The following is a 55,796-nucleotide window of genomic DNA, read 5'->3' as shown; positions in this document are numbered from 1 at the left end:
ATCACGGCAAAACTCGTCTGTCTATCTCGTTGCCATTCCTTGTCTCCTTCATCGCAAACATTGCTCGAAAGAGACCGGAAATAAACACTGGCAAGTCCACTGCCCGTTTGGGGCGGAAATGATTCACAAGATCCTTCGCTTACGATGGCGGTTGGCGCGGTCAAACGCGAGCGTCAGACAGTATCGATCTGCTGGAAACCGTCCTTCAGAGCCTTGGACCAAGCGCTACTCATCTTGGCAAAACCTTCGTCGGTGGCCTCGATCCGTCGCAGTTCGGAAACTTCTAGCGCGTCTGTCTTGATCACTGCCAGATCCAGCGGCATTCCGACGCTGAGGTTGGAGCGCAGCGTCGAATCCATCGAAAGAAGCACCGCCTTCTGCGCTTCGGCGAGCGAGGTTTCCGGCGTGATTACACGGTCCAAGATAGGCTTGCCGTACTTGTGCTCGCCTATTTGCAGATAAGGCGTGTCGGCAGTCGCTTCGATAAAGTTGCCTTCTTTGTAGATCAGGAACATCCGCATCGGGCCACCCTTGCGCTGACCTGCAACGATCATCGATGCGCTTGCGCCCTGGTTCATGCGGTTGACCTTGTTGGACACCTCGACAGTGACGTCTGACAGCGTATTGCCGACAATCTGTGCCACCTTGAGCATGGTTGGCGCCTTCAGAATCGAGGCGTTTTCGTCGGCATCCGGGTCCTCGGCGGCATCCGTCAGGCGGGCAATCGCTGTCTGTGTCACAGACAGGCTGCCAGCTGTCATGATCGCGACTACCCGTTCGCCGGGAACCGAGAACGTGAACATCTTCCGGTAAATTGCAATGTTGTCGAGCCCCGCGTTGGTTCGCGTATCCGACAAAAGCACAACTCCGGCGTCGAGAAGCAAACCGACACAATATGTCATCGAACCCATACCCCTCCGATGGTTTGCAGCACTGCTAGTCCCAATCGCGACCTGCTGCAATGCGCTCGCTGAAATCCAGCCTGCCACAAAGGTGTGGAAACTGTATTACTGCTGATGTTGCGACATTACAGCGACTGAGACGTCCAGATGTTCCTCAACTCCGGCATTCATGATACCGCGAATGGGCGCTGCATCCAGTGCGTCATATCCCGAACAGAGGCGGATATAACGTTCGTCGGGACAGCAGCGGTTGGAGGCGTCAAAGCCGACCCATCCCAGCCCCGGCACGAAAAGCTCAGCCCAGGCATGGCTTGCCTCGCCCATCGCGTCCCCGCCCGAATGCAAATAACCAGCAACGTAACGTGCCGGAATTTCGGCAGCATGGGCTACGGCGATCAACGCATGAGCGTGATCCTGACAAACACCCCTCCCCCCTGCCAGCGCTTCGGCGGCGGTGGTCACTTCCCCGGTTTCACCGGGCACGTATTCGATGGCTTCGTTCACCGCTCGGGCCAGCGCGTGGGCGCGGTTTAACGCTGAATCGTCTGCCATCCCGTCCAATGCCGTCACCGAGAGATCGCGCAGTGCAACATCAGGCCGGATCATCCGCGTTGAACGCAGGTAGGTTGTCGGCGGAACGGATTCACGATGATCGCGCAGCACCCCAAACAGATCCAGTGTCTCCACCTCGCCGGTCACTTCGATCACCAGTTCGTCGACCGGACCACGGACCGAAATCGTCTCGACCATGTCTCCGGCCGAGTCCCGAAACGCCGCGCCTCGGATGGCGTCACCCGTGTTCACCTTCCAGGACAGGACCTTCTGGCTGGCGCAGGTCGACGGGATCAGCTTGTGCGTCTGCACAAGCCAGCGGGCGGGCGTGTCGAAAGAGTAGCGTGTGACGTGCTTGACGCTCAGCCTCATGTCGGCATCCCCTGCAAATAGGTTTCCTGGACGGTATGGGCCAATTCGCCGTTCTGACGCATGAACCGCATCAGGAACTCGTGAAGCCCTTCATCGAAGATATCCTTTACCTGAGCCTCGGCTAGTTCGGAAAGGATCTCGTGTACCTTGGTCTGTGCGGGAGTAACACTGCCGTAGACGCGCCCGATGTGGTCAAGATGCCCGCTGGTCTGAGAGATCGCGGACAGCAGCGAGCGCGGGAACATCCGGTTGAGGATCAGGAAATCGGCAATCTTGGCCGCCGAAAGCTCTCCGGGATAGGTCCAATTAAAGGCGCGATGCGCTGACATCGACCGAAGCAACGTCACCCATTGCGACTGGTCCAGACCAGATCCGATGTAGCTGACATTCGGCAGCAGGACGTAATATTTCACGTCCAGCAGGCGCGAGGTATTGTCCCCGCGCTCGATCCCGAAGCCAGTGCCCATGAAATGATAGCCGTCGCTACGGAGTTGGGTCGTTTCGATACAGCCCCGGATCAGCGCGGTGGACCGCAGGGTCCATTCCGTCAGATCGCTGAGTTCCAGTTTGGACCGTTCGGTGCGCTGAAACTGCTTAAGTTCCTGAAAGGCGCCGTTGATCGCATCCCAGACCGACGATGTCAGCGCTGTACGCACAACCCGCGCATTTTCCCGCGCCATGTTCATGCACGACAGCACCGAAGACGGGTTGTCCGCATCAAAGAACAGGAAGGTTTCTATATTGCGCTGAACCGCGTCGCTGTATTTGTCGTTGAACATTTCCAGCGTGCCATTGGCTTGCAGGATCGCCTCCCAGTCGTTGCGAAATCCGCCGCCAATGTCTGGCATCAGCGCGTTTCGCCCGCCCACTTCCAGCAGCCGCGCGGTGGTTTCGGCGCGTTCGATGTAGCGCGCCATCCAGTAAAGGTGATTGGCCGTCCGACTCAGCATGTTGTCACTCCGCCAATACCCATGTGTCTTTTACCCCGCCGCCCTGACTGGAATTCACCACCAGAGAGCCTTCGGTCATCGCCACACGGGTCAGACCACCGGGCACGAGTTCAATCGTTTCACCCACCAGACAATAAGGCCGCAGGTCCACGTGGCGCGGCGCGATGCCTGCGTCCACGAATGTCGGACAAGCGGACAGCGACAGTGTGGGTTGAGCGATGTAATTGCCGGGATTTTCGATGATTTTCTGGCGGAAAAGTTCGATCGTGCTCTTGTCTGATGCGGGGCCGACCAGCATGCCGTAACCGCCGGAACCGTGGACCTCCTTGACCACCAGCTCAGCAAGATGTTCCAGAACGTATTTGTAATCATCCTTTTTGGCGCATTGCCAGGTCGGGACGTTTTCCAGGATGGGCGCTTCCCCCAGATAAAAGCGGATCATCTCTGGGACGTAGGTGTAGATGGCCTTGTCATCCGCAACGCCGGCGCCGGGGCAGGAACAGATGTTCACACCGCCCGAGCGATAAACCGACATCAGCCCCGGCACACCCAGCATGGAATCCGGCCGAAAGCACAGTGGGTCGATAAAGTGGTCATCCAGTCGGCGATAGATGACGTCGACCTTCTTGGGACCTTCTGTGGTTCTCATCCAGACGAAATCGCCCTCGACGAACAGATCTTGTCCTTCGACCAGCTCGACCCCCATGAGGTCCGCGAGGAAGGAATGTTCGTAGTAGGCACTGTTAAACTGGCCGGGGGTCAGGATGACCACGGTTGGTTCAGAGTCGCATTTCTCCGGCGCGACCGACGCGAGTGTCTTTTTCAGCAAGCGGGCATAGCCGTCGACTGGCGCAATACGGTTTTCCACGAACAGCTGCGGGAACATCCGCATCATGATCTCGCGGTTTTGTAGCATATAGCTAACACCTGAGGGCGTGCGGCAGTTGTCTTCGAGCACAAAGAACTGGTCGGCCCCGGTGCGCACAATGTCGATCCCGACGATATGGGAATAGACGTTGCGCGGCGGGCGGAACCCGATCGCAGCCTTCTCGAACGCCTCGTTGCGGGTGACCAGATGTTCCGGAATGCGGCCGGCCTTGATGATCTCGCGCCGGTCATAGACATCGGCCAGAAACGCGTTCAGTGCCGCGGCACGCTGACGGATTCCGCGGTCGAGCTTGCGCCATTCACTGCTGGTGAAGACCCGGGGGAACATGTCGAAAGGAATAAGCCGTTCGGGGTCACCGCCCTCGCCGTAGACCGCAAAGGTGATGCCGACGCGTTTAAAAAGGTTCTCGGCTTCGCTCTGCTTGAGGGTGCGCAGATCGTCGGGCATGGATTTGTGCCAGCGTTCGAGGCTTTGATAAGCCGCGCGCACCTCAGCACCGTTGAGCATTTCATTGAACACGAGGTTATTCCGTCCGTTCATGAGTGTAAGTCGTTCAACAAGAACACATCATCTGTGCCTAGGTAAGTAAATTCGATAATCCTGCAGCATGGCAATGGCCTTTGGAATCGCCGCATATTTAAGCGGCGCTTCGAGCATCAAACGCACAACGCGACCTGAACAGAGGTAATTTCACCCAGAAACCGTAGCCGTCACCTCCCGGCAAAACGGATTTCACGCAACACTATTCACATATGCCCAAATATATACCGCGCGCCACGTAAACCGCCCACAAAAAAAGCAAACGCTCACAAGCCCGTTCAGCGACTGACAGGATTTGTAGCAAGTGCCTCCCTCCAAGCCCACCTTGAGAGCGCGCTTCCGAAATGGAGGCACACCATGACGCGCGGCTGCATTAATGGCTGCCCGCGACCAAAACAAACACGCTGCGGCGGGAAGACGGGCGGGTTTCCGCATCGGGGACAACCCCGCGACGCGTCTCCGACATGCTGCACCACAACGGGATGGACTAAATGTTTTCCAAGCTTTCAATCACGGCTCTCGCAACCACGGCCCTAGTTGGCCTTGCCAGTGCCGCTGCGGCGCAGGACTGCCCGATCAAGGTCGGCGTACTGCACTCATTGTCCGGCACCATGGCGATTTCCGAAACGACGCTCAAAGACACCATGCTGATGCTGATCGAAAAGCAGAACGAAAAGGGCGGTGTTCTGGGTTGCCAGCTGGAAGCTGTGGTCAAGGACCCGGCCTCGGATTGGCCGCTGTTTGCCGAAAAGGCACGCGAACTGATCTCCAACGACGAAGTGGTCGTGACCTTCGGCAGCTGGACCTCTTCCAGCCGCAAGGCCGTGCTGCCGATTCTGGAAGAGCTGAACGCGCTCTACTTCTACCCGGTGCAATACGAAGGCGAAGAAAGCTCGCGCAACGTGTTTTACACCGGCGCCGCGCCGAACCAGCAGGCGATCCCTGCCGTGGATTACTTCCTCGAAGAACTGGGCGTTGAAAAATTCGCCCTGCTCGGCACCGACTACGTCTATCCGCGCACGACGAACCGCATTCTTGAATCCTATCTCAAGGACAAGGGCATCGCCGCCGAAGACATCTTTGTGAACTACACCCCCTTCGGTCAGTCCGACTGGGCGACAATCGTGTCCGACGTCGTGGCACTGGGCGCGGACGGCAAACAGGTCGGCGTTATCTCGACCATCAACGGCGACGCCAACATCGGTTTCTACAAGGAACTGGCGGCCGCAAACGTATCCGCCGATGACATCCCCGTCGTGGCCTTCTCGGTCGGCGAAGAGGAACTGTCGGGTCTGGATACCTCCAACCTCGTCGGCCACCTGGCTGCATGGAACTACTTCATGACTGCCGACACCCCCGCGAACGCAGAGTTCATCTCGGCATGGCACGCCTATATCGGCGACGAAAAGCGCGTGACCAATGACCCGATGGAGGCCCACTATATTGGCTTCAACATGTGGGTGAACGCGGTCGAAGCCGCTGGCACGACCGATGTCGACGCCGTGCGCGAAGCGATGTGGGGCCAGGAGTTCCCGAACCTGACCGGCGGCACCGCCGTCATGGGCACCAACCACCACCTGTCCAAGCCGGTCCTGATCGGCGAAATCCGTGCTGACGGTCAGTTCGACATCATCTCGCAGACCGAGCCGGTACCGGGCGACGCCTGGACCGACTTCCTGCCGGAATCCGCTGTTCTGACCTCGGATTGGAAAGAGCTTGGCTGCGGCATGTACAACACCCAGACCGAAACCTGCGTTCAGATGAAATCCAACTACTGATCCAGTGTTTCGCGGGCGCGGCCCCTCCCTGCCGCGCCCGCATTTTCTTTTGCACGACCCATCATGACAGGCGGTTCTCATGCTTCGCGCGCTCATCATTGCCTTGGCGCTTTGCCTACCTGTGTCCGTGGCGCACGCCCAAAGCACGGGACAAAGCCCGACCGAGGACCTTCAGACCGTCCTGCAACGCCACGCCGACGAAGTGGCAAATCCCGGGCGTCGCAGCGTCGGTGATCTGATCGCAGACCTTGTCGGCTCGGGGCAGCCCAACGTCGCGACATTCCTCGAACGCTGGCAAGATAAGGGCGTCTATCAACGCTCCACCGATGGTTTGTTCTTCTATGCCAAACGGCAGGGCGACGAGTATGCCCTGACCAACATGACCACCGGCGAGCCTGCTGGCAGTGTACCCACTGATATCATGACCGAAATCCGCCCCAATGGCGGCGTGCGTCGTGTCATCGGTGCCGCGCTCGTGCAGTTCCAGCTGTCCGATCCCGACCGGGCCCGCCGCGTCGCCGCTCTTGATGCCATCTCGCGCAGCCCGGATGCGGACCAGATTGAACCCCTGCGCGACTCGATCGAAGGCGAGGGCGATCCGGTCCTCAGACTCCGAAAGGAGCGTCTGGCCGGCCATCTGCGCGCCCGTTTTGGCAAATCGACCGATGACCGGATCGGCGCGATCAATGAACTATCTTCGGCGCTGGACGTCGAAACCCGCTCGGTTCTGAACCTGATCCTGACGACAACGTCCGAAGTTGCGGCCTCGGTGCCCGAGGGCACCAATGTGGCCCGCATTCTTGGCGTCGGCACTGACATATCCGAGGCAGAAGCCTACGCCCGCCTCGTCTCTGCTAACCTGGCCCCCGCCCCGATCCCCCGGGATGCGATCAAGGCCGCACTGACCGCGAACATCACCGATGGCCGCGTCGGCGGTATTCCCGTCGGCCAGCTTGGCAGCGAAGCCAGCCGCACTGCGGCCTACGATGCCCTTGCCGCCGCGGGCACCGTCCCGCCCTCGGTCACAGCAGAGATCCGGAGAGCCGCCCTGGCCTCGAACATCTTCTATGACGCCTACACCGAAAAGGACGCAGCGGTCACCGACGCCGCCCGCGCGGCCTTGGACGAGGTTGAGGCCCGCGTCGCGCGCTACCAGATCATCGACATCAGCATGGACGCACTTTCGCTCGCCTCGATCTATTTCCTTGCCGCCATTGGCCTTGCCATCACCTTTGGCGTCATGGGCGTGATCAACATGGCGCATGGCGAATTCATCATGATGGGCGCCTATACCGGCTATGTGGTCCAGCTATTCATTCCGGACTACACCATCTCCCTGCTCGTCGCTCTGCCACTGGCTTTTGCCGTGACGTTCGGGGCCGGTGTGGCGATGGAGCGATTGGTGATCCGTCACCTCTACCACCGCCCGCTTGAAACCCTGCTGGCGACCTTCGGCATTTCCATCGCTCTGCAGCAATTGGCCAAGAATATCTTCGGCACGCAGGCGCGCCCGCTAACCTCTCCGGGCTGGCTGGATGGTGCATGGGTGATCAACGATGTGGTGCAGATCGCGAATATCCGCATCGCGATATTCGTTCTGGCGCTGATTTTCCTCGGCCTCATCCTCTTTGTGCTCAAACGCACCCGCCTCGGGCTCGAAGTCCGCTCTGTCACCCAGAACCCCGGCATGGCGGCGTCGATGGGCATCAACCCCGACCGCATCAACATGCTGACCTTTGGCCTCGGCTCCGGTATCGCCGGTATCGCCGGCGTCGCCATCGGCCTTTACGCCAAGGTCACATCGGAAATGGGTTCTGACTATATCGTGCAAAGCTTCATGACCGTCGTGGTCGGCGGCGTCGGTAACGTCTGGGGCACTCTCGCAGGCGCCAGCCTGATCGGCGGCCTGCAAAAGGGCATCGAATTCTTCAACCCGTCCAACACACTTGCGGCGCAGACCTACATGATCCTGTTCATCATCCTGTTCATTCAGTTCCGCCCAAAGGGCATCGTCGCCCTCAAGGGCCGGGCGGCGGGGGATTGATCATGGCAAGTTCCATCCTCCTCCCGCCCCGAACTGTAACAGACATCCACCACCCGACAGGAGCGATGACATGACCCAGGGTTTCCTGTCGAAAAACCCCTCAGTTCTATGGTTTCTGGCCGCACTGGGCCTCTTTACCCTCTGCGTCACGGTCCTGTCTGAAACGGCCGGCGTCGGTCTGCTTTCCACCAGCTTTATCAAGACACTGGGCAAGACCCTGTGCCTCTGCCTCATTGCCGTGGCGATGGACGTGGTCTGGGGCTATTGCGGCATCCTCAGCCTTGGCCATTTCGCCTTTTTCGGGATCGGCGGTTACGCCATCGGCATGTGGCTGATGTATGCGCGCACCGAGATCATCGTCATACGCAGCCTCAACTCCGCCGCGATCCCGCCAACCCCGGAAGAGATTACCGATGCCGTCGGCCAGCAGATCTTTGGTGTTGTCGGCGCCACGGATTTCCCCTGGCTCTGGGCTTTCTCGGATTCGCTGTTCCTGCAATTGCTGATGGTCGTGCTTGTTCCCGGTCTGCTTGCACTGGCCTTTGGCTGGCTGGCCTTCCGCAGCCGCGTCACCGGCGTGTACCTGTCGATCCTGACGCAGGCGATGACACTCGCCCTGTCGCTCTATCTGTTCCAGAACGACAGCGGTCTGCGCGGCAACAACGGCCTTTCCGGGCTGCAGAACATCCCCGGCTTCGAAAAGACGCCTCAGGCGGTGATCTCTCTGTGGTTCTTCTGGGCCTCGGCCCTCGCCCTCGGTCTTGGCTATGTGCTCTTTGCCTGGGTCGTTTCGGGCAAGATGGGCAGCGTGATCCGCGGAATCCGCGACAATGAATCCCGCGTGCGGTTCCTTGGGTATCACGTGGAAACCTACAAACTTTTCGTCTTCACTCTTACCGCCATCGTCTCTGGCATCGCTGGTGCGCTTTATTACCCTCAGGCCGGTATCATCAACCCGGCAGAAGTCGCGCCCATCGCCTCGATCTACCTCGCGGTCTGGGTCGCCATCGGCGGTCGCGGGCGGCTTTACGGGGCAATTCTGGGCGCGGCAGTCGTTTCGCTGCTGTCCTCCTGGTTCACGGGCGGCGGCGCACCAAACATCCCGCTCGGGTTCTACACGATCCAGTGGACCGACTGGTGGCTGGTCCTGCTCGGCTTCAGCTTTGTCGCCGTCACGCTGTTCTTTCCCAAAGGCATCGGCGGGTTGTTCGATCTGGTTGTGCGCAAGGGGGATCAGAAATGATGAATACCCTGCTTGAGCTTTCCGGCGTCTCGGTCTCCTTCGATGGTTTCCGCGCGATCAACAACCTCAGCTTTCAAATCGGAGAGCCGGAGTTGCGCGCCATCATCGGACCGAATGGCGCGGGCAAGACGACCTTCATGGACATTATCACCGGCAAAACCCGCCCCGATGAAGGGCGCGTAATCTTTGGCGAAAAATCTGTCTCTCTGCTGAAAATGTCGGAAAGCCAGATCGCCCGGTCAGGCATCGGCCGCAAGTTCCAGAAACCCACGGTGTTCGAGGCACAGACCGTGCGCGAAAACCTTGCCATGGCGCTGTCCAACCCGCGCGGGCCGTTTGATGTGCTGCTTCACCGCAAGACGCCGACAGGCGCCCATCGCATCGAAGAGCTCGCCGCAGAGATCGGTCTGATCGACCACCTCACCCGCCGCTCGGGCGAGCTGAGCCATGGGCAGAAGCAATGGCTTGAGATCGGGATGCTGCTGGCGCAGGATCCGCGGCTTTTGCTGGTCGATGAACCTGCGGCCGGCATGACCCCGGCAGAACGCGAACACACGACCGACCTGCTGAAACGCGCCGCTCAGACCCGCGCCGTTGTGGTGGTCGAACATGACATGGAATTCGTACGCCGCCTCGACTGCAAGGTCACGGTGCTGCACGAAGGCTCTGTCCTCGCTGAAGGCTCGCTTGATCATGTCACCAAGAACAAGGACGTCATCGACGTCTACCTCGGAAGGTAAGCCATGCTGAGCGTCGACAACCTCACCCTCCATTACGGCCAAAGCCAGATCCTGCACGGCATTTCCCTGACAGCCAAACCCGGTGAGGTGACGGCCGTCATGGGCACCAACGGGGTGGGCAAGACTTCCCTGCTCAAGGCCATCGCCGGGCGGCACCCCTATTCCGGTGGCACCATGACGCTGGACGGGACTCTGCTGGACCATCCGACCGCCTACAGGGCGGCGCGTGCAGGGATCGCCTATGTACCGCAAGGCCGCGAGGTTTTTCCGCTGATGACCGTGATGGAGAATCTTGAATCCGGCTTCGCCTGCCTGCCGAAATCCGAGCATCAGGTGCCGGACCATATTTGGGAACTTTTCCCGATCCTCAAGGAATTCATCCACCGTCGTGGCGGCGACCTTTCGGGCGGACAGCAGCAGCAGCTTGCCATCGCCCGCGCCCTGATCACCAAGCCCCGTGTCCTGCTTCTGGACGAACCGACCGAAGGCATCCAGCCCAACATCATCCAGCAGATCGGGCGTGTGATTTCGAAACTGCGCGATCAGGGTGATATGGCGATCATTCTGGTCGAGCAGTATTTCGACTTCACCTACGGGCTTGCCGACAGTTTTTTTGCCGTCAACCGGGGGGCGGTTGTGCTCGAAGGCCCAAGGGCCGAGATTGATCGCGAAACCTTGCTGGCCCGCGTATCGATCTGACGTCAGATCGCGGCTCTATCAATTGCGCGTGCAGACCTCAGCGGCTGCCGCCTCGGGCCAAGACATTCCTGCCTGCGCATGCTAGATCGCCGCCAACACGGAGATCCCCATGCACCAGCCGCCCCTGCCCCTCACACGTGACCTCCTTCTGATCGGTGGCGGGCATACCCACGCCCTTGTCCTGCGGAAATGGGGAATGACCCCCCTGCCCGGCGTCCGGCTGACGCTGGTCAATCCCGGGCCGACCGCACCATATTCCGGCATGCTGCCCGGACACATCGCAGGGCATTACAGCCGGGACGCACTGGATATCGACCTTGTGAAACTGGCGCGGTTCGCCGGGGCCCGGCTTGTGAACGGGGCAGTGGACGGGATTGATCTGACCACCCGGACCGTGAACGTTCCAGATCGACCCGCAATCGGCTTTGACGTGCTTTCGGTCGATATCGGAATCACGAGTGCGATGCCCACGGTTCCGGGGTTTTCGGAACACGCTGTGCCGGCGAAACCCCTCGGGCCGTTCGCTTCGGCCTGGGATCACTATCTGAACACTGATGGCCCGGCCTCGATCGCGGTCATCGGCGGCGGCGTGGCGGGTGCTGAAATCGCCATGGCGATGGCTTTTGCGCTGCGCAGCCGCGGCCGTCCCTATGCGATCCACCTTCTAGACCGTTCCAAGATACTCGGCGGCCTTGGCGGCGCGACGGCGCGCAAAATCCTCGCCTCGCTCGATTCCCTGGATATCCAACTGCACGAAAACACCCGCATCGCTGCGGTGACCAACACCTCCGTGACTCTGGACAACGGCACGCAAATCCCCGCCGGTTTTGTCACCGGTGCCGCAGGCGCGCGGCCCTATGACTGGCTACAGACATCCGGCCTGACCTTGCACGATGGGTACATCACCGTCGACACCCGCCTGTGCAGCAGCGACGCTGCCATCTTTGCCGCGGGGGATTGTGCGCACTTTGCTGCAGACCCCAGACCAAAGGCCGGGGTCTTTGCCGTGCGGCAGGCACCGGTGCTCTACCACAACCTTCGCGCCACACTTATCGGCACAGGCAGGCTGCGGTCCTACCGGCCGCAACGTGACTATCTCAAGCTCATCTCGATGGGCGGCAAGATGGCCGTCGCCGAACGCTTTGGTCTGCCCCTGTCCGGGCCGCTCATGTGGCGCTGGAAGGACCATATCGACCAGAAATTCATGCGCAAATTCACGATCTATCCGGTCATGCGCCAGCCCGCCCTGCCCTGGCCACGCGCCGCAGAGATGCAAGAGGCGCTTGGGCCCAAACCCATGTGCGGCGGCTGCGGCGCCAAGGTCGGTCGCGGCACCCTCAATGCCGTTCTGCGGGATCTGCCGCCACATCAGCGCAGCGATATCACTGCCCTGCCGGGGGACGATGCAGCGCTTTTGCGGATGGGACAGACGCGGCAGGTGCTTAGCACCGATCATTTGCGTTCTCTCACTGACGACCCGGACACCATGACCCGCATCACGGCAAACCACGCGCTTGGGGATGTCTGGGCCATGGGCGCGCAGCCGCAGGCGGCTTTGGTAAGCCTCGTCCTGCCACGCCTGTCAGAGACCCTGACCCGGCGGTTGCTGAGCGAAATCATGCAGACGGCTCATCAATCGATGAGTGCCGCCGGGGCCGAGATCGTCGGCGGTCACAGTTCGGTCGGAGACGAGCTGACCATCGGGTTCACCATCACCGGGCTATGCGAGGCTGATCCGATCACGCTGGCGGGCGGGCAGCCGGGCGATGTGCTGATACTGACCAAACCCATCGGCAGCGGCGTCATCATGGCCGCCGACATGGCCGGTGACGCGGCGGGGCACGACGTTATCCAGTGCCTTGACCTCATGGTGCAATCCCAGGCCCAGGCATCCCGCATCCTGTCCTGTGCCCATGCGATGACAGATGTGACCGGCTTTGGTCTGGCGGGCCACCTGCTGAGCATCTGCGAAGCTTCCGGCACTGAGGCCGAACTGCGGCTGGCCTCCATTCCACTCATGGCCGGGGCCCTTGATCTGTCAGAGCGTGGTCACCGCTCATCGCTCTATCCCCAGAACCGGAGCGCCGCGCCCCACCTGCCGGATACCGCTCGCGCGGCCCTTTTGTTCGATCCGCAGACCGCCGGTGGCCTGCTGGCGGCCGTCCCGCAGGACAGCGCATCAGAGGTGCTGAGCGCCCTCATAGCGGCCGGTTATCCCGCCGTAGCAATTGGCTGCCTCACCACGGGAATGCCTCAGATCAACGCTCCAGACTGAAACTGGTCCGCAATCCGGTTGGCCAGGGTATCCAGTGCTGACGGCGACAGACTTTGAGTATCGAATCTGGCAATGATTTCAGGTTCCACAGCTCGCATCGACTTGGCATAGGCCGGGTCATAGTGCTGCTCGGCCAGTGCCGCCGTCAGCGCCAGACGGTCTCCGGCGTCGATCAGCTTGTACCAGTGATCGACGACAGCCGCGCCCCGAAACGCCACAAGATGGCGCAGCTTGTCCCGCAGTGCCTCTCCGTCCGATAGAATATCATCGTATGCCTCAGCCAAGTAAACCGACCGTGCCGATATCGGCGCAGTAACTTCGATCCAGGGGGCCACTTTCATGGCAGCCCAGATCGAGGGCGGCACCAGAAGCTCGCCGATCTTGCTCGACTCCGCCTCGACCAACACCGGCCGGGTCGGATCCATACCGTGAAGGGCCAGAACAAGCGCGGATTCAAACGCCTTCTGACTGGGTTGTCCGCCCGGCATGCCACCCAGCAACGACCCGCGATGCCGCGCCAGCCCTTCTAGATCAAGCACCTGAACGTTCCGGTGGGCTAGACGATGCAACAGCTCGGTCTTGGCCGTCCCGGTATAGCCTCCCAACTGAATCACCCGCAGACCCAGCGGCGCATCATATAGCCGCTCTGTCACCAGCCGACGATAGGCCTTGTACCCGCCCCTGATCAGTTCGGAGCGCCAACCGATCTGCCCGAGCATCCAGGCGAAAGAACCAGAGCGTTGCCCCCCGCGCCAGCAATAGACCAGTGGCCGCCAGGCTCCATCGAACTGCGCCAGCGGCCCCTCGATATGGGCCGAGGCGTTCCGAAACACCAAGGCCGCGCCAATCTTGCGCGCCAGAAACGGGCTCTCCTGCTTGTAGATGGTGCCGACCCGGGCGCGTTCTTCGTTATCAAGCACCGGAAGGTTGATCGCCCCCGGCACATGATCCTCAGCAAATTCCGCAGGACTGCGCACGTCAATCACGGTGTCAAAGCCGTGCGTCAGGATCTGGTCAAGCTGGCTGATTTCCATTGTCATGGCCTGCATTTACTCTGGCGCGTGCCGCAGGGAAAGCGCGAAGGCGATGTAAAGCACACCTGCCGGGCCGCGCCTGCAAATTTTCCTGTTTTCTCCTCTGGACACCCGTTCAACGCTCGCCTAGAACGCCACCATCCGAACGGCTTGCCGTTCTCCCGTGCCCGGGTAGCTCAGGGGTAGAGCAGTGGATTGAAAATCCTCGTGTCGGTGGTTCGATTCCGCCCCCGGGCACCACTTCTTCCAGCTGAAGAAGAACATCGCTTGGTTTTCAACAAGCGTACGCGACAGGTGGATTCTTTGAAGGTTCTGGCTGCGATCTGGGGCGCTGGCCCCAGAACTGAGCGATCACTACTCAAAGCACATCATATCGATCACAGCACACATGACGGTGTGCTGACTCACCGAGCGAAAGTCAGAGAGCTACCCTTCGCCGAGCCACTCACGAATGTCAGCAACGCGCAGGAAGCGGTCGCTGCAAAGTTGCGAACCGTGGTCGGCCTTGATGACACGACCGGCCCAAATGTATGTGTCGGCTGCTGTTCGCAATCAAGAATTCGGCACGATTTCGGAAATCGCTCATATGTATCCGGCCTGTTGATCGGCTCGCGGGCCGTGGCCTTGATGGGGTTACGCACGCGCCGTGGTCTCACTACCGGCAAGGTCCATTACGACCATTTGGGCCGTCAGACTCTGGGGCGTATTTTCTCCGTTCCATGCTGTCCTCTCTATCGCGAACTCCTTCGTGACCGTGGAAAGCGTCAGATCGCTTCCATGGCCGCGTCTTTTGGCGCGTCAAACCGGGTGCCGTGCCGCAGAAGGCTCCAGGCGGTTCGAGCGAGCTTGTTGGCAAGCGCGATGGCCGCCTTGTTTCGTGGCATACGGGCGACCGCCTCGGTCAGCCACGATCCGAAACTGAAGTCGGACCATCGGTGTGGGCGCATCATGATTACTTTCGCCGCCTGCACGAACAACATCCTCAGGTAGCGACTGCCGCGTTTGGTGATCCGGCCGAGGATCGTTCGCCCGCCGGTGCTGAATTGTCGGGGCACCAGACCAACCCAGGCTGCAAAATCGCGCCCCCTGTCGAACGCCTCACCTTTGCCGACGGCCGCGACCATCGCCGTCGAGATCATTGGCCCGATGCCGGGTATCGTCATGATGTTGGCGCAGTTCTCTTCGGTGCGGCTGATCTCTTCGATCTCGCCGGAGACGTCCCCGATCCGTTTGTCCAGCCAGAGCCAGTCGCCGTAAAGCCCGATCAGGATGCCACGCATTCGAGGTGAGATCTCATCCCGCCGCTGTTCGAGGATCGTTTCGAAGGAATTCTTCAGCGCCCGCAGCCCCGACCTGACGGTGATGCCCTGCTCGATCAGGAAGGCCCGGATCTGGTTGATGGTGGCCGTGCGCCGCGATGCCAGCCGTGCCCGGACCCGGTGCAGGGCCTGAAGGTCGAGCTGATCCTGGTCCTTCTCTGAAACGGTCCGAAGGTTCGGCCGCAACGCGGCTTCGGCGATCGCCTCGGCGTCGTTGTAATCGTTCTTCTGGCCCTTGTTGAACGGCTTCACGTAAATCGCCGGTATGATCCGCGGCTCGAACCCCATGCCCCGCAGCGTTCGGCTGACAAAATGGGCGCTGAGGCAAGCCTCCATTCCCACGATGCAGCGTGGGAGTTGCTCAAAGGTGGCATTCAGGGCCAAGCGCTTGATCTGCTTGCGCATGACCAGTTGGCCGGCCCGGTCGAACCCGACCAGATGAAACGTGTCCTTGCCGATATCGACACCGACGACGGCAAGGTCTTCGAAGCTTCCTGACTTCTTTGCACACATGGCTACTTCTCCTTGATGCACGGTTGATCCCTCTTCAGGATAACCCAACGGTGGGGAAGCAGCCGACACATCCCATTACCGGTCATTGATCGAATGCCGCAACGCCGCGCTGCGGCTGTCTCTTTGTGAACATTCGTAAAGGGTTGTTACCCGGACGGGTCCCGACACTGCATTTACAAAATTTGAAATGGACCTTACATTATATCCAAGGTTTCGGGGTTGGCTTTAACGACATTGGCTATCGCTATTGGAAATCTTGGGGCGTGGCTTATCATCCTCTGGGTCTGCATTGACTGGTTTCTTAACTTCGATCTGAAAATGGAGGATTTCATGAAAGAAACGTTTAAAACTGGTTTGGACGTTCTCGCGGTTCTGTGGGCCTAGCTTGGTTGAGATGCTACGCCAACAAAAATGAAGACGGTTTAGGCCAAGGTCTTAGCCGATAGTTCCGCGAGGGGAGGTGCAAATCCTCCCCCCCCTACACCACATGATCTTATTTAAATTGAACGAAACAGGTTACGGATGTAGCTGTGATACCCGCCAGATCCCTGTCGCGACTATTGCAAGTTGCCGCTGTCGATTTTCAATTTGAGATCCATCCCAGTCCCAGTCCACAATGGCAAGCTGACTTGGGGGTAGTAAGTTACTATCCGCATACAGGGGCTTCTTTTGGATAAATGCTAAGTTTCCGGCGCGTCGGTTCAAGCTCTCTTCCAACAACATCATATTTCCCAATCGGTAGACTGATGAGGCAGCTTCAGTTTCTGAGAAGAGCGGCCAGTTGTCGGCGGGGTTTTCAGGTAATATATGCTCAACACTTATTTCTGAAGGAGGTGACACATAGGCAGTTTGTGAGTTCTGGGCATCTATCTTTGCAAGGATATAGCGAACGATTTGCTTGTTCCTGTTGTTCGATGTGTCAAATGCCTTCACTGAGAAGTTTGCCCTAAATACCTCATCGTTTGGATAGATCGATCTAAGTTCACGAAGCACCTCTGCGGCGCTCGTATAGCTACCTTGAGAGATACCGATTGCAACACGAGAGTAGGTTCTCTCTTGCTCATTCGCTTGCAGATTGCTTATTGCGTTGTAACGGAAGGTAATGTTGACGATGCCAGAAAGAACTTGAGAAAATCCTTCTGGAATTTTGTCCTGCATTGCCATTAACAGTGCGAAAGGCTGCCTCACACTGAACAGCTTTAATAACTTTGCGTTCTCCCGGTCTTCACCAGCCCAACCGGATTGGTCCGGTTGGGTGAGTGAGAGATAGGTTTCGACGCCATCCTCTAACCCGGTGATCAGCCTGTAAGCTTGCTCTCTATCTGCAATACTACGTTTAATTACCTTGAATAACTCAGACTGCCGAACAAACGCATGATTTGCACCCCAATACGTTCGCAGATAAGCTGTAATATTCTCCGACTGTAGTCGCTCCAGAATATCTGACCAGCGACGTTCCACTTGATCGAGCTCTCTATCATGAGCTGCACCAGCAGTGTCCCTACTAATAAGAGAGAACAAATAGTTTTTAAGAAGATCTGGAGCCGCAAGCTTTACTCCACGCGCATTTAATGTCTCAAAAACCTTATATGCATTTAACTCATCATCAACTGTGATGACAGTAAAGAACAAGCCCCGGCTTACTGTATCAATAAGCTCGGCAATAGCCACTCCGTGTTCTACTTCAGGCCGACCAGTTGCGACCAAGTACTCATTCAATCTCCGCTGAAACCACTCGGTCGCCTTTCGCATCAAGTGCTCTGACGCCTTAAAGCCTCTGGCGGGCATGTCACGAAGCGTTGTTAAATAGGTCTGGTAGTAATCGTCGTTGTTCCGGTTAAGGGTGATTTTCGAGTCCACGGAGAGAGAAACGGTATCAATTTGTCCGATATAAGTTCTCCGAATTTCACCTAAGCGAGTTTCGTTATTCGCTGGATCAATTCCTGCTTGGACAAGGTCGCGGATCTTGCGCATCCCAGACAATACCAGCAAAGACAAAGTTGTCATCCTCTGTTGACCGTCGATGATATCTAGGGTTCGGTCCGGCTTGGGCTGAAGCACAAGATATCCCATATAGTGCGCGTCCGCATCGTTACCCTGCATTAGATCATCAATGTCAGACCAAAGGTCTTCCCAATTTTCCTCTGTCCAACTGTAGTCGCGCTGAAAGCGGGGGATTTGAAAAACGCCACCACCCGCAAGTAGTTGCTTGTAGGTGTCGTTTGATGTGCTGAACGTCGTGGCAGGCATTAATTTCTCCAGAGAAGCTAAGCCGATCTGGCTCATTGCAGACCTAGCCTAGATCAGAAGTCCCAAATCTTTAAGTCCTATGGTTTATTTTTGGCTCTACGGGAGGCTTGCAATAACATAAGAACTCGGGTCAGTGTTAGAATTTCGACAGTGTGCCCGAGTTTGTTTATCCACCGAGTGGCCGCCTCCCCGCAGGACAGAATGATCATACCACAACAGCGACGAATGGGAGCTTTCCGCCCTGTCTGTTGACGGCCCCTGCTGACGACGGCCGGGGGCGAGTGTCGAGTTTGGGCTGGCTGCGGTCGCCTGCGGGCAGCACTGAGGTGGTTGTGGCCCGATGACTCCGTGCTGCGCCGCCGCAAGTCGGCTTGGAGCCCACATTACCGATATTCAGCAACGCAGCGAACGTCCGCAACGCTATAAACGCGTTCGAAAAGCCCGACTTAATTTTGAAATTGTGGATGTTGCCTCTGCACTGATCGCGGGGGCAACCCCGGTTTATTCTGGCAATTTCATGTCGCTGTAGGCACCACGCACCAGCAACGAGACCGTGACATCCTGACTGTCGCGATTTCTCCAAAACCAGCCGTGATTACCTGCAAAGGCTGCCGTCAGAACGCCTTCGTCTCCGGGAACGGCGCGGCCTTTTTCGTAGCTGATGTTTTCACCGCCTCCATCGCCATGCAGGTCGAAGTTGACGACACCTCCGTCAACGGTCCACTGGTATTCCGCTTCGGCTCCGGCCTCCATCACCAGCTTGACCTCGATCCCATCACCCGGCGCCAAGGTCACACTGTATTCGTCCGTCCATGCCTCGACGGTCTGGGCACTGGCCGAACCAACGAATAGGCCAAAAATGGCATCTCCCAAGCTTGATTGGGTTTCAGCCTCACTGCTCTCCAGTTCCATCAGCCGGTCAGCTTCCGCCTCTTCGGCCAGCTGGGTCTTGATGTCACCCATTTCGCTCAGTCCAAGGACACCGCCAATTCCAGTGGCATCAATTCCGTATTCCGACGGCAGCACGATCGTCACCAGAATGGCCGCTGCCGCAACGGCGGCGAGACCGGTCGACTTCAGAAGCAGCGCCGAGCTTGGCAGATCGTCCGGGGTGGGCTTGTTTGCATTGTGCATGTCAATTTTCCTTTAGGATTGAGCGACGAAATAGCCGGTCATCTGATACCCGATCAGAATGAAGCCAGCCGACATCATGACGACGTTTGCGGTGTAGGCGTGTTTCCAGAAGCTGCCTGACTTGCGCCAATAACCCATGACGATCAGGATCATCGCGAGTGCCAGAATCTGGCCAAGTTCCACCCCGACATTGAATGCCAGCAAGTTCGGTAGAAGGCCGTCCTGCGCGATGTCGTAGTCGAGGATCTTGGTAGCCAACCCCAGGCCATGGAAAAAGCCGAAGATCAGCGTGGCAGCCTTGGTATTGGGCTGAACACCGAACCAACGCTGGTATGCGCCCAGATTATCCAGCGCCTTGTAGACGACAGAAAGTCCGATGATAGCGTCGATCAGGTAGGAGCTGACGTTCCAGCCAAAGTAGACACCCGCCAGCATGGTCGTTGAGTGACCGATGGCAAACAGGCTGACGTAGATTGCGACGTGCTTCATCTTGTAGAGGAAGAAGACCACGCCGAAGAGGAAAAGCAGGTGATCGTAGCCGGTGACCATGTGCTTGGCCCCCAGATACATGAAGGGGATCAGCTTCATGCCGCTGACCTCCTGGATATAGCCCTTGTCACCGGCGGTGACGGCATGGGCAAACGCAGACGATGCGCAGGCCATCAGGGCCAGCACGATCGCCAGCAGGAACAGGAGTTGGGGCCGCGACGGCACCGGAACTCCCGAACCAAAGGCTCGGTTGTTTGTCATTTATGATTTCCGTTGTGTTGAGATGGAAAAAGCGTGCGCCTGAGGGCGCTATCTCAACCGCGTGGGGGTCGTTCCAAGCCAATTGGTTTGCGTCCGGAGGCTGCAAGCTGGACTATCGGCCAGCCGCGCCGGACAGGATCGAGGGCGCTCGCACCGCGCCTGGCGGGCAACAAAGCCGGACTATGATCGTGATCGGCGATATCGTGCGCGTGCCCATCGTAGGCATGGACGATGTCTACGATGTCTTCATGTATGTGGCCGTGATCGGTGGCCTCAATCTGGTGGTCCGTCACGATCTGCATAAGGTCGGCAGGATTGTGAGACAGGATCTTCGACTCGGACGCCATGACGATCCCAACCGCGAGGATGACGACCAGTGCGTATCGCAGAAAGAAGATCGCCTGTTGTTTCATGCCGCCCGATTCCGCAGGTCTTTGTCAGACTGACGCCCGCTTGCTCTATCCCCCCGGGGGGGATATCGGTTTCATATGACAGACATGACCACCCACGCAACCCACACTGATATCGTGAAGCGGCTGAAACGCGCCAATGGCCATCTGGTGAGCGTCATCGGTATGATCGAGGCCGGGCGGCCCTGCACGGATCTCGCGCAGCAGCTGCATGCAGTTGAGAAAGCGATCGCGCAAGCCAAGCGGACGCTGATTCAGGACCACATCGATCACTGTCTGGATGCCGCCATGACCGCCAATGATCCCGATGGGCCGTCAGCGGTCGCCGAATTCAAGGCTATCGTCAAATATCTGTAGGGTACCGCCGATGCTTTCTGTTCTTGCCGACCGCACCTATCGCCATCTGTTCCTCGCTCAGATTGTGGCCCTGCTGGGCACCGGCATGGCAACCATCGCGCTTGGACTGCTGGCCTACGATTTGGCAGGCGACCGCGCGGCGCTCGTTCTGGGCACGGTCTTCACGATCAAGATGGTGGCCTACGTCGGTATTGCGCCTATTGCGGGGGCCTTCGCAAACCGCTGGCCCCGACGCGCCATGCTGGTCAGCCTTGACCTGATCCGAGCGGTTGTTGCGCTGTGCCTGCCGTTCGTTACTGAAATCTGGCAGGTCTATATCCTGATCTTCGTGCTGCAATCCGCCTCCGCGGCGTTCACACCCACGTTCCAGGCCACGATCCCTGACATTCTGCCGGAAGAGGACCGCTACACCCGGGCGCTGTCCCTCTCACGGCTGGCCTATGATCTGGAGAACCTGATCAGTCCGACACTGGCCGCGATCCTGCTGGCCTTCGTCAGCTATCAGGTGCTGTTCTATGGCACCGTGATCGGATTCATCGGCTCTGCGCTGCTGGTCGTCTCGGTGCTGCTGCCAAGTCCGCAACCCACCGCGCCCCGCGGCATCTATGACCGCACCACGCGCGGGTTGCGTATCTATCTGGCGACGCCACGGCTGCGGGGGCTACTGTCGCTGAACCTTGCCGCCGCCGCGGCTGGTGCGATGGTTCTCGTGAATACAGTCATTCTGGTCAAATCTGATCTGGGGCTGGGCGACACGCAGGTTGCCATGGCTCTTGGGGCCTTTGGTGGCGGCTCCATGCTGGCCGCCTTGATCCTGCCCCGCCTCCTCGACAACCGGCCAGATCGGCCTGTCATGATCGCTGGCGCGTCCAGCTTGGTCGTCGTGCTGTTGACGTTGGGCTTGTGGGTCGCCGTCGCTGGCCCGGTATGGAACGTCCTGCTCGTGGGCTGGCTCGCCATCGGCGTTGGCTATTCGGTCGTGCTGACGCCGTCTGGCCGCCTTTTGAAAAGATCTGCCCACCCTGAAGATCGCCCTGCGGTCTACGCGGCCCAATTCGCGCTGTCGCATGCCTGCTGGCTGCTGACCTATCCGCTGTCAGGGTGGCTGATCACGGCCTTCGGTCCCGTCGTCGCATTCATCGTTCTGGCGCTGGTGGCAGGTGCGGGGCTTCTGGGTGGAATTTTGCTTTGGTCACATGAGAAGGATATATCGGTCGCTCACACCCACGACGACCTGCCGCAGAACCACCCTCACCTGAACGGTCGGCTGACCCATAGTCATCCCATCGTGATCGACGATTATCATCCGCATTGGCCCCGCGCAGGTGGAGCGCACCGTTAACTCGCCACCATAGAGGACTTTCAACCGACCAAGTTCAAGGTCTGCAAGGTCCGCTGTGCTGACGGTCGGGTGCGCTTGAATGATGCATCTGCGGCGAACGGCAGCTTCTGCTCGCGGCATCGCAGCATGAAACGTCGCCCGATCTCGTCAGCGGGCTGACTTTGCAAAGGCGGCTCCCTGCGCGTTGCTGCCATTAGAGCGGCCTGCAGCATCACAAGCGGGAGCATCGCCAGGCCGAGCATCCGCTTCGGTGAAAGTTGCCTCGGAATCTCGCACCTGCGGCAGAGCGGGCGCTACGCCAAACATAAATGTCGGAAACGGGCTGAGACCGGTCATCATGGACCTTGGCTTGAAGGGCGGTTCTGAGCCGCCCATGTTGAGCAACTGCTCGCAGAAACCGAGACCGCCCCCCCCCACCTGCCCGCATCAACTCCAAGGTTCGGAGCCTTTGTACGACCCGCACCCGGAATGCCCCCACGGAAATCGGCTTAACTGACCTAGGACCTTCTGCCCTCAACCCATGATTGTCAATCTCGGCCACAAAATGGCTGCAGCCAGATTTCTGGCTTCCTCTTCCGCCCGGATTGCGGCAAGAAACCGGCATGGTCCAAAAACTGCGCCGGATAATGTTTGTGTTCTGCACCGCGTTTATGCTCGCGGTGCTCAGCGTCTTTTCCGCGCACCACCTGGCTCCGGACCGCGAAGATGTGGCCCGTCTCGATGCGTTTCACGCAATGGGAATTCTGGCCGAGGATCTCTGCGGGCTGGACGGTGCCGAACACGATCACCGCTGCCCGTTCTGTCACAAGCTGCCAGAGGCGCCGCGTATCAAAGCACCCGACAAGTCGCAGCGGATCGTGCAGGTCGTTGTGCAGCTCTCCGGGCGTAATCTTGTTCTGGGCCCGCAGTTTCTCTCGGCCCATGTCTCTGTGCGCGCGCCACCGCGTACCGTCTGATCCCGACACAAACTTGCGCGTCGTTTGATCGGCGCAATCCTGTCATGCGGCACACATTTAAAGTGTGCCCGGATCTCTCTGGAGACTCATATGAACTATCTGAACACAACTCTCACTGTTCTACTTGGCCTTGGCTGTCTGGCCGGTGCGGTCCAGGCCCATGCCACGCTCGAACAGTCAGAAGCCGCGGTCGGTGCGACCACCAAGATCACTCTTCGCGTGCCCCATGGCTGCAAAGGCGAGGCGACGAATGAAGTCAGGATCGACATCCCCGAAGGGTTCTATGCGGTCAAACCGATGCCCAAGGCGGGTTGGGCGCTGACAACGGAAACAGGTCCATATGCCGTGCCCTATGACAACCACGGCACAGAAATGACCGAAGGCGTACGCGCGGTCACATGGTCGGGTGGAGCGCTTGAAGATGGGTGGTATGACGAATTCACTTTGCGGGGCACGGTCGGACCGGATGCCGAGGCAGGTAGCATGCTGTATTTCCCGTCGCTGCAGAGTTGCGCGAACGGGACGGCGGATTGGACCGACACCAGCGGGTCCCGCGATGTATCCAATCCCGCTCCCGACATCCTGCTTGTGGCTGGCATGGAAGATCAAGGGCACGGCGCGATGGCTATGCCGCTAAATAGCACCGTCACGCTGGGCGACCTCGAATTGTCCGGCCCCTTTGCCCGCGCGACCCTGCCGAACCAGCCGGTCGCGGGCGGGTTCCTGACGATCACCAACACCGGGGACAGTGACGACACGCTGATCGCGGCGCGCTCGGACGCGGCGGCGCGCATGGAGGTGCATGAGATGGCGATGGACGGCGACGTGATGAGGATGCGCGAGCTTGAGCAAGGTCTGCCGATCCCGGCAGGCGAAACCGTGATGCTGAAACCCGGCGGCTTTCATATCATGTTCATGGATCTTGCAGGTCCCCTGGCCGAAGGAGACAGCACCAGGGTCACGCTGGTCTTTGAAAAGGCGGGCGAGGTAACGCTGACCATGCCCGTCGTGGCCCGTAACCGTGCAGGGCATGGCGGACGTGCCGGCCACGGCGCTGACGGCAAATGAGGCGGTCATGACACACGGACGCAAGATCGCACTTGCCTCCGCCGGAGGGCTGGCGCTGCTGGCCCTATTGGCGGCGGGCTGGTTCCTGGTGCTTGAACCCCGGCTCAACGCCTCCGTAGCAGATACTCTGGGCCATGGAGATTACAGCCTTGTCGCGACCGATGGCAGCACCTTCACCGAAGACTCGCTGACCGGTACGCCGTCGGCCGTATTCTTCGGCTTCGCACATTGTCCCGAAGTTTGCCCGACGACGCTGGGCGATGTGGCAGAGTGGCAGGCAACCCTGGCCGAAGACGGCGAACAGTTGCGGGTCTATTTCGTCACCGTCGATCCCGAACGCGACACGCCCGAGATGCTGGGGGATTACGTCTCCTGGGTGCCGGGCGTGACCGGCGTTTCCGGGTCGCGCGAAGAGATCGACAAGGCGATCCGGGCCTTCCGCGTCTATGCACAGAAGGTGCCGCTCAAGGATGGCGGGTACACGATGGACCACTCGGCCTATGTGCTGCTCTTCGACAGGCACGGTCGCTTTGATCAACCCATCAGCTATCAGGAAGACTTTGATCGCGCGATGGGCAAGATCCGCCAACTGATCGCGGGCTGAAGGCTGTTTCAGACCTTTCCGCCGCTCCGGAGTGACCCGGGGCGGCCAATCATGTGCCACAAGGAGCACCGCGGTTGCCGTGCTGGTCGTGAACGACAGATACTGGGCGGATCACTTTGATGGACCAGCGACGCACCCTTGACCGAGGAGCAGGTCACCGACAATGCAGGATTTTAGCGCAGATTCAGGACGAAAGTGGCGTTTACGCCGAAACGTTCCTGGATTCCCAGAAGTTTTGCAGGGGCTTGGACCGAATGGCATCGGCCTAGATATAAAGGCCGATGCCCAAGTCCGTGACGGGTAAGGTCAGCCTAATTTAAGCCCCTAGCTGAACCGCCCACTAGTAACTGATGCAACCAAGCTCTTCCCTCCGGGCATCTATTTCCTCAGTCCAGATTTGCCCAGCTCTTCTCGGTACGAGACAAAGCATCTGCACACCGCTTGTTCATCTGGGTGTAAGCTTGAAGACCCTCATGTTCATCGTTGGCCATCCTGCGCCACCCTTTTCTGAGACGACGGCCTCGAACGCGGCGATTGAGATGTGAGTGCCTCTCCCGCTCCGCTTTGGCCGCTTGGAGCACGGCCAAGACACCACCCCTCTGGAATCTCTCCAGGTCTAGCGATGAGACGCATGTATCTGCAGTCAGCGGCAAAGTCGGGATCCAGAATTTGAAGAACTTCCGTCGCAGCATTCTCAACCCATCACCGATGTTCCAGCAGTTTTCGAGTTTGTTGTCCCTGAGAGCTTTACCCCTCAACGTGACTTCAATCCGGGCACGCCTGTCGTAAGCTGAAAGCAGTTCGAATTCCCCGTCGCCTCGATTCTGATTGTCTTTGAGTTTGTACATGACCCTGAAGCTTACATCACCGTTTTTCTCGCCCCAATACGTCGTGCCATTCACATTCGGCTGTCGATAGTTCCGAGGTTCCATCTCCTGCAGGAAGGGCAGATGGACAGGAAATTGTATACCGTGGGATTCTTGGATCATCAAGGCGTGCTGCGAACTCCAGGAACTGCGGAGAATCCTGTCGACGCTTGGGCGAGTGAAGAGCCAGTGCATCCCATCTTCATAAACACTTCTAGGTTTGCCACGTTGATAGTCCCAGAACTCTTGCGGTGGAAGAAAGTGTCGATTGAGATGTTCGGTCATTCTCCAATTCATCCTCTCGTAGTCAACCAGGCTCAAGCGCTGGCTCTCGGGTAAATACTCGTGTAGTCTTTGCTTGGTCGGACAGATATCGATGCTGACTTCCACTGCATTCAGATTCCCGTCCGTGCTCAGCGACGCATGCTCGTTTATAGCGTCCAGTAATCGCACTAAGTGATGTCGATCCGGCTCCTGGACTTTGATGAAGACTTTGTCTTTTCCGTTACCAGTGATTGAGCAAGAAAGTTGTGTACGGGTCTTCAGCCATTCAGAGAGATGCGCCCAGTTAACATACCCACGCGACTTCGCTTTGATCTCGACGAAGTCAATTACAGCTCGAAAGGTATAGTCGCTCAGATTTAACTGCGGAAGAAGCGCGACCCTGCCATCAAACCTGCGCTGCCTTTTTGCCTCTGAAATACCATACTCCAGTGACACATCCGGAACGGCAGAGTAAAATTTCGCATCGTCCGTGTCTGCGAACGAACTTTCGAACATTACCGGGCGGGCACCGAGGACCTCGGAAAGAAAGGTTTCGCTTTTGAAGATTGGCCGAAAAGCTTGGTATGTCATTGATCGTTCTCCTTAGATTGCTCTGTTTAGTTGCTTGAAGAGTCATTCGCCGACAGTTTTTGGATCGGTGCCCCGAGTGGGAAACCAATTCTCTGACGTGAATGTTGGACTATGGAGTCGTGCTGGCGCTAAGGTGTGACTGTTGCCGCTGCCAATGCCATCAACTCACTGACTGGCACGCGACGCCATTCGATTGCGCGCACACGTGTCCACGAGCCCTGTTTCGTTGGGCGACGCCAATAGGGATTCTGCATTTTCTGCAATTGAGCGAGCGCGTTACGGTAATCAGCCACCGAGAGCATGTCACCGCCAGCATCGATCTGATATCTGCCGTCCCGTTGATGGTTCGGCTGGAAGATGCTCCCGTCAGCAGCCACAGGCACAAAGACTACCTCGCCGAGATCTTCAACTTGCATTTCCGGCACGTCGAAATCGTCCTGATCTTCCCAAATCGACGATAGGAAATTATTCTGGGTTGCCAGCCAGTCCATTGCATCTGTTGCATCGATCCTATTCTGATTCCCCTTAATCGGCTTTGACTGTAGGCCGAGGTTGTTCTTGATGGTCTGCAACGCCCGCCCGGACAGCAGGGCCAGTTCGTCCGCGCATACGGGCTTGTTGGTGTCTAGCTTCCACCTTGCCAGAGCTTTACGAAGTATCTTTACCAAGTGCTCTTGCTGCAGCTTCCAGAGTTGCAAAGGAAGAAGTGACAGGAACCGCTCCGCGGCGTCGATATCGTCTTTCAAGATCAAGCGCCGGTCGTCCAGAGAACAGGCTGACTTCACCACGATCCCGTAGTCAGCATACGCTGTGAGGTCGTGGATCAACTGGCCAAGCGCGGTTTCGCTGAATATGCTATTGTATTCATCTTCCAACACCTGCCGCCATGATAGATCTTGGTCAGTTAGAGAGAACGTTTTGCGCGCCATCGCATCAAAGCAGGCTGATGCTTCATCTCTTCCAAAAAGGAGTTCCGACAAGCCGCAGATATACTCTACGGTACGGATGTAACCTTCTTCGAAAAATTCAGAGCCCCCAAATGTCTGCTCGAACTCTACAAGCCGCTCATACGCTTGGTCCGCCATTGATTTCTTGTTCTGATCCATTGATCGCTTCCTTCGCGTTCGTTGTCCTGTTTGCATGCAACAAAAACCTTAGGCAGATCAACAAAAACGTCGGTACTGATTTTTATACCTCGTACGGATTTTATCGTTATTACGGAGATTGAAGTTCAAGCTTGATCTCCTGTTTTGGAAGCAACTCCAAGGTTCGGCACCGTGGCACGACCCGCACCCGGAATGCCCCCAGGGACATTCTCCGATCTGACCTAGGACTTCGTGTCCACAAGCCCACGACCCGATCAAGGTCTCCGGCTCGCCTTCTATAATCTCTTCATAAGCAACATATTGAAGAGGTACGACATGACTGACAGCCCCACCGCCCGCCTGATCGCAGAGGCCATCGACGCCAGCGGCAAGACGCAGACCGAGATCGCCAATGAAGTCGGGTTCGAGCGATCAAATGTGATCTCCATGCTAAAGACCGGCGTGATGCGGATGCCCATCGAGCGGATCCCAGCCTTTTCCAGGGCCACCGGGATCGACCCGCTGATGCTGACGCGGGTGGCGATGACCGAATATATGCCGGAAACGTGGAACGCGATCTCCCAGACGGTCGAGCCCGTCCCCGAAGCACAGATCAACATTCGGGGACCGCAACCTGCCGTCGACCGGTTCAAGCGGCTTTGCGGTGCCGAGCGGCGAACCTATTTCGAAACGCTTGAGCGGATGATGGACGTCTGGGAGGCCCGCTTCGATCAGTTGATCGAAGAACAGCGGGACTGAAAACGGCGTGAATGGGGTGGCGTGACACCCATGCCCCCGCAGAGCCCGGGAATTTGCTGCTGAGTTGCATCTAACGGTTTTGACGACCCTACCCCTGCCTCTGGAACATCATCACTCTTGGCGCGTTTCCACGGGGAAGTAAGGACGCGGGCGCGATGGAGTGCCTGCGTCATTTGCACGATTGACGGATCGACGACGAAGCGTGCCAAGATATTTACGAACAAACTTGGTTGACCACGACCGCCCCCGGATATGCGCAAGCCGAAGGCGTTGCCAACCTGGATCAGGTCCCCCCGACGGGATGCCTGGTCTCGATCCGCTATCCGAAGTTCAAGGGAGGCGTCGGCAGATATGCATGGTATGTCGCGATCTGCCCGGCCGACTGGCCGCACGGTGTGGCAATCCCGGACGCGGATGCACCGCTGCCGAAATCAGACAAACCGCTGCACTGGGACGCTGAAGCGGCACGCGCGTGCGCTGATGTTCTGATCAGGGCGGCACTTTCAGGGATTGAAACCCGGCGGCCCCTCTACCTGCAGCCCCATCTAGCCCATCGGCGTATTTGTCTGCCCTCCCAGTCCTCACGCCGTGAGCGAGAGGTCGGTCAGGAAGTTTATGCTCCGCTAAGGCGAAAGCAGCCTTTGGGCAGGTCCAGTCTCCACTGCTGGCATGCAAACGTTGGTTGACTGCCCGCCAAACATCCGAATGGCCCATCTCATTTACCTCTAAGAGGCGTCGCTGAGCTGTCGCAGATTACTCCCGCGGCAGCGCCCAGGCGATCACTTCATCGCCCACCGGCGTTTCCATGAAGTGATGTCCCATGGCCGTGACCATAACGAATTGGCGACCGCCCTGTTCGTAGGTGATCGGGTTAGCTTGCCCGCCGGCAGGCAGGACCGTGGACCACAATGTCTCCCCCGTTTCGATGTCGATAGCCCGGAACAGGTTGTCGGTGGCTGCAGCGATGAAGACAAGTCCGCTCGCGGTCACCACAGACCCACCGTTGTTGGGCGTCCCGATATCCAGGGGCAGGAAGGAGGGGATGCCGAACGGTCCGTTCCTGCGTGCCGTGCCAAGGGGGCGATCCCACAGCGTCTCGCCGGTCTTCATATCTATGGCTCGGATGCCGCCATAAGGGGGGCGAGTGCAGGGCATCCCCGTCAGGGGTGAGCGCCAGCCAGCATTGACGTCGATCGCATAAGGCGAGCCTGCTTGCGCATCGCCTGCCCCTTCGGCGTTGGTGCCGGAGCTTTCGACGCCCTGCTTTTCGTTGATCGGTTCCAGCCCAAGCTGGTCCGCTTCCTCGCGCGGTAGCAGCCTGTTGTAGTTCGGAACGTCATTATAGTTGGCGATGATGATGCCGCGCTCGGCGTCAACGGCGACCGAGCCCCAGTCGGATCCGCCATTATACCCGGGGTATTGGATCCAGGGTTTGTCCGAGGAGGGCGGTGTGAAGAAACCTTCGTAATTCGCCTGACGATACATGATCCGGCAGAAAAGCTGATCGATGGGGGTGAAGCCCCACATGTCCTTCTCTTCCAGTGGGTCTTTGCGCAGCGTGTGCCAGGCCGAAACGGGCTGAGTGTCGGAAATGAAGCCAGGTTCGACTTCGCCTTGAGGCAACCCGGTCAGTTCGGCCACCGGGGTCAGCGGTTCGCCGGTTTTACGGTTCAGGATGTAGATGTCGCCCTGCTTGGATGGAAGAAGGATCGCCGGGGTTCCCTCAAAGTCGATCAGCGTCGCCTGCGAGCCGAGGTCATAGTCCCAAACATCATGGCGCACCGTCTGGAAGTGCCAGACCTCCTCGCCGGTCGTGGCGTCCAGCGCCAAGAGCGAGGTGGCATACTCATTCTCGGCTTCACTGCGGTTTGAACCATAGTAGTCGACCGAAGAGTTACCGAGCGGCAAATAGACATATCCCAGGTTTTCGTCAGCGGTGGCTGTCATCCACATGTTCGGCGTGCCGCGGGTGTAGACTTCGCCCTCGGGCGGGCCGTTCCGGTTCTGCTCCGGCGCGGCCAGGTCCCAGGCCCACCGAAGTTCGCCGCTGATGGCGTCATAGCCACGGATCACGCCGGACGGAGCATCTTCGGCCTGACCATCTTTTACCTGTGCGCCAGTCACGACCACGCCACGCACGATGGCGGGTGGAGCCGTGACGGCATACCAGCCGGGCACGCGTTCCCCGATGTCCTGCCACAGATCGACCGTGCCATCCTCGCCAAAGCTTTCGCAAGGGCTCCCGGTGCCGGCGTCAACCGCGACCAGCTTGGCGTCGAGTGTGCCCTCAATCACGCGGGTCGCACAGGGCGCGCCTTCTGCCGCGTCGGGGTCGGTGTAGAGCGACACGCCCCGACAGCTTGCGCCGTAGGGGATCGCCTCGTTCGGCACACCCGGATCGAAGCGCCAGTTTTCCTCGCCTGACGCTGCATCGACGGAGATCAGGACATTCATGGCCGAACACATCAGCAGGTCATCGCCGACCTTCAGAGGTGTCGTCTCGGGCGAATATTTGCCCTCTGCGGCGCCTTCGGGAAGGTCGCCGGTATGATAGGTAAAAACCTCCTCAAGCTCGTGAACATTCTCGGGAGTGATCTGGTGGAGGGGCGAGTAGCGGGTCGCATCGGCATCACCGCCCCAGTTGGGCCAATCGGTTCCGACGTCACGCAGGGGTCGGGGGCCGGTAGCCGCAACCGGGCTGGCAGTCCCTTCCGTTGGCACCGTGTCAGTCACCACAACGGGCCGCGCCGCAGCGTCAGGCTGCGGTGCGACCGAAGTCCCTGATTGCATATCCCCAGTGGCATCCGAGGCGGGAGCGTCCGCTTGCTGGGCTATGGCCGCATTTGAGGCGATCAGGAGGCTGACCGCGAATGCTGAGACGAAACGGGGCATGGGGGTTCCTTTGAAATTGGGGATCACCGTCGGCGCACCAAAGCTGGGATACAAAGTACAATGAGGAGAAGGATCAACGTAGGGGCCACCAGACGAGGAACTTGGGCCCACCAGTTCGGTCCCACCTCCCACCAAGACCAGCCGAGGGTTCCAATCCATACAAGGATATAGAGCCAAACGGCCTCTATCTTGTGATAATTCAGCAGAACGCCTGTAGCAATCAGGCCAATCCCTGCCAGCCCGTAATACCAGCTGCCGCCAAGCACTATCAGCCAAACACCTCCGGCGGATATGACCAGTCCGAACACGATGCAAACCCAACCCAAGATCGAAACAGACCAGTTTCGGTGTCGCGGAGAGTGTGACTGCGAAGCTATATCATGTGTTGCGATTTCGAAGTCTCCTTCTACATGCACGCGAGAGCCGATGGCCGCTTCAAGTGCGTCTCCAGCACGGTAACAATTCTTAAACGTTTGGGCATGTGACGATGTTCCGTAAAGAGACAGTCTTTTTGTTCACAAGCGCGCCACTGTGGATAGTATCTGGTGGAACCCATTCGCCGCTTCAAATGACCTGACTTTGGATCGCTCGGTCGTCTTTGTTGGGACAGCGTGGCAAGGCATACTGGTGGGAGCCAGTGTCTCAAGAATGCTCAGGACAGGCTGGAAAAGCCATGTCGCCGCCGAACGGAACATGGCTCAAACGAGCGCTCCGGGCGGCACAAAGCGAGACACGTCCAGTCTGGTTGCGATCCTTGGGCACTGGCTTCTCCTCAATTCACGCAATTGTACTGACCGCGGAACCCCGCCATGTAATCCGGCCCAGTGGTGATGATCAGGTCATGCAGGCCCTCGTGATCTGTAGGGCGAACCTCTGCCATAATCGGTCCGGCGGCAAAGCCTTCCCCATTCGCATCGAGGCGCACAAGATCGCCGCTGATCTTGATCAGCGCGGCATTCTGGCCCGTGACAAGCACGGGCAAACTGGTTTCGGTATAGGTGAAGCGGCAGGCAGCGCCGTCCGGGAAGACTTTCGTGATATCGTCCTCGCCCAGGAACTCAGGATCGACCTTTGCGACGACCTCGGTGGCGAGCGCGGTTTCAGCGCCTGTCAGTTCGGAAATCGAACCCGTGCCCTGCGGCTGCGCTTCGCCATTGGCCGATATATCCGCAATCAGGTAACGCATTTCGGCGATTTCCTTGTCCTGCGCGTAGATGATGTCGTCAGCCAGCGTCCGAACGCGCGGGTCGGTAATCTCAGCACGCGAGGACGTCATGATGGCAATCGAGTGGTGCGGAATCATCGCCCGCATGTAGGCGCGGTCCTGCACCGTGACCTGCGAGCGCACGAGCCAAAGAGTCGCCGCAAAAACCAAGATGGATCCCACGAGGATGGCGACATTCAGGGCGCGGTTGCGATACATTCCCAGCATGAAAGCAAGCATGATGAAGGCCATGACAGCACCCATCAATACGGCCATGTAGGCGCGCGTTTCCGACCAGAATACGTGAGCGAATAGGTAAGTGTTCAGGTACATCAGCCCGAACATCACGACCGTCGAAACGGCAATCATCAGGAAAAAGCGGGTATAGGTCATTTTCACCTCCATGTCTGTTAGAGGATCAACGATCCTTCAGTGGCGGGATGTTCCCGTGAAAGTGAAATTAATGCGCTGTTTCCTGCCGTGAGATTTCCTTCTGATAGGCGCGCTGCCGCTTTGGTCAGGTGGATTTGATGCAATGTCAGATGAACATATCAGAAGCACGGAACAATTCAGTCCACTTTGCCGACCCAACTCTGTGGATCTTGCTCGCTCACACAATCAAGCCCCATAGAATCCTCCCGCAGCTTTCGCTAGGCTGACCTCGCCGGGACAGAAGGCGACAAAACGGTCCGGCGCGATCCCTTTGGCGGCAAGCGCGGTTTGCAGGAGCTCTTTCGGTTCCTCGCGCGGCTCATCGGTCAGCTGGAAGGTGCCCCAGTGGTACCCGAGTGCCCGGCCTGCGCCGACGTCCTTGAAGATGCGGACAGAGTCTTCGGGTGCAACATGCTGGGCGGACATGAACCAGCGCGGCTCGTAGGCGCCGATCGGGATCAACGCGATATCAGGCGCGCCGTAGCGGTCGCGGATATCGCGAAAGACGGCGCCATCGCCGTAGCCTGTGTCACCGGCGTACCAGATCTGTCCACGAGGACAGTCGATCCAGAAGCCGCACCATAGTGCCATCCGCCGATCCCCAAGCCCGCGCGACGACCAGTGGTTGGCGGGCGTCAGGCTGACAGAGACTCCAGTCGACAGCGTGATCCGGTCATGCCAGTCACCGGTCGCAATCCGTGCATCCCGAAGGGATTTTCGAACTGTCGCATCCGTGCCAAGCGGCATCACCATCAGCGGGCGATGTACCGCCTGCAGTCGCCTGAGGGTCGCGATGTCGAGGTGATCGTAGTGGTTGTGACTGAGGAGGACGGCGTCAATCGGTGGCAGATGGTCAAAGTCGATCCCAGGTGCGGTCACGCGTTTCGGTCCAACGAAACTCAGCGGACTCGCGCGGTCCGACCAGACTGGATCGGTCAGTAGGTTAAGCCCTGCGACCTGGATCAGAACCGATGCATGGCCGACCATGGTAAGCCGCGGCAGATCGCTGCGAACAGGGGGTCTGGCAGGGGTGATCGGAACGTCTTCGGGCCAGCTTGCCCGCTTTCCCTCCCGCCTCCAGCGCAAGAGATCACGCAGAGAACGATCGGGCGAAGGCTGGCCAGGCGAGTGGAACCTTCTGCCATCGAAGTGGTCACTGACAGGGCCGGTGTAGTAGCGATTTCCAAGCATGCTCGTCTTCTGGTCCCTCATCTGTGTTGCGTTCTGATGACCTGCCTTCGCCTGTCGAGATGGGGCAAGTGAGCAATCCTCTGTGCGTTCATGAACAGCTCTTCAACTTCGCTGCAGTTCTGCCTTCTGATTTCAAGGAGGAATTCAATCATCTCAACAGATCATGAATGTCTTTGAAGACGTTGTCCTATTCTGTCGCCTTGCTCCAGAGACAGTCTTATCCCCCGCCACCTCCTGTGACGCATCGCACTACACGACGCGAGAAATCGGCAAGAGCCGACCCAGAAGATGGCGGGGGATGTACACTTTGCTCCGTCGAACGTGCTGCATAAGGGCCTAGCACAGCAGACCATCTGCGCAGCGGGCGGCGTCCTTGCTCCCGCAATAGCCCCGACATCCTGACCCCTTCGGGTCAAACGCGGTTAAGACCTCAACGGTCCAGCACTCTCCAGTCGCTATGAGCCGCCGAGCGGAGAGCCAGAGGATGCGGTCCCGCAGAGCCTCTGTCCTTTTCAGCGTTCGCGCAAAGCGCCAGGTGCTGATCCTGTCGGCTTCCACTGCCTCATAGCGCCGGTCATGTTCCCGGAATCACCGTCAAGAATTTGGGTGGATATGCAAATGTCGCTGGTCGGCGGCACGTTTCCCAAGTATATATCAGTCAGCGCTGACAATCAAGTTCGCCCGAGCGAAGTCGGAGAGACAGTTTCATGAGGACTCACGGCACAACTGCGGCTCTCCTGGATCAGGCGATCCGAGCCAGCGGCAAGACACAGCGGGAAATAGCGAACGAGACGGGCTTTGCTCGCCCCAATGTTGTCTCAATGATGAAATCCGGCGAGATGCGCGTTCCGATCGAACGCATCCCGGCCATCGCGGAGAGCACCGGCATCGATCCCGTGTTGTTGCTCAACACAGCGATGACGGAATATATGCCCGAAATGTGGAGCGCGATCCGCTCAGTGCTCAAGTTGCACTTGCCGGAGGAAGGAGCCAGCACAGCAACACTATCTGACCGAGATCCTGGCTGAACAATATCTGGAATTGTCGCAGGCTGCCGCCGGGAGTGGAAAATCTCAACTCCAAGGTTCGGTGCCATTGCACGACCCGCACCCAGAATGCCCCCAGGGACATTCTCCGACCTGACCTAGGACTTCGTGTCCACAAGCCCACGACCCGATCAAGGGCCCCGGCGCGCCTTCTATAATCTCTTCATAAGCAACATATTGAAGAGGTACGACATGACTGACAGCCCCACCGCCCGCCTGATCGCAGAGGCCAGCGGCAAGACGCAGACCGAGATCGCCAATGAAGTCGGGTTCGAGCGATCAAATGTGATCTCCATGCTAAAGACCGGCGTGATGCGGATGCCGATCGAGCGGATCCCGGCCTTTTCCAGAGCCACCGGGATTGACCCGCTGATGCTGACGCGGGTGGCGATGAGGGAATACATGCCGGAAACGTGGAGCGCGATTTCCAGGACGGTTGAGCCTGTCCCCGAAGCACAGATCAACATCCGGGGACCGCAACCTGCCGTCGACCGGTTCAAGAGGCTTTGCGGTGCTGAGCGCCGGACCTATTTCGAAACCCTTGAGCGGATGATGGATGTCTGGGAGGCACGGTTCGATCAGTTGATCGAGGAACAGCGCGACTGAGAGCGGCGACAATGTGGGGGCGCATCACGTCTGCGCCCTCAGAGCCCCGAATATCGCTGCCGAGTGGCATTTTTGGGGGTTTGACGACCCGGCCCCTACCTCTGGCAAGTCGTCGCTCCTGACGCGATTTTACAGGTGACACATGAACATACACTTGGCGCGGGAATGAAAAGGTGTGCTCGCGCCATGTGTTCTAGCTGGCAGGTATAGTCCGACAGGGACATCGCATCGGCGCGTCCGCTGCCAAACGCCCGCCCCTAGGTCGCAGAGCGCCCCAGAGCACCAAATATCGCGCATGAGTGCGATCTCGCAGCCGTCTCTCGCTGACCCCATGAAAAACTGGATCACGCTCACAGGCGAATTTTAGGCGCTTGCGCCGACTACCAGCTCGAGACTTTTGCCTCTTGGGTTCAATGACTTGCAATCCGGAACTGACCACATAGGTCATGTGAACGCGCGCCACAAGCCGATCGGGTCCGCTGGATCGCGCGGAAGAAGGCGACAGAAAGGAAAGCAAAATGAGTTATCCGCCGCATGGCACAAGTTCTCTCAAGGCTGATGATCGGTACAGAGCCGTCAAAGAAATGCGAGAACGACTGCGGCGTCACCATTTCGACTATTTCATCACGTTGACCGCGAATGATCCGACGGCCTCATACGACAAGATGAAGAGGGCACTCAAAAACTGGGATGCACGCGTAAACAGGCTGATTGTCGGCTCGAACTGGCAGGAACGTCCTGACGAGCGCCTGCTCTGGTTCGCATTCCTTGAAAAAGCCGACAGCAACCCGCACTGGCACCTTCTCGCTGAGATGGACCCTGACCTAATTGTCAGGCGACAGGCATTCTTCGACAGCATCGATATCAGTTTGGAGATGGACCGGATCTGGTCACACTTGGTCCCGGGCGGAACCTGCGATGTGCAACCCTTCCGTGACGAGGGCGCCATCCAGTATGTGACTAAAGATTACCACCGCGCCATGGATCGCGACCACTTTGCTTCCCATCTAGACTACATTCGTGTATAGTCTTCGTCATTAGGTCACCGTCTTGATGTCGCCTGCAACGCTGCGAGGTCCTGACAATCTCCTTACATCTTCCTCAACGCGTTGCTCCGACCTGCGTAATCGCGAAGCTATGACAGATGCTTCCCCACCTGCTGCGATTCCCGGAGACAAAATGACCACAGAAACGGTCTGATGATCTGACCGTCGCGGATCAAAATTCCGCATTCTGACACCTGATGCTGATGAGCGGAGGGTGGGGAGATGTATTCTGTGGACTTATACAACCGTGTCCGTCGGGCGTGCCATGTTGATGGTATGAGCAAGAGTGCAGCTGGTCGTCTTTTTGGGATCGACCGCAAAACGGTGGCAAAGATCCTGCTGCATTCCGTTCCCCCGGGATATCGGCGAACTGCTTTGCCTGTCCGCCCGAAGCTTGATCCGTTCATTCCGATTATCGATCAGATCCTGGAAGACGACAAACGGGTCATCAAGAAGCAGCGGCATACGGCCAAGCGCATCCATGCCCGGCTGCGGGACGAGCATGGCTTCACCGGGGGGATCACGATCATCACGGATTATGTCCGCGAGAAGCAACGCCGATCAAAGGAAGTGTTCGTCCCACTGTCGCACGCGCCCGGTCACGCGCAGGTGGATTTTGGCGAGACGCTTGGTGTGATTGACGGGTTCGAGTGCAAGCTGCACTATTTTGCGATGGCGTTGCCGCATTCGGACGCGTTCTTCATCAAAGCCTATCCTGCCGAGACCACCGAAGCGTTCTGCGACGGGCATGTCTCAGCCTTTGCGTTCTTCGGCGGGGTGCCGTTGTCGATCCTGTATGACAACACCACGATCGCGGTGGCGAAGATCTGCGGCCCCTCTCGGGCATGTAAGGACATGCCCTGCCAGGCAATGGATGGAAAGCGGGAGCGAACCAGGATCTTTTCCGAGTTGCAGTCGCATTACCTGTTCGAGGACAAGTTCGGTCGGCCGGGAAAGGGCAACGACAAAGGCAATGTCGAAGGCGTAATCGGCTACGGGCGACGGAACTTTCTCGTGCCTGCGCCCCGGTTCGACAGCTTCGATGATCTCAACGCCTGGTTGGAAGAACAATGCCTGGGGCGCCAGGACGATACTGTGCGTGGCCACACCGAGCCAATCGGCGAGCGCCTTATGCGCGACCTGGATGCGCTGATGGCACTGCCGCCCACGCCCTATGATGCCTGCGAGAAGGTCAGCACGCGGGCGACGTCGATCTCGATGGTCCGCTACCGCAACAACGATTATTCCGTTCCGGTGGCCTATGCGCACCACGAGGTTCAGGTCCGGGGCTACGTCCATGAGGTGGTCATCGGCTGCGGCGCAGAGGTGATCGCCCGCCACCGCCGGTCCTACGAGAAGGCTGACATGGTCTTCGATCCGATGCACTACCTGCCTCTGCTGGAGCAAAAGGTCGGGGCATTGGATCAGGCCGCCCCACTCAAAGGCTGGGACCTGCCCACCGAGTTCGCCACCCTGCACCGGTTGCTGGAAGCGCGGATGGGCAAGAAGGGCAAACGCGAGTACGTGCAGGTTCTGCGCCTGCTGGAGACCTTCGAGATGGCCCATGTCCATGGCGCCATCAAGTACGCTCTCGGCCACGGCACCATCGGCTACGATGCGGTCAAGCATCTCGTGCTGTGCCGGATCGAGAAGCGCCCACCGCGGCTTGATCTCGACATCTATCCCTACCTGCCCAAGGCACAGGTCGAGACGACGGACCCGGCCAGCTACAAGGTGCTGATGTCCGGAGCCGCGGCATGACCGATACCCCGCAGGTCCTGCTGCAGCATCATCTCAAGAAGCTGCGCCTGCCGACCTTCAACAGCGAGTACGACAAGCAGGCCCGACAATGCGCGGCGGAGAACAAGGACCATGTCCACTACCTGCTGCGGCTCTGTGAACTGGAGTTGATCGAGCGCGAACGCCGGATGATCGAACGCCGGATCAAGGACGCCAAGTTCCCGGCAACCAAGAGCTTGGACAGCTTCGACTTCAAGGTGATTGCGTCACTGAACAAGACCCTGACCATGGAACTGGCCCGCTGCGCCTTCGTGGACCGGCGCGAGAACGTCATCGCCCTGGGCCCGAGTGGCACCGGTAAGACGCATGTCGCCCTGGGGCTCGGACTGGCGGCTTGCCAGAGAGGCCAGAAAGTCCGATTCACAACCGCCGCTGCCCTGGTCCATGAACTGATCGAAGCTGCCGACGAACGGCGCCTGCAGCGTCTGCAAAAGCTGCTGGTCAGCCAGGACCTTCTGATCATCGACGAACTTGGCTTCGTTCCTCTCAGCAAAACCGGCGCTGAGTTGCTCTTCGAGGTAATCTCCCAACGCTACGAGCGTGGCTCCATCGTCATCACCTCCAACCTGCCATTCGATGAATGGACCGAGGTCTTCGGCTCAGAGCGCCTCACGGGCGCAATTCTGGACCGCCTGACCCATCACGTACATATCCTCGAAATGAACGGCGAAAGCTTCCGGTTGCGCGAAAGCCGTAAAGCCCAAATCTGAAATCCATAAACCCTGGATCAAAAGGGCGCGCCTGCGGCCAGCGCGCCTTGGCACGCGTCAGCTATCTGGAGAGCACGCGCGCCAAGGCGCGGCTAACTCCCAACCAAACTGTCCAATTTTACACCGGGAACTTGGCCGATTTTGCTCCGGGATTGACACTGATCGACATCATTTCTTCTTCAGTTCACCAACTGGAGAAGAAGAATGAACCACGAAGACAGCCCCCAAGACATCCTGTTGCCTATCAAAGCAGTTTGCGAAATCGTGGCCTGCTCTCGGGCAAGCATCTACCGCGACATCAAACGTGGCACATTTCCTCCGGCGCAGAAGCAGGGCGGTTCTCCTTGTTCAAGCCGAAGGCGCGCAGGTCTTCGCCCATATCCCCCTCGCCGTGGATGCGCACGGTAGTGAGGTCACAGAAGACGATGGCCAGATCACGATCGACCAATGGTCGGATCTGGCGGGCCAGGGCGACCTCGACGGCCTCGGCGTGATCCATCAGCGCATCCATGGCGCGCAGAAGATGCTGATGGGTGACGGTCTCGGGCATGGTCGGCATCGCGACCGTCTCCAGCCAGCGCAGGCAGCCCAGTTTGCTCGTGGGATCTCACAGGCGGTTGAACACCATGGCCCGGACCAGCGCCTCGGCGTCGATTTCCCGGCGTGAGGACCGCATTGCACGCTTCAGGGCCGTATCGATCCCAATGTCCCGCCAGAGTTTGTGGAGGGCGAAGACATCGCCGAAGCGAAGCCCGGGCTCCTGGATGACCTCCGACGACGTATTATGCGCCCGGCCGACGGCCCGGTTGAGCCCGTTGATCAGCGGATCAAGCTGTTCGTGCGTGATCTGGTCGAGGCGTCCAAAGTTGGCCACGACGCGCGTGCGGACCTTGCCGCTGTCATTTCGAAAGGACTCGACCAGTTGCAGGTATTGGCGGCCTCCGGTCTTGGAGATGCGCGTATACATTATGTGGCGACGTTACCACGCAAAAAGCCATTAATTCAATGCATCAAATACCTAACGCGTGTGATGACAAACGCCACTCAATTCTGCACGCACTCTCGCACTAACCCTTTGAAAAGTAGTAACCCGAAGTCCGCAAGCTGCTCAAATCAGCGTCCGAACTGTCGAAGTTGGGTGAACCGGATCGCTGTGTCATACGCACGGTAACGACCGACTGCTCTGGGCTGACTGCGGACCTGGTGCAAGCGGCAGGAACGCGCAGGAAGCGGTCGCTGCAAAGTTGCTACCCGTGATCGCCCTTGGTTACGCGGCCGGTCGCTTGCTTGGCGGGTGCATCAGTACAATTTTGCCAGTGCGGAAGTTGGTTGGCTGCACAGCAATATAGCTGCCTGGACAGGCACAGAGTTTAACCGCTTGTCGACGCGTCATGCGCGGTCTCACGTGGATCACGTCCCCGCCTGAGTTCTCGGAGTTTCGAGAACTTGCGCAATCGCTGCAAGCAGATCCTTGCGCATAACCGGCTTGATCAGGCGGATATCTTCCGGCGGAATGCCGTTGCCATTACCCGCCGCTTCGGATGGATAACCGGACATGAAGATCACGGGTAGCGTGCCGTCGATCTCTCGGATCTTTTTCGACAGATCCGTACCCTGCAGCTGTCCAGGCATCATGATGTCGGTCAACAGCAAGTCGAAATTCGGGTCGGCTTCGAAAATGGCTTTTGCCTTGTCCCCCGACTCTGCGCAGGTCACCGCAAATCCCGCTGCCTTCAACATCCGCGCCAGGACAGACAGGACCTCTTCTTCGTCCTCGACAAGCAAGATCCGTTCTCCGGAAACCTTCCGTGAACCCTTTTCAGACCGGACTGGCACCTCGATTTCTGGTTCGTCTGTCAAGGCGGGGAAATACAGTTTGCATGTTGTGCCCACGCCGAGTTCAGAAAAAACTTGGACCATGCCTCGGGACTGACGCATGAATCCCTGGACCATCGCCAACCCCAGCCCCGAACCCTCGCCCGTCGGTTTGGTCGTGAAAAATGGCTCGAAAATCTTTTTGAGGTTATCGTCGGCAATTCCGGTCCCGGTGTCCGTTATCGCCACCATGACATAGGGGCCGTGTTCCACGTCCTCATTGTTGCTTTCCAGACAGCTCTCATCGATCCACCTGTTCGCAGTCTCAAACGTCAGCTGGCCGCCTTGGGGCATCGCATCTCGCGCGTTCAGGATCATGTTGAGGAGCGCGTTTTCCGTCGCCGCCGGATCCGCCATCACGTTCCACAAACCCTCCATCAAGGACATCTTGAGCTCGATATTCTTCGGTAATGTGCGTCCCGTCCATTTACGGGTCTCACCCACAAGCTTATTCAGATCAACGATTTCTGATTTCAGCGGGGCCTGCCGGGCATAGCTCAGCAAACTACGCGTCAGGTTTGCCCCCCGCAGCGTGGCGTCGATGCAGGGCTGAAGAAGCTGCTTTCGGGTTTCGTCGTCCGTTTCCTCCTGAAGTATCTCGAGGTTGCCCAGTATAACCGCCAGAAGGTTGTTGAAATCATGCGCCACGCCACCGGTAAATTGTCCGATGGTTTCCAGTCTTTGCGACGCGGCCAGTTGAGCTTGCAGATCTTCGCGCTGTTTTTGGTTTGCCAGACGTTTCGAAATGTCAGTCATGTTGGCCCGAACCAGCTTCTGCTCGAACGGGGGAATCCGAGAAAGGGAAATCTCGCAGTGAATTTCTTCGTCCTTGGCGTTCAGCACCACCAACTCAAAGGTCGGATGGCCCCCGGCCAGTGCTTCTGCGAATTTTCTCTTGAATACCTCGACGCTGGATTCTCCAGAAGGCTGCCTCTCGGGACTCCGGGCACCCATCTTTGGGGCATTCTCCAGATCATCGCGCGCTATGCCAAAGAGCTCTTCGGCGCGGGCATTTGCGGCCGCGATCTGTTCGGTTTCCAAGTCGAATATCATTATTGCATCGGGAGAGAATTCGACCATTGCCTCGAATTGCCTGTTCTTCTTCTCGGATTCGGTGTCCGTCTCCCTCCAATATGCGCTTAGGTTGAAAATCAACGTGGTGACAATCAGGCTGCATACGACCATGGCCCAAACTGCGACGATCCAGCTGCGCGGATCGCGGTTCCAGTCAGCAAGAGTGGTGTCCGGAGAAGATACCTGCCCGGAAACGAACAGATAGGCGAAAAACGTCATGGCCGCGAGCAACAACGCGAATACAAGGAGCGACGTTTTGCGGCTGAACAGCGCTGCGCAAATCGCCAAAATGAACGGTAGGGCCCCGACGCCAGAGGAAGCCAGACCCAAGTTGAAAATTCCCAGTGAGATGGCGGAAAAATATCCAGCGATCAAAAGAAAACCGCGAAGATTCAGATGCTTGTCTGCACGCAAAATGATCGATGGCAGCACGCACATTCCGAACAGGAGTGCGGCCACTACGATGTAAACCAGCCCGACTTGGGACAGCCGAAGGGCGGAAAGCAAAACACCGAGCATCGAAATGAACGCGAGAAAGTCCAATACCCGATGCAGGGTTTTTCGCATTCCAGCGCTGTATGTCGCGGTGTTTTGATAGATGCTCTCGCGTACCATAGCATTCCCAGAATATATGTGAAAACCAAAGCATATAGATTGCCTTGAGACATTGTTATCAGGTGTTTGCATATGTGACGATGCCTCTGCGCCTTTCTCGGCGCAAGCGTCGTTTCAGAAACATCCTAGCCGCTGGCCGATCTGAACTTTGGCATCGCCAAGAACTGTGCAACAATACAGGCCGGAGCGGATGTGCCGCACAATACCTACGGCGGTAATTTGATCCTGTTGGTGGGCGAAAAAATTCGACGCTGGATGCGAACGACGCTGTATATTCAAAGATTTTGAAATAAATTTCAGCGCGGGTGTTTTCCAGTCTCTTACGGATGTCGATTTTCTTCCGCCGTTCCGTAGTCTGGCTCCACAATCGCCTTTCATGCCATGCAATGTCCGCTCTTCGTTTCCGGCCTGTTTCGCTTGCGCCCGCAGAAAAAGTCCGGAATCCTGAAGGTTTTTCGATGTTTTTCGATGTGAGCCGCGGCGCGACGGTGGCGGCCATGAGATGGCGGCCCACGTTGACAAACCTCGGAAGGAGGAAGCCGCGGGGGGCTTGGATCACCCTATGGGGAAAGTGTGCTGGCGGTTGGGGGCACCGTTTGTATCAGGGGTGCGGCCGAGTTTGCACACGGCGCCTGAGACGGGCGCGGGTGCGTTCGATGCCCTCGTAACCGCTGAACGATTTGGCATGATTGCCATCGTGTTTCGCGCCAAAGGAAGATGGGCACAGCCTGTCATTCCCGGATCTGCAGGGTGCAGCCGGTGGCGTTCTGTGCCATCTGACAGGCGGTGTGTCATGCGGCTTGCTGCCTCGGAGGTGCCCGCGACATCGGTTTTTGCCCGCGGCGGAAGATCTCGATGATGCGCATGGGGCCGCCGCAACAGGGGCACGGTTCGCGCAGGGTGAGTGGGGTGATCTCGGCTTCGCGGCCTGACACGGTGGCCTGTTCCCGTCCTTGGAGGCAGAGCAAGGCGCGGATCTTTGTGATGTTGTCCTTGCGGGTCGAACTGGCCAGCAGGCCGTAGTGCCGGATGCGGTGGAAGCCCTCAGGGAGGACATGGATCAGGAAGCGACGGATGAACTCGGGCGTGGCCAGGCGCATGACCTTTTGGCGCCCTCTCGTGGTTGTGCTGCGCAAACCACTGCCGGGCAGTGGTGCGCCGGATTTGATGCGGTAATCCTTCCAGCTGAAGGCGACAGTTTGGGCATCGGCGCTGACCAGGCGGGCGTTCGAGATCGCGACGCGGTGGGTGTATCGGCTCAGATAGGCCAGAACTGCCTCAGGCCCTCCAAAGGGTGGTTTGGCGTAAACCACCCACTCGGCCTTCCGGAACGGGGCGAGCCAGGCCTTGAAGGCATCAGCTGCGGCCAACCCTTCGAGATCACCGAAGAAGGCCAGTTGCCCGGTCCGGTGCAGTTCCATGAGCCCGTCCAGAAACAGGCGCCTGAACAACCGCGACAGCACCCGCACATGAAGGAAGAAACCCGGTTTGCAGGCGACCCACTTCGCAGAGTCGGGCGACAGGCCGCCGCCCGGGACAATCATGTGGATGTGGGGATGATGCGTCAGCGCTGATCCCGTCGTGTCGAAGACGCGCCTCTGGCGCGATGTGTGCAGCACACTGGTCATACCGACCCGCGCGCCCATACGCTTGGGATCGACGGCGATGGTCGTCACCGTTTCCGCAGACGCCTTGAACAGTAGCCCGTAGACCGCCTTCTTGTTCCAGTAGGCGATCTGCGCAATCTCGGCGGGTATCGTGAAGACGACGTGGAAATACTCCACCGGCAGCAGGTCCTCGGCACGGGCCTCCATCCAGTCGCGCGCGGCCGGTCCCTGACACTTCGGGCAATGCCGGTTCTTGCAGGAATTGTAGGCGATATGGTGGTGGCCACACTTGGCGCAACCGGCCACATGCCCGCCGAGCGCTTCGGTCCGGCAGGCTTCAATCGCCGACATCACTTTGAGCTGGGAGAGGCTGACATGCCCGGCGTTGGCCTGCCGCCATGCAGGACCATAGCCGCGGAATATGTCAGCGATCTCCAGCTTGGGCCGGGGCACCGGCCCCTGGCGCTATTGCATCCCTCGTCGCAGGGTCTCGTCCTGCAACAGCTTCATCTGCTCGAAAGGGCTGACAGTGCTGCGGATGGTCTTTGTCGCCACATGGGCATACCGTGCTGTGGTCGTCAGCTTGGAGTGGCCAAGCAACACCTGGATCACCCGCACGTCCGTGTTGGCTTCCAGCAGGTGTGTGGCAAAGCTGTGCCGCAATGTGTGCAGCGTGGCGGCCTTCTGGATACCTGCCATGTGCTTGGCCGAGGTGAATGCACGGTTCAGTTGTCGGGGCGACAGCGGGCTGATCTTTGGCTTGCCGGGGAACAACCACCCCTCGGGGCGCGACTCGCGCCAATAGTCGCGCAACAGATCCAGCAGGCTCGGCGACAACATGGCCTTTCGATCACGCCCGCCCTTGCCGTCATCGACATGGATCAGCATCCGATCGCTGTCGATATCTTTGACCTTGAGGTTGCAGACTTCGGATGCACGCAGCCCGGCACCGTAACTGATGCCAAGAGCCGCCCGATATTTGAGCCCAGGGCCGGGCACGGCGGCCATCAAATCAGCCACCTCCTCGACACTCAGGACAATCGGCAATTTGCGGGGCTTGCGATGAAACTGCATGAAGCGCTTCATCTCATCACGCCCGCAAGTGATCCCGAAGAAGAACCGCAGGGAAATGATGCGCACGTTGAAGGTGCTGGCTGACACGCCGTCCTGTGTCATCTTGAGTTGATAGGCGCGCAGATCTTCAGGGGTGGCTGTATCGGGCGGCCGCCCGAGGAATGACGCGAAATGCTTCACATTCCGGATGTGCGCTTTTTGCGTCTTCTCGCACAGCCCCCGAATATCCATATCTTCGATCATCCGCTGACGCAGCGGGGTGGCCTTCTCCTCCTTCATGGGAACCTCCTGTCTGACGGTGGGAAAGACCCCAATCGTCAGCCCAGACCGGCATGCCACAAAGAAAAACCATGAAATATCTGCCGACCTTGCGATCAGGCGCCGATGCCGCGGAGCGGCTTAGTCCATCCGCCCTTCGTGTCTGCTGCTGCGGCCGCACCTAAACGCATAATCGCCACCCGAGACCACATCCATGCCCGCGCCAAGATCACCGAGAGTCCGCAGGATCGCCTGATTGGAAGCCGCCTTCGTGGCGTAGCAGACCAGATGCGGCATCCCCTCCAGCGCATCGTCGAAGAGCCGGAAACGGCGGGTCAGCGTGGCGGTCGAGTAGACGTAAAAGGGCGTTACCCACCGTGGCCGCGATCTCGGCCAGGGGGACGTCCTCGGCGTGCAGGCTGCCGATCTTGTAGAGGAAATGATCCAGCGCGCGCTTCAGTTGCCCCGGGATCGGGATCCCATAGCAAAGCGACCGGCCGCGTCAGTCAATCAGTTCGCAAGAGCTGGTATTCCTGGGAAAGCTCCCGGCAGGACGGGGGTCGAAGAACACCCCGATCAAACGCGCGAAAGGCGGCCGATTCAGCCGTCTTCCATTGCTGTCTTTCTGCGGGGGTCAGCGCCGCTTCTTGCGAAACATCCCAAACCCGGCGAGCCCAGCGAGCGCCAGCGGTAGAGACGCCGGAAGGGGAACAGCCGACGGCGGGATGGTTACGAAGCGGCCTTGAAAGTATACTTCAGCTGGAAGAAAGGTATCGGTGTAGCTGATGGTCACACTGTCATCGGTAAACGAGGCGGTCGCGTCGCTGAAGCTTTGCACGATCACGAAATCCGTCAGCGGCAACCCGTCTACAAAGTCCAGATCAGTCAATGTCCAGACCACGGTGTCACCGCCACAGTTGAGGCCGCAATAGAACCCCCCCGAGCGGATCGTGAAGAGATCGCCATCCGGACCCGCGTTGAAATCAAAGTACTGACTGCTGACGCTACCGTCCTCGCCGGGCCCGACAGTCCGAGTATAACTGCCCCAGCTGAACGAGGCGAACAGGCTTACGTTCACAGTGTCGCCAGCAAGTGTCGCTGCAGCCGCGGGCAGGGCCAAGGCTTGTGAAGCGACAAAGGCCGCCAATAATTTCCACATCTCCCAACTCCATTTTAGAAAAATCTTATATAAACTAATGGTCGGACAATAAGTGAGCCGACCTTTTTTGTCCCGACATTTCCCAAGTGGCCTGACGTTTGGTGCCAAACTCGCCTGACGCGGCCTGCAGATCAAGCATTTTGTGCTTCCGATGGCCGCAGCTGTCGCGTATCTGCGCTTGTCGCCGCCAGTGCAGCCTGCAGTATCCCAGTGCAGCCTGCCGCATCAAAGGATGCAGCATCGGTTCGCTGCGCGTCGGCTTCCGGGAAAACGGCCTCGGAATCTCGCGCCTGCAGCAGAGCGCTCCCTGCCCCTGGCATGAATTTCGCGAAAGGGCTGGAGTCGGGTCATGATAGATCCCGGATTGATGGACAGTTCTGAGCCTTCCATGATGCGGACCTGCATGCAGAGACCGAGACCGTCCTCCCACCTGCCCGCGACAACTCCAAGGTTCGGTGCCATTGCACGACCCGCACCCGGAATGCCCCCAGAGACATCCTCCGATCTAAGTTAGGGCCTTCTGTCCACAAGCCCACGACCCGATCAAGGACCCCGGCGCGCCTTCTATCATCACAGTACAAGCAACATGATGAAGAGGTACGACATGACTGACAGCCCTACCGCCCACCTGATGGCAGAGGCCATCGACGCCAGCGGCAAGACACAAACCGAGATTGCCAATTAAGTCGGGTTCGAGCGATCAAATGTGATCTCCATGCTCAAGCCCGGCGTGATGCGCATGCCGATCCAGCGGATCCCGGCCTTTTCCAGGGCCCGGGAATTGACCCGCTGATACTGACCCGCGTGGCGATGAGGCTATACATGCCAGAAACGTGGAACACGATTTCCAGGACGGTTGAGCCAGTGCCCGAGGCACAGATCAACATACGTGGGCCTCAACCTGCCGTCGACCGGTTCAAGCGGCTTTGCGGTGGCAAGCGCCGGACCTATTTCAAACCCCTTGAGCGGATGATGGAGGTCTCGGAGGCAAGGTTCGATCAGCTGATCGAATAACAGCGGGACTGAAGGCGGGGCGAGAACGGGGCGCGCGCGCCCATGCCCCCGCAGAGCCCCAAAATTTGCCTTCTGAGTTGCATCTAACGGTTTTGACGCACCCCCTGTCTCTGGCACATCACCCCTCTTGGCGCGTTTCAACGGGCAAGTCAGGACGCGGGCGCGATGGAGTGCCTGCGTCATTTGCACGATTAACGGATCGACGACGAAACGCCTGCAGGGGCGTCCGGAACAGTATCTAAGCCCTCACGCCCTTCTAGATTAAAGTGCGACGTGAGAGCGTCAAATTTTGCGCGAGCGCACGATCCTTAACCTCACTGCCCCCAGAATGTGGACGATGTCGAAATGATATCTTCCACGTTTCATCGGGAGCCTGAACCGGTTCAGATCTCGACTTCCATCGCAGCGATCACGCGGTCTGGCAGCGCCGGGAAATCGTAGACCCGGTGCCCCGTTGCATGAGCGATGGCATTAAGAACAGCGGCCCCCGCGCCGGATATGCCCAGCTCACCAATGCCCTTGGTCTGGATCGGATTTGCCCAGTCATCGCGCTCCTCCAGAAACAGCACCTGCATGTCACCCGGAACATCAGCGTGGGACGGGACGTGGTAGTTTGCAAGGTCACGGGTCACCACGTGGCCATCACGCTGGTCGTTCTGCATCTCTTCCGTCAGGGCTGCGCCGATACCCCAGATCATCCCGCCAAGCGCCTGACTGCGGGCTGTCTTTTCATTGAGGATGCGGCCCATCGACATCACACTCAACATGCGGCGCACGCGAACTTCTCCTGTCCATTCGTTGACTGCGACCTCAGCGAAATGGGCCCCGAAACCAGATGAAAAGTGGCTCTCGGCGGTCTTTCCCGCTTTGATCGTGGCTTCCGCCTCCAATTCTTCCTGCACGAGGTCCGCAAGAGCCATGTCGCGATTAAGGCCCCGGGCGCGACCACCCTGCAGCGTGAGATCATCTTCGGCGCAGCCCAGAAGATCTGCAATCCGGCGTCGGATCTTGCGCGCGGCCAGGAAGGTCGATGAGCCTGCAGAATTCGCACCGAAGGATCCGCCGGAACCCGATGCGCCGGGCAGATCGGAATCCCCCAGACGTACCTCTACACGTTCGGGTGAGAGGCCCAGCATTTCAGCCGTGATCTGCGCCAGAATGGCATAGGTCCCTGTGCCGATGTCCGTCATGTCGGTTTCGACCACAGCCCGGTCGCCGGTCAGGCGCACGCGAGATGCGGATTTCACCAGCATGCTGGACCGGGCCGCCGAGGCCATGCCCATGCCGATCATCCAGTCGCCCTCACGTCGCATACCCGCAGCGCCACGCTGTGCCCAGCCAAAGTTCTCTGCGCCTTCGCGCAGACAATCGGCGAGCCGACGGGTGCTATACTCTCGCCCATCCATCGGGTGCTTGTCGGGCAGGTTCTTTAGGCGCAATTCTACGGGGTCCATCCCCAGACGCTCCGCCAACTCATCCATTGCCGCTTCGAGTCCGAGCATTCCCACCGCTTCCCCGGGTGCGCGCACGGACCCGGCCGGGGTTGCTGCGATCCGCGCAACGGTCTGCGTGAAGCTTAGCCCATCAGCGCCGTAAAGGAACTGCGAGGCTTGCGACACGGGTTCGGAAAACCCTTCACCATCAAGATTGGACACTGTGTCATCATGGGAAATCGCGGTAATTCTGCCGTCCTGCGTCGCTCCCAGTCGCACTCGCTGAGCAGTTTCCGAGCGACGGAGCACGCAATCGAAAACGTTCTGCCGCGTCATCACCACCCGCACCGGACGGCCCAGCCTCTGGGATGCGATGGCGGCGGCGACGGCTTCAGGGCCAAGTCCCAGCTTGGATCCGAAGCCACCTCCCACGAAGGGTGCCAGAATGCGCACCTGCGAGGGGTCGATCCCCAGCGTGTCGGCAAGTTCCTTCTTATTGAAGCGGATCATCTGGAGTGAACTGTGCACAGTGACGGAGTTGTCCTTCCATTCGGCGATCGCCGCGTGGGGCTCCATTGCGGCGGCGGCCTGCGATGGTGTGGTGAAGTTCAGATCAACCTTCACCTCAGCCGCCTGCCAAGCCGCGTCGAAGTCGCCAGCCGTTTCAGGGTCATCCGTCTCACTTGCGGACGTCCCCTCTGGGGTGACGGAAGCCTCTTCCGTCTCGTAGTGAACAGTCAGGCGTTGGGCGGCATCACGTGCCGCTTCAAAGCTTTCGGCCACCACCAGCGCGATGGGCTGGCCGTGATAGTGGACTGCGTCGCCGGGCTGTACTGGCGCTTCTCCCGCCATGCCCTGCGCTGGGTTGCGGATCATGCGCGGGTCGGTGATGACGTCGATCACGCCATCGATCGACATGACACTGGCGAGATCCATACCGGTGACCCTGCCGCGCGAAATGGTCGACCGTACCAGCACGCCATGTGCCACGCCCTCCGTCACGGCGTCTGCCGTATAGCACGCCTGACCGGACACCTTGCGCGGGCCATCGGGGCGATTCATCGGCGTGCCAATCACGCCCTGCCCTGTCTGATCCAGCAGGCGGGGCTGTGGGCTATCCATGGTGAAAGTGTCGCTCATGACTGCGTCCTCGCGATGTCAGTACCTGAAGTGTCGGCCAACCCGGTCAACTGGCGCAGAGTGGCGATGAAGGTCCGGCGCAACAACCTGCGCTTGTACTCGGTGTCGGGGTGTGGCGCCCTGTCCGGGACGAGAGCGTCGGCTACCCTTGCGAACAGCGCATCTGAGGCTTTCTGGCCTTCCAGCATTTTCGCCACAGCCCCGTCCGTCCAGGGATGGGGCGCGACGCTGCCATAGGCTAGGTGCGCGCGGCTGATCATATCACCCTCCATTTGGATAGACCCGGCGACAGAGACGAGCGCAAAAGCATAGGACGCCCGGTCGCGCACCTTGCGGTAGCCTTGCCGACTGCCAACCAGCGGCGCAGGCAGGATCACCGCCGTTATGAGATCACCCGCCTCCAGCACGGTGTCGCGGTCGGGTCGGTCGCTTGGCGCATGATAGAGTTGCTGTACGGGAATGCGGCGCAGATCGCCGTGCGGTGTGCGGATCTCAACCTCGGCCCGTAGCGCGGTCAACGCGACGGCCATGTCGGACGGGTGCGCCGCAAGGCAGTGTTCGGATGTGCCGAACAGCGCGAGCATCCGCCCCTCGCCACCTTTGGCGGCGCAGCCGTCACCCGGCCTGCGCTTGTTGCAGGGCTGCGAAGTGTCGTAGAAATACGGGCATCGCGTGCGCTGGAGCAGGTTGCCGCCGGTGGTCGCCTTGTTGCGGATCTGCGCAGATGCCCCGGCGAGGATCGCGCGCGATAGAAGTGGCCAGCCCGCCCTTACGCGCGCGTCCTGTGCCAGCGCGGTGTTCGTCACAAGCGCACCGATGCGCAGCCCGTCGCCTTCGGTCGTGATGTCCGACAGGCCATCTATCCGGGTGATATCGACAAGCGTTTCGGGGGCCATCACCTGGATCTTCATCAGGTCTAGCAGATTGGTCCCGCCTGCGATGATCTGACCGGAGACAAGCGCAGCATCATCAGGGGCCGTCGCGCGAACATAGTCAAACGGTCTCATTCCTTGACCTCCGCTGCCATGGCAATGGCTTCGCGGATCAACGGATAGGCAGAGCAGCGGCAGAGATTACCGGACATTCGCTCTGCCATCTCGCCATCGCTCAACTTCGGGGCATCGAGGTCATCGCTCACATAAGACGGCGAGCCCTCTGCAATCTCTTTCAGCATCGCCGTCGCAGACATGATCTGACCGGGCGTGCAATAACCGCACTGAAATCCGTCCCTCTCGACAAACGCCCGCTGCAGCGCCGACAACCGTTCAGGCGCTCCAATCCCTTCGATGGTGGTGATCTCATCCCCGTCGTGCATCGCGGTCAGGCAAAGGCAGGAATTCACGCGCTCCCCGTTCAGCAGAACAGTGCATGCGCCGCACTGGCCGTGATCGCAGCCCTTCTTTGTACCCGTAAGTCCAAGATCATCGCGCAGAGTATCGAGCAGCGTGCGTCGCGGGTCATGCCCCACCTCGTGCTGCGTGCCGTTTACGGTGAGGGTGGTTTTCATTGCTGCCTCCTGAGCCTGTATGGCGTCCCCGGCGATACTGAACTGCCGCTGTGCCATCCGCTGAACAACGGATGGTCCCGCGAAAGGGTTCCAAGGAAGACGTTCAGGAACTGTCACGGAAACGCCAACAGCCGGATCTGGCAGGAAAAAGAAGCTATCATCTCGGCTTGCGCAGACAGTGGCACCGAACCGCGTGTCGGCATGTCTCGTCGTCGCTCAGCCCAGCAGCTTATCCTTGCGCGCACCGTGATCGTACGTCCGTTCCGGGCAGGGAAAGGTCAATCATGAACCTTGGTTTGGATGGCAGATCCGGGCCTTCCTCGTTGAGTAGATCCTTGCGGACATCGATGCCAATCTTGCCCCGCATCGCCTCCAAGGTTCGGCACGCTGCCGCGGCCAGCAGCCGGAATGCCCCCATGAACATCCCTCGATCTGCTCCAGGACTTCATGACCCCAGCCCACGACCCAATCAAAGGTTCCTGCCCACCTCCTACAATCTCTTCACAAGCAACATAATGAAGGAATTCGGAAAATGATCGAGGACCAGCGGGACTGATAACGGCGCGAATGGGCGGCGTGATACCATGCCCCCGCAGAGCCCGCGAATTTTCCGCTGAGTGGTGTCCCGGGGTTTTGACGACTCCACCCTACCTCTGGAAAGTCGTCGCTCCCGGGGCTATTTAAGGGGCTGGGACTAACAGGACCAAAAGCATGGCGCGGGAGCGAATGTGGTCAGAGGTTACGGTGCAGATCCCCTCGTCCTGCGGGTTCTGGTCGCGTAATTCCGGCAGGACCGGGCTGTCGCCGTCGCGGCTGGCGGTGAACTCGACGGCGCGGATATCGGACGTGGCTGTCTCCATCGCCGAGAAACTTGATCCCGGCGCTGATCCGCTGCCCGGCATTAACGCCGTGCCGGGCAGCTATTCCGGCCTCACACAGGAACTGCTCAATTCATGAGACAAGAGGGGACAGCAGGTTCAGCGGCCGTTAGCACGGCAATAGCGCCCTTTCGCTTCGTGACTGTCGGCGCTCAGTCGGCGTCCAGTTCAGCTGTTCCCGGAACCATACGGTTCTTCATCAACCATTCCAGCCCGCGCCGCCACGCCACATCAGTGTTGCCGCGGATATCCGTCTGGTACTGCGCCATGACGTCTCCGCTGCGCACATCACGCTCGCGGATGATGATTGTCTGAACCAGGACAGACAATTTCTGGACCGCTCCAGTGAAGGACCGCTCCGCGCCGAGTTTCGCTGCGATCTTTGCCTCGCAGGCATTGCAGCTGAATGGGTTGCCGTGCAGCGCCAGATCGTCCGCTGCCCCGGTCGTATCGACGAGCGAATAGCGGCCGCTTTTCTTCAGTAACGCCCGGAACTCTTCGGACAGCATGAGAGCACGTATTTTCTCCTCCTCATTGGTGGCCCCGTAGTCGACCTCTTGGCTGAAGTTGATGAACTCGATGTCGAAAACCGCGGCGGGCAGTTGCTCTGCCGACGCGGATGTTCCCAGCAAGGTGATGCAAGCCAGGCCCGAGACGAAACGTTTGAATGTCATGATGTGATCCTCCTCCCTGCGGAAACTAAAGCAGAGCCGCTTGCCGCGTTTGCCATTCCGTGCCAACATCTTTTCGGAGGAACGGGCATGGGCGGATACGTGAAAGCCAGCGCGCTCAGCCCGATACAGGGCTGTGTCGAGCGGTACGGCGGTCGTATAGACCGCGTTCTGCGCTCGGCAGACCTGCCTCTTCAGATCCTCGACCGGCCCGATCTGGCGCTGCCCCTGAAGGACCATTACGCGGTGCTGCAGGCTGCGGCAAAGGAGACAGGGCTCGCCCATTTCGGGGCAGAGATGGGCGCACTCGCCAAAATCACGATGCTCGGAAAATACGGCTCCGACAGCACGGCGGCCCCGACCCTAGGCGCCGCAGTCAATCGCCTGAATGCTACGCTGAACCAGATGATGCAGACAGATACCGATCTTGTGCTGTTCCGGCTGCATGACGGGGTCAAGTGGTCGATGGTCTTTCACACGCGGGGCGACACAGGGCGATGGCAGAACGAGCTTCTGGCGATCGGATATCAGCTTGATCTCTTACGCCACTTTCTGGGCCGCACCTGGCGTCCGAGATGCATCCATCTGAGGACGGCAAGCAGCGCAGAGGCCGCTGACATCGCGCAGATTTTTGGCTCACCGGTCCGAAAGAACAGCTTCGTTCCCGGCATTGAGTTCGACGGCCACCTTCTTGCGACGGGGAACACCACGGCGCACCATGGCACTGACACAACGGCACAGCAGGACAGGATGCCTGACCGCTCGAACATGCTGTCCGCTGTCCGCGCGGCGATCCGGATAGAACTGTTGCATGGTCGCCCTGTGATAGATCGCGTCTCTGCTCGCTTGCAGGTATCACGGCGCAGTTTGCAGCGTCAGCTGAGCGCAGAAGGAACGACCTACGGCCAGATCCTCGCCGACGCGCTATACCACGAAGCAAGATCCCTGCTCGCGGATGAGTGTTCCATCGGAGAAATTGCGGATCGCTTGGGCTACGCCGACCATGCGCATTTCACCCGCGCCTACCGGCGTTGGACAGGCTTTGCGCCACGCGAACACCGCGCGCTGGCGGCTTTGTATGACGTCAGACACCAGCTTTCATGAAGTCCTTCGACCACTTAATAGTAGATGCTTGGGGTGATGCCCTCACGGCGGCATAGCCCGGCAATGCTGTCTTCGCCACGCAGGCTGTCCAGGACGGACCGGATCTTCTGTTCAGATGAATACTGTTTGCGCGTGGCGCGTTTGATATCTTTGACGATCTTCGCGCTTGGGCTCTTGCGGGTTCCAGTTGCCCATCTCATCTTCCACTCCTCAGTGGTTAAGATGAACAAAGAACACTCTCTTATCAAATTGCCCTATTAGGACCCATAGGCGCTGACGTCAGACAGGGTTAACCCAGAAAAACGGAGAAGGGATATGGAAACGCTGCCGCTGAGCAAAGCATTCACTCTGATAGAGCCGGGGCCGGTTATCTTCATCACCACAAGTGACGGGGTTAAACAGAACATCATGACCATCACCTGGACCATGGTGATGGACTTTTCGGCCACCTTCGCCATTACCACCGGTCCCTGGAATTATTCCTATGCTGCGCTTCGAAACACGAAAGAATGCGTGATTTCAATCCCAACCGTGGACCTGATTGATACGGTCATAAAAGTGGGAACTTGTTCAGGCAAAGACACAGACAAATTTGAGGCATTCAACCTCACCCCCTGCAGGGCCAAGCATGTTCGTGCCCCGCTCATCACGGAATGCCTTGCAAATATTGAATGCCGGGTCATCGACATCATCGATAAACACAACATCTTCGTGCTGGAAGGCATAGCCGCCTATTTTGACAGCTCTCGAAAAGAGAAAAGGACCATCCACGCCGTTGGTGATGGCACCTTCATCATGGATGGGGACAGAATCGACCGACAAGAGATGATGCGCTCCAAGCTCCCAGACCGGATACAGCTTTCTCCAGACCTCCATCTGCCAGATCTTTGCACTTTGTTGTAGCTTCCGCCCGCGACCCTATGCCTCGTGACCTGCCCCCCGCCGGTCCTTCGTTCATAACGAGAGTCTGCTGGTTTCTGATCCGACCCCCAACGTTGGACCGCCCGAAGGCAGAGTTTCCCGGCTTCGTGATCCGACCCCCAACGTTGGACCGCCCGAAGGCAGAGTTTCCCGGCTTCTGATCCGACCCCCAACGTTGGACCGCCCGAAGGCAGAGTTTCCCGGCTTCGATCAGGGTGACAGGCTGGTAATGTCCCCCGATTTCGTCAGCGTG

44 protein-coding genes, 1 tRNA gene and 4 pseudogenes are annotated in these 55,796 nt (G+C 58.9%); 23 read left to right on the top strand and 26 right to left on the bottom strand.

Annotation, left to right across the window (positions count from 1 at the left end; translation table 11 throughout):
- Positions 1–173: 173 nt before the first annotated feature.
- The 4 genes from CHB75_RS18835 to CHB75_RS18820 form a co-directional block, all read right to left on the bottom strand.
- Positions 174–902, bottom strand: coding sequence for a proteasome-type protease (locus tag CHB75_RS18835; protein ID WP_089273364.1), 729 nt, complete (start codon positions 900–902; stop codon positions 174–176).
- 105 nt (positions 903–1,007) lie between these two features.
- Complete coding sequence (locus tag CHB75_RS18830) at positions 1,008–1,826, bottom strand: transglutaminase family protein (RefSeq protein WP_089273350.1); 819 nt, start codon at positions 1,824–1,826, stop codon at positions 1,008–1,010.
- Positions 1,823–2,776, bottom strand: coding sequence for an alpha-E domain-containing protein (locus CHB75_RS18825; RefSeq protein WP_089273348.1), 954 nt, complete (start codon positions 2,774–2,776; stop codon positions 1,823–1,825). The genes CHB75_RS18830 and CHB75_RS18825 overlap by 4 nt, the downstream gene beginning before the upstream one ends.
- 4 nt (positions 2,777–2,780) lie before the next feature.
- Complete coding sequence (locus tag CHB75_RS18820; protein WP_089273346.1) at positions 2,781–4,205, bottom strand: circularly permuted type 2 ATP-grasp protein; 1,425 nt, start codon at positions 4,203–4,205, stop codon at positions 2,781–2,783.
- A 491-nt stretch (positions 4,206–4,696) separates the two neighbouring features.
- Here CHB75_RS18820 and urtA point away from each other — a divergent pair, with 491 nt between their 5' ends.
- The 6 genes from urtA (at position 4,697) to selD (ending at position 12,984) form a co-directional block, all read left to right on the top strand.
- Positions 4,697–5,983 (top strand): urea ABC transporter substrate-binding protein, encoded by a 1,287-nt coding sequence (urtA, locus tag CHB75_RS18815; protein ID WP_089273344.1) that lies wholly within the window; start codon positions 4,697–4,699, stop codon positions 5,981–5,983.
- 79 nt (positions 5,984–6,062) lie between these two features.
- On the top strand, positions 6,063–8,027 hold the full coding sequence (gene urtB / locus CHB75_RS18810; protein WP_089273342.1) for an urea ABC transporter permease subunit UrtB: 1,965 nt from the start codon (positions 6,063–6,065) through the stop codon (positions 8,025–8,027).
- Positions 8,028–8,097: 70 nt separating this feature from the next.
- Positions 8,098–9,270: an urea ABC transporter permease subunit UrtC gene (gene urtC / locus CHB75_RS18805; protein WP_089273340.1), complete on the top strand. Its 1,173-nt coding sequence runs from the start codon at positions 8,098–8,100 to the stop codon at positions 9,268–9,270.
- A complete protein-coding gene (gene urtD / locus CHB75_RS18800) occupies positions 9,270–10,010 on the top strand; it encodes an urea ABC transporter ATP-binding protein UrtD (RefSeq protein WP_089273362.1) in 741 nt (246 codons plus the stop codon). Before urtC ends, urtD begins: the two co-directional genes overlap by 1 nt.
- Before the next feature lie 3 nt (positions 10,011–10,013).
- Positions 10,014–10,709, top strand: coding sequence for an urea ABC transporter ATP-binding subunit UrtE (gene urtE, locus CHB75_RS18795; protein WP_089273338.1), 696 nt, complete (start codon positions 10,014–10,016; stop codon positions 10,707–10,709).
- A gap of 109 nt (positions 10,710–10,818) precedes the next feature.
- Positions 10,819–12,984 carry a selenide, water dikinase SelD gene (gene selD, locus CHB75_RS18790; RefSeq protein WP_089273336.1) on the top strand — a complete coding sequence of 722 codons (2,166 nt, stop codon included), beginning with the start codon at positions 10,819–10,821 and terminating at the stop codon, positions 12,982–12,984.
- Here selD and mnmH read toward each other — a convergent pair.
- Entirely contained in the window at positions 12,963–14,024 is a 1,062-nt protein-coding gene (gene mnmH, locus CHB75_RS18785) for a tRNA 2-selenouridine(34) synthase MnmH (protein WP_089273360.1), read from the bottom strand. The two genes, selD and mnmH, sit on opposite strands and share 22 nt — an antisense overlap.
- 159 nt (positions 14,025–14,183) lie before the next feature.
- Here mnmH and CHB75_RS18780 point away from each other — a divergent pair.
- Positions 14,184–14,258, top strand: a tRNA-Phe gene (locus CHB75_RS18780).
- Positions 14,259–14,782: 524 nt separating this feature from the next.
- On the opposite strand, the gene CHB75_RS18775 is transcribed toward CHB75_RS18780, so the two are convergent.
- The 4 genes from CHB75_RS18775 to CHB75_RS18760 all read right to left on the bottom strand — a co-directional run bounded on the left by CHB75_RS18775 (position 14,783) and on the right by CHB75_RS18760 (position 19,897).
- Entirely contained in the window at positions 14,783–15,850 is a 1,068-nt protein-coding gene (locus CHB75_RS18775) for an IS110 family RNA-guided transposase (RefSeq protein ID WP_089273334.1), read from the bottom strand.
- Positions 15,851–16,366: 516 nt separating this feature from the next.
- Positions 16,367–18,136, bottom strand: a complete 1,770-nt coding sequence (locus tag CHB75_RS18770; RefSeq protein WP_089273332.1) for a DUF262 domain-containing protein — start codon at positions 18,134–18,136, stop codon at positions 16,367–16,369.
- Between the two features lie 465 nt (positions 18,137–18,601).
- On the bottom strand, positions 18,602–19,234 hold the full coding sequence (locus tag CHB75_RS18765) for a transmembrane anchor protein (protein ID WP_089273330.1): 633 nt from the start codon (positions 19,232–19,234) through the stop codon (positions 18,602–18,604).
- Positions 19,235–19,246: 12 nt separating this feature from the next.
- Positions 19,247–19,897 carry a HupE/UreJ family protein gene (locus CHB75_RS18760; protein WP_245841069.1) on the bottom strand — a complete coding sequence of 217 codons (651 nt, stop codon included), beginning with the start codon at positions 19,895–19,897 and terminating at the stop codon, positions 19,247–19,249.
- A 275-nt stretch (positions 19,898–20,172) separates the two neighbouring features.
- On the opposite strand from CHB75_RS18760, the gene CHB75_RS18755 reads away from it, so the two are divergent.
- The 6 genes from CHB75_RS18755 to CHB75_RS18725 all read left to right on the top strand — a co-directional run bounded on the left by CHB75_RS18755 (position 20,173) and on the right by CHB75_RS18725 (position 24,721).
- On the top strand, positions 20,173–20,430 hold the full coding sequence (locus tag CHB75_RS18755; RefSeq protein ID WP_141135151.1) for a hypothetical protein: 258 nt from the start codon (positions 20,173–20,175) through the stop codon (positions 20,428–20,430).
- Between the two features lie 42 nt (positions 20,431–20,472).
- Positions 20,473–20,751, top strand: coding sequence for a metal-sensing transcriptional repressor (locus CHB75_RS18750; protein WP_089273324.1), 279 nt, complete (start codon positions 20,473–20,475; stop codon positions 20,749–20,751).
- A 10-nt stretch (positions 20,752–20,761) separates the two neighbouring features.
- Complete coding sequence (locus CHB75_RS18745; RefSeq protein WP_089273322.1) at positions 20,762–22,093, top strand: MFS transporter; 1,332 nt, start codon at positions 20,762–20,764, stop codon at positions 22,091–22,093.
- Between the two features lie 602 nt (positions 22,094–22,695).
- Positions 22,696–23,049 (top strand): hypothetical protein, encoded by a 354-nt coding sequence (locus CHB75_RS18735; protein WP_089273319.1) that lies wholly within the window; start codon positions 22,696–22,698, stop codon positions 23,047–23,049.
- Positions 23,050–23,139: 90 nt separating this feature from the next.
- Positions 23,140–24,117, top strand: a complete 978-nt coding sequence (locus tag CHB75_RS18730) for a DUF1775 domain-containing protein (RefSeq protein WP_089273317.1) — start codon at positions 23,140–23,142, stop codon at positions 24,115–24,117.
- A gap of 7 nt (positions 24,118–24,124) precedes the next feature.
- Positions 24,125–24,721 (top strand): SCO family protein, encoded by a 597-nt coding sequence (locus CHB75_RS18725; RefSeq protein WP_089273358.1) that lies wholly within the window; start codon positions 24,125–24,127, stop codon positions 24,719–24,721.
- A 386-nt stretch (positions 24,722–25,107) separates the two neighbouring features.
- On the opposite strand, the gene CHB75_RS18720 is transcribed toward CHB75_RS18725, so the two are convergent.
- The gene (locus tag CHB75_RS18720) at positions 25,108–26,442 is read right to left on the bottom strand and encodes a hypothetical protein (protein ID WP_089273315.1); all 1,335 of its coding nucleotides are present in this window, start codon (positions 26,440–26,442) and stop codon (positions 25,108–25,110) included.
- A 128-nt stretch (positions 26,443–26,570) separates the two neighbouring features.
- Positions 26,571–27,548 (bottom strand): hypothetical protein, encoded by a 978-nt coding sequence (locus CHB75_RS18715; RefSeq protein WP_089273313.1) that lies wholly within the window; start codon positions 27,546–27,548, stop codon positions 26,571–26,573.
- 315 nt (positions 27,549–27,863) lie between these two features.
- On the opposite strand from CHB75_RS18715, the gene CHB75_RS18710 reads away from it, so the two are divergent.
- Positions 27,864–28,286, top strand: coding sequence for a hypothetical protein (locus tag CHB75_RS18710; RefSeq protein WP_089273311.1), 423 nt, complete (start codon positions 27,864–27,866; stop codon positions 28,284–28,286).
- A gap of 753 nt (positions 28,287–29,039) precedes the next feature.
- Here the strand turns inward: CHB75_RS18710 and CHB75_RS18700 are convergent.
- The 3 genes from CHB75_RS18700 to CHB75_RS18685 all read right to left on the bottom strand — a co-directional run bounded on the left by CHB75_RS18700 (position 29,040) and on the right by CHB75_RS18685 (position 33,801).
- Positions 29,040–31,178, bottom strand: a complete 2,139-nt coding sequence (locus CHB75_RS18700; protein WP_089273309.1) for a pyrroloquinoline quinone-dependent dehydrogenase — start codon at positions 31,176–31,178, stop codon at positions 29,040–29,042.
- A gap of 772 nt (positions 31,179–31,950) precedes the next feature.
- Positions 31,951–32,775 (bottom strand): DUF305 domain-containing protein, encoded by an 825-nt coding sequence (locus tag CHB75_RS18690; RefSeq protein WP_176439204.1) that lies wholly within the window; start codon positions 32,773–32,775, stop codon positions 31,951–31,953.
- A gap of 225 nt (positions 32,776–33,000) precedes the next feature.
- Entirely contained in the window at positions 33,001–33,801 is an 801-nt protein-coding gene (locus CHB75_RS18685; RefSeq protein ID WP_245841068.1) for an MBL fold metallo-hydrolase, read from the bottom strand.
- Between the two features lie 911 nt (positions 33,802–34,712).
- Here CHB75_RS18685 and CHB75_RS18680 point away from each other — a divergent pair.
- From CHB75_RS18680 to CHB75_RS22530, 6 genes are all read left to right on the top strand, one after another.
- Entirely contained in the window at positions 34,713–35,033 is a 321-nt protein-coding gene (locus CHB75_RS18680; protein WP_089273305.1) for a helix-turn-helix domain-containing protein, read from the top strand.
- A gap of 210 nt (positions 35,034–35,243) precedes the next feature.
- On the top strand, positions 35,244–35,657 hold the full coding sequence (locus CHB75_RS18675; protein ID WP_089273303.1) for a hypothetical protein: 414 nt from the start codon (positions 35,244–35,246) through the stop codon (positions 35,655–35,657).
- 518 nt (positions 35,658–36,175) lie between these two features.
- The gene (locus tag CHB75_RS18670) at positions 36,176–36,685 is read left to right on the top strand and encodes a hypothetical protein (RefSeq protein WP_089273301.1); all 510 of its coding nucleotides are present in this window, start codon (positions 36,176–36,178) and stop codon (positions 36,683–36,685) included.
- A 240-nt stretch (positions 36,686–36,925) separates the two neighbouring features.
- A complete protein-coding gene (gene istA / locus CHB75_RS18665; RefSeq protein ID WP_089273299.1) occupies positions 36,926–38,464 on the top strand; it encodes an IS21 family transposase in 1,539 nt (512 codons plus the stop codon).
- A complete protein-coding gene (istB, locus tag CHB75_RS18660) occupies positions 38,461–39,213 on the top strand; it encodes an IS21-like element helper ATPase IstB (RefSeq protein WP_089273297.1) in 753 nt (250 codons plus the stop codon). Before istA ends, istB begins: the two co-directional genes overlap by 4 nt.
- 204 nt (positions 39,214–39,417) lie before the next feature.
- Entirely contained in the window at positions 39,418–39,621 is a 204-nt protein-coding gene (locus CHB75_RS22530) for a helix-turn-helix transcriptional regulator (RefSeq protein ID WP_089273295.1), read from the top strand.
- Here the strand turns inward: CHB75_RS22530 and CHB75_RS22165 are convergent.
- The 6 genes and pseudogenes from CHB75_RS22165 to CHB75_RS18625 all read right to left on the bottom strand — a co-directional run.
- Positions 39,554–40,180 (bottom strand): annotated as a pseudogene (locus tag CHB75_RS22165) (IS1634 family transposase); the annotation flags it as partial. The gene CHB75_RS22530 and the pseudogene CHB75_RS22165 sit on opposite strands and share 68 nt — an antisense overlap.
- Positions 40,181–40,623: 443 nt before the next feature.
- Entirely contained in the window at positions 40,624–42,777 is a 2,154-nt protein-coding gene (locus tag CHB75_RS18645) for an ATP-binding protein (protein ID WP_176439202.1), read from the bottom strand.
- Between the two features lie 791 nt (positions 42,778–43,568).
- Positions 43,569–44,837: an IS91 family transposase gene (locus CHB75_RS18640; protein WP_089273291.1), complete on the bottom strand. Its 1,269-nt coding sequence runs from the start codon at positions 44,835–44,837 to the stop codon at positions 43,569–43,571.
- A gap of 12 nt (positions 44,838–44,849) precedes the next feature.
- Entirely contained in the window at positions 44,850–45,737 is an 888-nt protein-coding gene (locus CHB75_RS18635; RefSeq protein WP_047993660.1) for a tyrosine-type recombinase/integrase, read from the bottom strand.
- A gap of 168 nt (positions 45,738–45,905) precedes the next feature.
- Positions 45,906–46,164: pseudogene (locus CHB75_RS18630) on the bottom strand (diaminopimelate decarboxylase); the annotation flags it as partial.
- Between the two features lie 186 nt (positions 46,165–46,350).
- The gene (locus CHB75_RS18625) at positions 46,351–46,875 is read right to left on the bottom strand and encodes a VPLPA-CTERM sorting domain-containing protein (RefSeq protein WP_089273289.1); all 525 of its coding nucleotides are present in this window, start codon (positions 46,873–46,875) and stop codon (positions 46,351–46,353) included.
- An 822-nt stretch (positions 46,876–47,697) separates the two neighbouring features.
- On the opposite strand from CHB75_RS18625, the gene CHB75_RS22160 reads away from it, so the two are divergent.
- Positions 47,698–47,889 carry a hypothetical protein gene (locus CHB75_RS22160; RefSeq protein ID WP_245841067.1) on the top strand — a complete coding sequence of 64 codons (192 nt, stop codon included), beginning with the start codon at positions 47,698–47,700 and terminating at the stop codon, positions 47,887–47,889.
- 383 nt (positions 47,890–48,272) lie between these two features.
- Here CHB75_RS22160 and CHB75_RS18615 read toward each other — a convergent pair whose 3' ends face one another.
- The 5 genes and pseudogenes from CHB75_RS18615 to CHB75_RS18590 form a co-directional block, all read right to left on the bottom strand.
- Complete coding sequence (locus tag CHB75_RS18615) at positions 48,273–50,462, bottom strand: xanthine dehydrogenase family protein molybdopterin-binding subunit (protein ID WP_089273287.1); 2,190 nt, start codon at positions 50,460–50,462, stop codon at positions 48,273–48,275.
- Positions 50,459–51,469 (bottom strand): FAD binding domain-containing protein, encoded by a 1,011-nt coding sequence (locus CHB75_RS18610; RefSeq protein WP_089273285.1) that lies wholly within the window; start codon positions 51,467–51,469, stop codon positions 50,459–50,461. Before CHB75_RS18610 ends, CHB75_RS18615 begins: the two co-directional genes overlap by 4 nt.
- Positions 51,466–51,969: a (2Fe-2S)-binding protein gene (locus tag CHB75_RS18605; protein ID WP_089273283.1), complete on the bottom strand. Its 504-nt coding sequence runs from the start codon at positions 51,967–51,969 to the stop codon at positions 51,466–51,468. Before CHB75_RS18605 ends, CHB75_RS18610 begins: the two co-directional genes overlap by 4 nt.
- 731 nt (positions 51,970–52,700) lie before the next feature.
- Positions 52,701–52,832 (bottom strand): annotated as a pseudogene (locus CHB75_RS21460) (IS5/IS1182 family transposase); the annotation flags it as partial.
- A gap of 167 nt (positions 52,833–52,999) precedes the next feature.
- Positions 53,000–53,521, bottom strand: coding sequence for a DUF3280 domain-containing protein (locus CHB75_RS18590; protein ID WP_176439201.1), 522 nt, complete (start codon positions 53,519–53,521; stop codon positions 53,000–53,002).
- An 87-nt stretch (positions 53,522–53,608) separates the two neighbouring features.
- Between CHB75_RS18590 and CHB75_RS18585 the strand changes: the two genes are divergently transcribed.
- The gene (locus CHB75_RS18585; RefSeq protein WP_089273277.1) at positions 53,609–54,622 is read left to right on the top strand and encodes an AraC family transcriptional regulator; all 1,014 of its coding nucleotides are present in this window, start codon (positions 53,609–53,611) and stop codon (positions 54,620–54,622) included.
- Here the strand turns inward: CHB75_RS18585 and CHB75_RS18580 are convergent.
- Positions 54,609–54,822 (bottom strand): annotated as a pseudogene (locus tag CHB75_RS18580) (transposase); the annotation flags it as partial. The gene CHB75_RS18585 and the pseudogene CHB75_RS18580 sit on opposite strands and share 14 nt — an antisense overlap.
- Positions 54,823–54,937: 115 nt before the next feature.
- On the opposite strand from CHB75_RS18580, the gene CHB75_RS18575 reads away from it, so the two are divergent.
- The gene (locus CHB75_RS18575; RefSeq protein WP_089273273.1) at positions 54,938–55,525 is read left to right on the top strand and encodes a flavin reductase family protein; all 588 of its coding nucleotides are present in this window, start codon (positions 54,938–54,940) and stop codon (positions 55,523–55,525) included.
- Positions 55,526–55,796: the final 271 nt, after the last annotated feature.

It is taken from the genome of Puniceibacterium sediminis, from assembly GCF_900188035.1.
GTDB classification, from domain to species: Bacteria; Pseudomonadota; Alphaproteobacteria; order Rhodobacterales; family Rhodobacteraceae; genus Puniceibacterium; species Puniceibacterium sediminis.
Note: the sequence above shows the minus strand (reverse complement) of the source record. Positions and strands in the feature narration are given on the sequence as shown.

Bases quoted from the DNA above. Each gene is read 5' to 3' on its own strand.
- CHB75_RS18835 (WP_089273364.1), bottom strand. From the start codon at position 902: ATGACATATTGTGTCGGTTTGCTTCTCGACGCCGGAGTTGTGCTTTTG.
- CHB75_RS18830 (WP_089273350.1), bottom strand. From the start codon at position 1,826: ATGAGGCTGAGCGTCAAGCACGTCACACGCTACTCTTTCGACACGCCC.
- CHB75_RS18825 (WP_089273348.1), bottom strand. From the start codon at position 2,776: ATGCTGAGTCGGACGGCCAATCACCTTTACTGGATGGCGCGCTACATC.
- CHB75_RS18820 (WP_089273346.1), bottom strand. From the start codon at position 4,205: ATGAACGGACGGAATAACCTCGTGTTCAATGAAATGCTCAACGGTGCT.
- urtA (WP_089273344.1), top strand. From the start codon at position 4,697: ATGTTTTCCAAGCTTTCAATCACGGCTCTCGCAACCACGGCCCTAGTT.
- urtB (WP_089273342.1), top strand. From the start codon at position 6,063: ATGCTTCGCGCGCTCATCATTGCCTTGGCGCTTTGCCTACCTGTGTCC.
- urtC (WP_089273340.1), top strand. From the start codon at position 8,098: ATGACCCAGGGTTTCCTGTCGAAAAACCCCTCAGTTCTATGGTTTCTG.
- urtD (WP_089273362.1), top strand. From the start codon at position 9,270: ATGAATACCCTGCTTGAGCTTTCCGGCGTCTCGGTCTCCTTCGATGGT.
- urtE (WP_089273338.1), top strand. From the start codon at position 10,014: ATGCTGAGCGTCGACAACCTCACCCTCCATTACGGCCAAAGCCAGATC.
- selD (WP_089273336.1), top strand. From the start codon at position 10,819: ATGCACCAGCCGCCCCTGCCCCTCACACGTGACCTCCTTCTGATCGGT.
- mnmH (WP_089273360.1), bottom strand. From the start codon at position 14,024: ATGACAATGGAAATCAGCCAGCTTGACCAGATCCTGACGCACGGCTTT.
- CHB75_RS18775 (WP_089273334.1), bottom strand. From the start codon at position 15,850: ATGTGTGCAAAGAAGTCAGGAAGCTTCGAAGACCTTGCCGTCGTCGGT.
- CHB75_RS18770 (WP_089273332.1), bottom strand. From the start codon at position 18,136: ATGAGCCAGATCGGCTTAGCTTCTCTGGAGAAATTAATGCCTGCCACG.
- CHB75_RS18765 (WP_089273330.1), bottom strand. From the start codon at position 19,234: ATGCACAATGCAAACAAGCCCACCCCGGACGATCTGCCAAGCTCGGCG.
- CHB75_RS18760 (WP_245841069.1), bottom strand. From the start codon at position 19,897: ATGGCCTGCGCATCGTCTGCGTTTGCCCATGCCGTCACCGCCGGTGAC.
- CHB75_RS18750 (WP_089273324.1), top strand. From the start codon at position 20,473: ATGACAGACATGACCACCCACGCAACCCACACTGATATCGTGAAGCGG.
- CHB75_RS18745 (WP_089273322.1), top strand. From the start codon at position 20,762: ATGCTTTCTGTTCTTGCCGACCGCACCTATCGCCATCTGTTCCTCGCT.
- CHB75_RS18735 (WP_089273319.1), top strand. From the start codon at position 22,696: ATGGTCCAAAAACTGCGCCGGATAATGTTTGTGTTCTGCACCGCGTTT.
- CHB75_RS18730 (WP_089273317.1), top strand. From the start codon at position 23,140: ATGAACTATCTGAACACAACTCTCACTGTTCTACTTGGCCTTGGCTGT.
- CHB75_RS18725 (WP_089273358.1), top strand. From the start codon at position 24,125: ATGACACACGGACGCAAGATCGCACTTGCCTCCGCCGGAGGGCTGGCG.
- CHB75_RS18720 (WP_089273315.1), bottom strand. From the start codon at position 26,442: ATGACATACCAAGCTTTTCGGCCAATCTTCAAAAGCGAAACCTTTCTT.
- CHB75_RS18715 (WP_089273313.1), bottom strand. From the start codon at position 27,548: ATGGATCAGAACAAGAAATCAATGGCGGACCAAGCGTATGAGCGGCTT.
- CHB75_RS18710 (WP_089273311.1), top strand. From the start codon at position 27,864: ATGACTGACAGCCCCACCGCCCGCCTGATCGCAGAGGCCATCGACGCC.
- CHB75_RS18700 (WP_089273309.1), bottom strand. From the start codon at position 31,178: ATGCCCCGTTTCGTCTCAGCATTCGCGGTCAGCCTCCTGATCGCCTCA.
- CHB75_RS18690 (WP_176439204.1), bottom strand. From the start codon at position 32,775: ATGACCTATACCCGCTTTTTCCTGATGATTGCCGTTTCGACGGTCGTG.
- CHB75_RS18685 (WP_245841068.1), bottom strand. From the start codon at position 33,801: ATGGTCGGCCATGCATCGGTTCTGATCCAGGTCGCAGGGCTTAACCTA.
- CHB75_RS18680 (WP_089273305.1), top strand. From the start codon at position 34,713: ATGAGGACTCACGGCACAACTGCGGCTCTCCTGGATCAGGCGATCCGA.
- CHB75_RS18675 (WP_089273303.1), top strand. From the start codon at position 35,244: ATGACTGACAGCCCCACCGCCCGCCTGATCGCAGAGGCCAGCGGCAAG.
- CHB75_RS18670 (WP_089273301.1), top strand. From the start codon at position 36,176: ATGAGTTATCCGCCGCATGGCACAAGTTCTCTCAAGGCTGATGATCGG.
- istA (WP_089273299.1), top strand. From the start codon at position 36,926: ATGTATTCTGTGGACTTATACAACCGTGTCCGTCGGGCGTGCCATGTT.
- istB (WP_089273297.1), top strand. From the start codon at position 38,461: ATGACCGATACCCCGCAGGTCCTGCTGCAGCATCATCTCAAGAAGCTG.
- CHB75_RS22530 (WP_089273295.1), top strand. From the start codon at position 39,418: ATGAACCACGAAGACAGCCCCCAAGACATCCTGTTGCCTATCAAAGCA.
- CHB75_RS18645 (WP_176439202.1), bottom strand. From the start codon at position 42,777: ATGGTACGCGAGAGCATCTATCAAAACACCGCGACATACAGCGCTGGA.
- CHB75_RS18635 (WP_047993660.1), bottom strand. From the start codon at position 45,737: ATGAAGGAGGAGAAGGCCACCCCGCTGCGTCAGCGGATGATCGAAGAT.
- CHB75_RS18625 (WP_089273289.1), bottom strand. From the start codon at position 46,875: ATGTGGAAATTATTGGCGGCCTTTGTCGCTTCACAAGCCTTGGCCCTG.
- CHB75_RS22160 (WP_245841067.1), top strand. From the start codon at position 47,698: ATGCCAGAAACGTGGAACACGATTTCCAGGACGGTTGAGCCAGTGCCC.
- CHB75_RS18615 (WP_089273287.1), bottom strand. From the start codon at position 50,462: ATGAGCGACACTTTCACCATGGATAGCCCACAGCCCCGCCTGCTGGAT.
- CHB75_RS18610 (WP_089273285.1), bottom strand. From the start codon at position 51,469: ATGAGACCGTTTGACTATGTTCGCGCGACGGCCCCTGATGATGCTGCG.
- CHB75_RS18605 (WP_089273283.1), bottom strand. From the start codon at position 51,969: ATGAAAACCACCCTCACCGTAAACGGCACGCAGCACGAGGTGGGGCAT.
- CHB75_RS18590 (WP_176439201.1), bottom strand. From the start codon at position 53,521: ATGACATTCAAACGTTTCGTCTCGGGCCTGGCTTGCATCACCTTGCTG.
- CHB75_RS18585 (WP_089273277.1), top strand. From the start codon at position 53,609: ATGGGCGGATACGTGAAAGCCAGCGCGCTCAGCCCGATACAGGGCTGT.
- CHB75_RS18575 (WP_089273273.1), top strand. From the start codon at position 54,938: ATGGAAACGCTGCCGCTGAGCAAAGCATTCACTCTGATAGAGCCGGGG.